The organism is Flavobacterium cheonanense (assembly GCF_039539185.1).
GTDB classification, from domain to species: domain Bacteria; phylum Bacteroidota; class Bacteroidia; order Flavobacteriales; family Flavobacteriaceae; genus Flavobacterium; species Flavobacterium cheonanense.
In genome coordinates, this window is the sequence record NZ_BAABCT010000002.1 from 634,385 (window position 1) to 692,055 (window position 57,671).

At 32.7% G+C, this 57,671-nt stretch carries 56 protein-coding genes (2 of these 56 running past the window's edge); 26 read left to right on the top strand and 30 right to left on the bottom strand.

Annotated elements, in window-relative coordinates:
* The 10 genes from hemC to ABD766_RS06405 form a co-directional block, all read left to right on the top strand.
* On the top strand, positions 1-340 hold the end of the coding sequence (hemC, locus tag ABD766_RS06360; protein WP_344815877.1) for a hydroxymethylbilane synthase. It extends 587 nt beyond the left edge of the window; the window shows 340 of its 927 coding nt (coding positions 588-927); its start codon lies beyond the left edge, outside the window; it ends in the stop codon at positions 338-340.
* A 37-nt stretch (positions 341-377) separates the two neighbouring features.
* Positions 378-1,043: a uroporphyrinogen-III synthase gene (locus ABD766_RS06365; RefSeq protein WP_344815878.1), complete on the top strand. Its 666-nt coding sequence runs from the start codon at positions 378-380 to the stop codon at positions 1,041-1,043.
* A gap of 61 nt (positions 1,044-1,104) precedes the next feature.
* Positions 1,105-2,130, top strand: coding sequence for a uroporphyrinogen decarboxylase (hemE, locus tag ABD766_RS06370; RefSeq protein WP_344815879.1), 1,026 nt, complete (start codon positions 1,105-1,107; stop codon positions 2,128-2,130).
* A gap of 112 nt (positions 2,131-2,242) precedes the next feature.
* On the top strand, positions 2,243-2,668 hold the full coding sequence (locus ABD766_RS06375; protein ID WP_344815880.1) for a GNAT family N-acetyltransferase: 426 nt from the start codon (positions 2,243-2,245) through the stop codon (positions 2,666-2,668).
* 60 nt (positions 2,669-2,728) lie between these two features.
* Entirely contained in the window at positions 2,729-3,631 is a 903-nt protein-coding gene (gene hemF / locus ABD766_RS06380; RefSeq protein ID WP_344815881.1) for an oxygen-dependent coproporphyrinogen oxidase, read from the top strand.
* 57 nt (positions 3,632-3,688) lie between these two features.
* On the top strand, positions 3,689-4,699 hold the full coding sequence (gene hemB, locus ABD766_RS06385; protein WP_344815882.1) for a porphobilinogen synthase: 1,011 nt from the start codon (positions 3,689-3,691) through the stop codon (positions 4,697-4,699).
* Between the two features lie 186 nt (positions 4,700-4,885).
* The gene (locus tag ABD766_RS06390; RefSeq protein WP_298308705.1) at positions 4,886-5,311 is read left to right on the top strand and encodes a c-type cytochrome; all 426 of its coding nucleotides are present in this window, start codon (positions 4,886-4,888) and stop codon (positions 5,309-5,311) included.
* A 53-nt stretch (positions 5,312-5,364) separates the two neighbouring features.
* Complete coding sequence (locus ABD766_RS06395; protein WP_298308708.1) at positions 5,365-5,736, top strand: hypothetical protein; 372 nt, start codon at positions 5,365-5,367, stop codon at positions 5,734-5,736.
* Between the two features lies 1 nt (position 5,737).
* On the top strand, positions 5,738-6,208 hold the full coding sequence (locus tag ABD766_RS06400) for a methylated-DNA--[protein]-cysteine S-methyltransferase (RefSeq protein ID WP_298308711.1): 471 nt from the start codon (positions 5,738-5,740) through the stop codon (positions 6,206-6,208).
* A 123-nt stretch (positions 6,209-6,331) separates the two neighbouring features.
* Positions 6,332-7,045: a 3'-5' exonuclease gene (locus ABD766_RS06405; protein WP_344815883.1), complete on the top strand. Its 714-nt coding sequence runs from the start codon at positions 6,332-6,334 to the stop codon at positions 7,043-7,045.
* 79 nt (positions 7,046-7,124) lie between these two features.
* Here the strand turns inward: ABD766_RS06405 and ABD766_RS06410 are convergent, their stop codons facing one another.
* Complete coding sequence (locus ABD766_RS06410) at positions 7,125-10,034, bottom strand: S8 family serine peptidase (protein WP_344815884.1); 2,910 nt, start codon at positions 10,032-10,034, stop codon at positions 7,125-7,127.
* Between the two features lie 175 nt (positions 10,035-10,209).
* On the opposite strand from ABD766_RS06410, the gene ABD766_RS06415 reads away from it, so the two are divergent.
* The 3 genes from ABD766_RS06415 (at position 10,210) to ABD766_RS06425 (ending at position 13,945) form a co-directional block, all read left to right on the top strand.
* Positions 10,210-11,655 carry a nucleoside recognition domain-containing protein gene (locus ABD766_RS06415; RefSeq protein WP_344815885.1) on the top strand — a complete coding sequence of 482 codons (1,446 nt, stop codon included), beginning with the start codon at positions 10,210-10,212 and terminating at the stop codon, positions 11,653-11,655.
* A 222-nt stretch (positions 11,656-11,877) separates the two neighbouring features.
* On the top strand, positions 11,878-13,479 hold the full coding sequence (locus ABD766_RS06420; RefSeq protein ID WP_344815886.1) for a fumarate hydratase: 1,602 nt from the start codon (positions 11,878-11,880) through the stop codon (positions 13,477-13,479).
* Between the two features lie 70 nt (positions 13,480-13,549).
* Positions 13,550-13,945, top strand: a complete 396-nt coding sequence (locus tag ABD766_RS06425) for a hypothetical protein (protein WP_344815887.1) — start codon at positions 13,550-13,552, stop codon at positions 13,943-13,945.
* Positions 13,946-14,028: 83 nt separating this feature from the next.
* On the opposite strand, the gene ABD766_RS06430 is transcribed toward ABD766_RS06425, so the two are convergent.
* From ABD766_RS06430 to ABD766_RS06480, 11 genes are all read right to left on the bottom strand, one after another.
* Complete coding sequence (locus ABD766_RS06430; protein WP_344815888.1) at positions 14,029-14,685, bottom strand: CoA transferase subunit B; 657 nt, start codon at positions 14,683-14,685, stop codon at positions 14,029-14,031.
* Positions 14,686-14,787: 102 nt separating this feature from the next.
* Complete coding sequence (locus ABD766_RS06435) at positions 14,788-15,132, bottom strand: four helix bundle protein (protein ID WP_298308731.1); 345 nt, start codon at positions 15,130-15,132, stop codon at positions 14,788-14,790.
* Positions 15,133-15,161: 29 nt separating this feature from the next.
* Entirely contained in the window at positions 15,162-15,863 is a 702-nt protein-coding gene (locus ABD766_RS06440; protein WP_344815889.1) for a CoA transferase subunit A, read from the bottom strand.
* A gap of 31 nt (positions 15,864-15,894) precedes the next feature.
* Positions 15,895-18,213: a penicillin-binding protein 1A gene (locus ABD766_RS06445; protein WP_344815890.1), complete on the bottom strand. Its 2,319-nt coding sequence runs from the start codon at positions 18,211-18,213 to the stop codon at positions 15,895-15,897.
* 5 nt (positions 18,214-18,218) lie between these two features.
* Positions 18,219-18,704: a gliding motility lipoprotein GldH gene (locus tag ABD766_RS06450; protein ID WP_298308739.1), complete on the bottom strand. Its 486-nt coding sequence runs from the start codon at positions 18,702-18,704 to the stop codon at positions 18,219-18,221.
* Positions 18,688-19,986, bottom strand: coding sequence for a PSP1 domain-containing protein (locus ABD766_RS06455; protein WP_298308742.1), 1,299 nt, complete (start codon positions 19,984-19,986; stop codon positions 18,688-18,690). The genes ABD766_RS06450 and ABD766_RS06455 overlap by 17 nt, the downstream gene beginning before the upstream one ends.
* A gap of 162 nt (positions 19,987-20,148) precedes the next feature.
* A complete protein-coding gene (gene trhO, locus ABD766_RS06460) occupies positions 20,149-21,507 on the bottom strand; it encodes an oxygen-dependent tRNA uridine(34) hydroxylase TrhO (RefSeq protein WP_344815891.1) in 1,359 nt (452 codons plus the stop codon).
* A 165-nt stretch (positions 21,508-21,672) separates the two neighbouring features.
* The gene (locus ABD766_RS06465) at positions 21,673-22,047 is read right to left on the bottom strand and encodes a hypothetical protein (RefSeq protein WP_344815892.1); all 375 of its coding nucleotides are present in this window, start codon (positions 22,045-22,047) and stop codon (positions 21,673-21,675) included.
* Positions 22,048-22,155: 108 nt separating this feature from the next.
* Complete coding sequence (locus ABD766_RS06470; protein ID WP_298117920.1) at positions 22,156-22,566, bottom strand: BrxA/BrxB family bacilliredoxin; 411 nt, start codon at positions 22,564-22,566, stop codon at positions 22,156-22,158.
* Between the two features lie 132 nt (positions 22,567-22,698).
* Complete coding sequence (locus ABD766_RS06475) at positions 22,699-23,835, bottom strand: lycopene cyclase family protein (RefSeq protein ID WP_344815893.1); 1,137 nt, start codon at positions 23,833-23,835, stop codon at positions 22,699-22,701.
* Positions 23,836-23,881: 46 nt separating this feature from the next.
* Positions 23,882-25,924, bottom strand: a complete 2,043-nt coding sequence (locus ABD766_RS06480) for a TonB-dependent receptor plug domain-containing protein (protein WP_344815894.1) — start codon at positions 25,922-25,924, stop codon at positions 23,882-23,884.
* Positions 25,925-26,013: 89 nt separating this feature from the next.
* Between ABD766_RS06480 and ABD766_RS06485 the strand changes: the two genes are divergently transcribed.
* From ABD766_RS06485 to ABD766_RS06495, 3 genes are read left to right on the top strand one after another with little or no spacing between them, the layout of a single operon-like run.
* A complete protein-coding gene (locus ABD766_RS06485) occupies positions 26,014-26,661 on the top strand; it encodes a metal-dependent transcriptional regulator (protein ID WP_344815895.1) in 648 nt (215 codons plus the stop codon).
* A 1-nt stretch (position 26,662) separates the two neighbouring features.
* Positions 26,663-27,481 carry a ZIP family metal transporter gene (locus tag ABD766_RS06490; protein ID WP_344815896.1) on the top strand — a complete coding sequence of 273 codons (819 nt, stop codon included), beginning with the start codon at positions 26,663-26,665 and terminating at the stop codon, positions 27,479-27,481.
* An 11-nt stretch (positions 27,482-27,492) separates the two neighbouring features.
* Entirely contained in the window at positions 27,493-27,882 is a 390-nt protein-coding gene (locus ABD766_RS06495) for a hypothetical protein (RefSeq protein WP_344815897.1), read from the top strand.
* Here the strand turns inward: ABD766_RS06495 and ABD766_RS06500 are convergent.
* From ABD766_RS06500 to ABD766_RS06520, 5 genes are all read right to left on the bottom strand, one after another.
* Positions 27,879-27,998, bottom strand: coding sequence for a FeoB-associated Cys-rich membrane protein (locus ABD766_RS06500; protein ID WP_298308765.1), 120 nt, complete (start codon positions 27,996-27,998; stop codon positions 27,879-27,881). The genes ABD766_RS06495 and ABD766_RS06500 overlap by 4 nt on opposite strands.
* 11 nt (positions 27,999-28,009) lie before the next feature.
* On the bottom strand, positions 28,010-30,241 hold the full coding sequence (locus ABD766_RS06505; protein ID WP_344815898.1) for a TonB-dependent receptor family protein: 2,232 nt from the start codon (positions 30,239-30,241) through the stop codon (positions 28,010-28,012).
* Positions 30,242-30,378: 137 nt separating this feature from the next.
* Positions 30,379-32,484, bottom strand: a complete 2,106-nt coding sequence (gene feoB / locus ABD766_RS06510; RefSeq protein ID WP_344815899.1) for a ferrous iron transport protein B — start codon at positions 32,482-32,484, stop codon at positions 30,379-30,381.
* Entirely contained in the window at positions 32,484-32,720 is a 237-nt protein-coding gene (locus ABD766_RS06515) for a FeoA family protein (protein WP_344815900.1), read from the bottom strand. Before ABD766_RS06515 ends, feoB begins: the two co-directional genes overlap by 1 nt.
* Before the next feature lie 128 nt (positions 32,721-32,848).
* Entirely contained in the window at positions 32,849-33,544 is a 696-nt protein-coding gene (locus ABD766_RS06520) for an SCO family protein (RefSeq protein ID WP_344815901.1), read from the bottom strand.
* Positions 33,545-33,681: 137 nt separating this feature from the next.
* Between ABD766_RS06520 and ABD766_RS06525 the strand changes: the two genes are divergently transcribed.
* Positions 33,682-35,724: a M13 family metallopeptidase gene (locus tag ABD766_RS06525; RefSeq protein WP_344815902.1), complete on the top strand. Its 2,043-nt coding sequence runs from the start codon at positions 33,682-33,684 to the stop codon at positions 35,722-35,724.
* A gap of 18 nt (positions 35,725-35,742) precedes the next feature.
* On the opposite strand, the gene ABD766_RS06530 is transcribed toward ABD766_RS06525, so the two are convergent.
* From ABD766_RS06530 to ABD766_RS06560, 7 genes are all read right to left on the bottom strand, one after another.
* Positions 35,743-35,988 (bottom strand): CBU_0592 family membrane protein, encoded by a 246-nt coding sequence (locus ABD766_RS06530; RefSeq protein WP_344815903.1) that lies wholly within the window; start codon positions 35,986-35,988, stop codon positions 35,743-35,745.
* A 4-nt stretch (positions 35,989-35,992) separates the two neighbouring features.
* Positions 35,993-36,136, bottom strand: a complete 144-nt coding sequence (locus ABD766_RS06535; RefSeq protein WP_344815905.1) for a hypothetical protein — start codon at positions 36,134-36,136, stop codon at positions 35,993-35,995.
* Entirely contained in the window at positions 36,126-37,925 is a 1,800-nt protein-coding gene (locus ABD766_RS06540; RefSeq protein ID WP_344815906.1) for a S9 family peptidase, read from the bottom strand. The genes ABD766_RS06535 and ABD766_RS06540 overlap by 11 nt, the downstream gene beginning before the upstream one ends.
* 67 nt (positions 37,926-37,992) lie before the next feature.
* On the bottom strand, positions 37,993-38,814 hold the full coding sequence (locus ABD766_RS06545) for an SDR family oxidoreductase (RefSeq protein WP_344815907.1): 822 nt from the start codon (positions 38,812-38,814) through the stop codon (positions 37,993-37,995).
* Positions 38,815-38,867: 53 nt separating this feature from the next.
* Positions 38,868-41,249 (bottom strand): M20/M25/M40 family metallo-hydrolase, encoded by a 2,382-nt coding sequence (locus ABD766_RS06550; RefSeq protein ID WP_344815908.1) that lies wholly within the window; start codon positions 41,247-41,249, stop codon positions 38,868-38,870.
* An 86-nt stretch (positions 41,250-41,335) separates the two neighbouring features.
* A complete protein-coding gene (locus tag ABD766_RS06555; RefSeq protein WP_298308789.1) occupies positions 41,336-41,686 on the bottom strand; it encodes a hypothetical protein in 351 nt (116 codons plus the stop codon).
* 118 nt (positions 41,687-41,804) lie between these two features.
* Positions 41,805-42,074 (bottom strand): hypothetical protein, encoded by a 270-nt coding sequence (locus tag ABD766_RS06560; protein WP_344815909.1) that lies wholly within the window; start codon positions 42,072-42,074, stop codon positions 41,805-41,807.
* 231 nt (positions 42,075-42,305) lie between these two features.
* Between ABD766_RS06560 and ABD766_RS06565 the strand changes: the two genes are divergently transcribed.
* From ABD766_RS06565 to ABD766_RS06580, 4 genes are all read left to right on the top strand, one after another.
* Positions 42,306-42,629, top strand: coding sequence for a single-stranded DNA-binding protein (locus ABD766_RS06565; protein WP_344815910.1), 324 nt, complete (start codon positions 42,306-42,308; stop codon positions 42,627-42,629).
* Between the two features lie 61 nt (positions 42,630-42,690).
* Complete coding sequence (locus ABD766_RS06570) at positions 42,691-43,023, top strand: single-stranded DNA-binding protein (protein WP_298308794.1); 333 nt, start codon at positions 42,691-42,693, stop codon at positions 43,021-43,023.
* 22 nt (positions 43,024-43,045) lie between these two features.
* Positions 43,046-43,474, top strand: coding sequence for an HRDC domain-containing protein (locus ABD766_RS06575; RefSeq protein WP_344815911.1), 429 nt, complete (start codon positions 43,046-43,048; stop codon positions 43,472-43,474).
* A 191-nt stretch (positions 43,475-43,665) separates the two neighbouring features.
* Positions 43,666-44,139 carry a hypothetical protein gene (locus tag ABD766_RS06580; protein WP_344815912.1) on the top strand — a complete coding sequence of 158 codons (474 nt, stop codon included), beginning with the start codon at positions 43,666-43,668 and terminating at the stop codon, positions 44,137-44,139.
* Here ABD766_RS06580 and ABD766_RS06585 read toward each other — a convergent pair.
* From ABD766_RS06585 to metG, 3 genes are all read right to left on the bottom strand, one after another.
* Positions 44,136-44,759: a CatA-like O-acetyltransferase gene (locus ABD766_RS06585; RefSeq protein ID WP_344815913.1), complete on the bottom strand. Its 624-nt coding sequence runs from the start codon at positions 44,757-44,759 to the stop codon at positions 44,136-44,138. The genes ABD766_RS06580 and ABD766_RS06585 overlap by 4 nt on opposite strands.
* Positions 44,760-44,823: 64 nt before the next feature.
* Positions 44,824-45,513 carry an HAD family hydrolase gene (locus ABD766_RS06590; RefSeq protein WP_344815914.1) on the bottom strand — a complete coding sequence of 230 codons (690 nt, stop codon included), beginning with the start codon at positions 45,511-45,513 and terminating at the stop codon, positions 44,824-44,826.
* A 10-nt stretch (positions 45,514-45,523) separates the two neighbouring features.
* Positions 45,524-47,608 (bottom strand): methionine--tRNA ligase, encoded by a 2,085-nt coding sequence (gene metG, locus ABD766_RS06595; RefSeq protein WP_344815915.1) that lies wholly within the window; start codon positions 47,606-47,608, stop codon positions 45,524-45,526.
* Between the two features lie 125 nt (positions 47,609-47,733).
* On the opposite strand from metG, the gene ABD766_RS06600 reads away from it, so the two are divergent.
* The 4 genes from ABD766_RS06600 to ABD766_RS06615 all read left to right on the top strand — a co-directional run bounded on the left by ABD766_RS06600 (position 47,734) and on the right by ABD766_RS06615 (position 51,998).
* The gene (locus ABD766_RS06600) at positions 47,734-48,336 is read left to right on the top strand and encodes a hypothetical protein (protein ID WP_344815916.1); all 603 of its coding nucleotides are present in this window, start codon (positions 47,734-47,736) and stop codon (positions 48,334-48,336) included.
* Positions 48,337-48,430: 94 nt separating this feature from the next.
* The gene (locus ABD766_RS06605) at positions 48,431-49,324 is read left to right on the top strand and encodes a S66 peptidase family protein (RefSeq protein WP_425556569.1); all 894 of its coding nucleotides are present in this window, start codon (positions 48,431-48,433) and stop codon (positions 49,322-49,324) included.
* A 33-nt stretch (positions 49,325-49,357) separates the two neighbouring features.
* Positions 49,358-49,717: a YraN family protein gene (locus tag ABD766_RS06610; protein WP_344815918.1), complete on the top strand. Its 360-nt coding sequence runs from the start codon at positions 49,358-49,360 to the stop codon at positions 49,715-49,717.
* A 97-nt stretch (positions 49,718-49,814) separates the two neighbouring features.
* The gene (locus tag ABD766_RS06615) at positions 49,815-51,998 is read left to right on the top strand and encodes a M12 family metallo-peptidase (RefSeq protein WP_344815919.1); all 2,184 of its coding nucleotides are present in this window, start codon (positions 49,815-49,817) and stop codon (positions 51,996-51,998) included.
* A 51-nt stretch (positions 51,999-52,049) separates the two neighbouring features.
* Here ABD766_RS06615 and mfd read toward each other — a convergent pair whose 3' ends face one another.
* Both mfd and ABD766_RS06625 read right to left on the bottom strand, forming a co-directional pair.
* Entirely contained in the window at positions 52,050-55,388 is a 3,339-nt protein-coding gene (mfd, locus tag ABD766_RS06620; protein WP_425556570.1) for a transcription-repair coupling factor, read from the bottom strand.
* A gap of 20 nt (positions 55,389-55,408) precedes the next feature.
* Positions 55,409-56,002, bottom strand: a complete 594-nt coding sequence (locus ABD766_RS06625) for a hypothetical protein (RefSeq protein ID WP_344815921.1) — start codon at positions 56,000-56,002, stop codon at positions 55,409-55,411.
* A 159-nt stretch (positions 56,003-56,161) separates the two neighbouring features.
* On the opposite strand from ABD766_RS06625, the gene ABD766_RS06630 reads away from it, so the two are divergent.
* Positions 56,162-57,112, top strand: coding sequence for an L-threonine 3-dehydrogenase (locus ABD766_RS06630; protein WP_298308833.1), 951 nt, complete (start codon positions 56,162-56,164; stop codon positions 57,110-57,112).
* Positions 57,113-57,170: 58 nt separating this feature from the next.
* Here ABD766_RS06630 and ABD766_RS06635 read toward each other — a convergent pair whose 3' ends face one another.
* Positions 57,171-57,671, bottom strand: the 3' portion of a protein-coding gene (locus ABD766_RS06635) for a globin family protein (RefSeq protein WP_344815922.1). Its footprint extends 90 nt past the window's final position; 501 of the gene's 591 nt are visible here — the last part of the coding sequence; its start codon lies beyond the right edge, outside the window — the gene reads right to left on this strand; it ends in the stop codon at positions 57,171-57,173.

A 57,671-nucleotide genomic window follows, 5' to 3' on the forward strand; every position in this document is an offset into this window, starting at 1 on the left:
TGTAGTTGCAATGGCTGAAGATGAATTTACTTTAGACGCACTTTCGCAATTAAATCACATCGAAACTGAGATTTGCACGTATATAGAAAGACAATTTCTAAAAACATTAGAAGGCGGATGCACAGCACCAATTGGAGCGATTGCAACTTATAATGAAAAGGAAGATATTATAAATTTCAAAGGAGTTTTACTATCAATCGACGGTAAGCAAAAACTAGAAATCGAAAAAAATGTTGATATTTCTGAATGGAAAAAACTAGGCTTCAATTCAGCTCAAGAAATCTTGAATAATGGTGGAACAGAATTAATGGTAGAAATTAAAAAGACGTTAAAAAAATAAATTTCTCTGACTTCTTAAATATGTGTTCCAAAAAACAATGACAAAACAAATCAACATATTATCTACTAAAAAGCTTTTGCCAAATCAAAAGCAAGTTTTACTCGACGCCAATATTCATCTGATAGAAGAAAGTTTTATCGAAACCAATATTAAGAATTTTGAACTTTCAAAAGTAAATGACAATCTAATTTTTACCAGCCAAAACGCAGTTCAAAGTGTTTTACAACATCCAAAATGTGATGAATTGAAAAGCAAAAATGTTTTTTCTGTTGGAATGAAAACCAAAGATTTATTAACAGAAAACGGATTTAATGTGGTTGCCTACACAGGTTATGCAGCAGATTTGGCAGAAATCATCTCGTTAATTTATGGAAAAGAAAGTTACACTTTTTTCAGTGGAAATTTACGTCGAGATGTTTTACCAAACACCTTGAAAGAAAACGGAATAGCACTTAACGAAATTGAAGTTTATGAAACCAACATCACATCAAAAAAAATTAAAGAAAAGTTAGATGGAATACTATTTTTCAGTCCATCAGCAGTTGAAAGTTATTTCAGATTGAATACTATAAAAGAAGAAATGTGCTTTTGCATAGGAGAAACCACCGCAGAAGCATTAGAAAACAAAAAAGTAAAGAACATCATAATTGTAGAAAAACCAACGGTAGAAAATGTGATTGATGAAGTTATAGAATATTATTAAAAAATAGTTTGAGTTTAAGGTGAAACACCTTTAAACTTTTAAACTTTAAACTTTTAAACTAATGATTAAAAACGACCTATTTTTAAGAGCTTTAAACAATGAAACTGTTGAACGTCCACCAGTTTGGATGATGCGTCAAGCCGGAAGATATTTACCAGAATTCAGAGCATTACGAGACAAATATGATTTTTTCACTCGTTGTGAAACTCCAGAATTAGCAGCAGAAATTACAGTTCAACCTATAAGAATTGTAAAACCAGATGCAGCCATTTTATTTTCAGATATCTTGGTAGTGCCAAGAGCAATGGGAATTCACGTTGAATTGAAAGACAATTTGGGACCAATTATTCCAAATCCAATTCGCACCATGGAACAAGTAAATCAAGTTATTGTTCCAGATGTAAATGAAACTTTAGGTTACGTTTTTGATGCAATCAAATTGACCAAAGAAATGTTGAACGATGAGGTGCCACTTATTGGTTTTGCAGGTTCACCTTGGACAATTTTTTGCTATTGCGTAGAAGGAAAAGGTTCTAAAAGTTTTGATACGGCGAAAGGATTTTGTTTTTCAAATCCAGTTGCGGCTCATACATTATTGCAAAAAATCACCGACACAACGATTCTATATTTAAAAGAAAAAGTAAAATCAGGAGTAAATGCGGTTCAAATTTTTGATTCTTGGGGCGGAATGTTATCGCCAGTAGATTATCAAGAATTCTCTTGGAAATACATTAACCAAATTGTTGAAGCTTTGGCAGAAGACACTAAAGTTATTGTTTTCGGAAAAGGATGTTGGTTTGCATTGAACGACATGGCGAAAAGCAAAGCGTCAGCACTTGGTGTAGATTGGACTTGTTCTGCAAGAAACGCTCGTTATTTAACAGGCGGAAAAATCACATTACAAGGAAATTTCGATCCATCAAGATTGTTGTCACCAATTCCAACCATCAAAAAAATGGTTCACGAAATGATAGACGAATTCGGAAAAGACAATTATATAGTAAACCTTGGTCACGGAATTTTACCAAATATTCCTGTAGATCACGCGAAAGCTTTTATTGAAGCGGTTAAGGAGTATAAAAAATAGTTGCCAGCAGATAGTTTTGAGTAATTCTATCGTGTTCCTAGAAAATTATAACTTTAATTTGAAATAAAATTATAACTCAATAAAATTGTATTTTTAAAAAAATTAAAAAGAAATGAATGCTGCTATTTTAAAAAGAAATGATTTAAACATAGACATTAAAGAGCAAGTTTCTGAATTATTTCGTCAATTAAGTCCAAACAAAATTCAGTTGGATCTTGAAGAAATATTGAATGAAAAAAACCAAATTACAGTTGCATATTGCGAGGATAATAATAAAATAATTGGAATTGCATTAATGTGTACTTACAAAGTTATATCTGGAAACAAGGGTTGGATTGAAGATGTAGTTGTAGACTCAGCTTCACGTGGAAAAGGAATAGGAAGAAAATTGATAAACTTATTAGTTGAAGTAAGTGAAGAAAAAGAACTTTCTGAAATACTTCTTTTTACTGAAGACCATAGATTGCCTGCAATAAATTTATATTCAAGCGTTGGGTTTAAACTTAAAGACAGTAAGATATATTGTAAGAAAAAGTAACAAGAACTACGCACAACTGTCGTGTAGCGGCAGAACGCTATTAGCTTTAAGCTCAAAAAAATGAAAAATAAATTCTACCAATACATACAAAATCTTCAAGACCAAATCGTTGCCGGATTGCAAGCTGTCGAAGGAAAAGCTAAATTCCGTGAAGACATTTGGGAACGACCTGAAGGTGGCGGCGGAAGAACGCGAGTTATTGAAAACGGAAACGTAATCGAAAAAGGTGGCGTAAACATTTCGGCAGTTCACGGAAAATTACCTGATTCTATGCAAAAATTATTCAACGTTGGCGAAGCCGATTTCTTTGCCTGCGGATTGAGTTTGGTAATTCATCCGAAAAGCCCAATGGTTCCTACAGTTCATGCGAATTGGCGTTATTTTGAAATGTATAACGAAAATGGTGAAATTATAAATTCGTGGTTTGGTGGCGGACAAGATTTAACACCTTATTATTTATTTGAAGAAGATGCCATTCATTTTCATCAAACTTGCAAAAATACTTGCGATAAACACAATCCAGAGTTTTATCCAAAATATAAAAAACAATGCGATGCTTATTTTTGGAATGCTCATAGAAATGAAGCTCGTGGACTTGGCGGATTATTCTTCGATTATTGCAAAGAAACTGAAGAAATGAAAATGGAAGATTGGTACAATTTTGTAACCGAAGTCGGAAACAGTTTTCTAGAAGCTTATGTTCCAATTGTAGAAAAAAGAAAGAATTTAGCATATACGCCAGAACAAAGAACTTGGCAGGAAATCCGACGTGGTCGTTATGTAGAATTCAATTTAGTACACGACAAAGGCACGTTATTTGGATTAAAAACCAACGGTAGAATTGAATCTATTTTAATGTCATTACCACCACATGTGCAATGGCATTATGATCATCATCCAGAAGCTGGAAGCGAAGAAGAAAAATTAATTAAAGTATTAGAAAAACCAATAGATTGGGTTTAAGCGCAAAGTGAAACAACTTTAAACCTTAAACTTTTAAACAATTTTAAACAACATATCATGTTCCCATTACAAAGAGGCAGAAGATTACGCATTAACGAAAGCATTCGTTCTTTAGTTCGCGAAACAACATTAAGTCCAAGCGATTTTATGTTTCCAATGTTCATTGCAGAAGGCGAAAATTATAAAGTTGAAATTCCATCAATGCCAGGAATTTTTCGTCGTTCAATCGATTTGACAGTTGAAGAAGTAAAAGAACTTTTCGCATTAGGAATTCGAGCTGTAAACATCTACGTAAAAGTGGACGAAAGTTTAAAAGACAACACCGGAAAAGAAGCTTGGAATCCAAACGGATTGATGCAAAGAGCTATCAAAGCCATCAAAACGGCTTGTCCAGAAATGATTGTGATGCCAGATGTTGCCTTAGATCCATATTCAACTTACGGTCACGACGGAATTATAGAAAATGGTGATGTTGCCAATGACGCGACCAACGATGCGCTAGTAAAAATGGCAGTTTCTCACGCACAAGCAGGAGCCGATTTCGTTGCGCCAAGCGACATGATGGACGGACGTGTTTTGCGTTTACGTCAAGGTTTAGATGCCGCAGGTTTTTCAAATGTGGGAATTATGAGTTATTCTGCAAAATACGCATCAGCATTTTACGGACCATTTCGTGACGCTTTAGATTCTGCGCCAAAAGACACTACTTTGGATGCTGAGCCTGTCGAAGTACCAAAAGACAAAAAAACCTACCAAATGGATTATGCCAACCGCATCGAAGCCATAAAAGAGGCACTTATGGATGTTGAAGAAGGCGCCGATATGGTAATGGTAAAACCAGGAATTGCCTATCTTGATATCGTTCGCGAAGTTAAAAATGCCGTGAATGTTCCAGTCACAGTATTTCACGTTTCTGGCGAATATGCCATGATTAAAGCCGCTTCAGAAAGAGGTTGGTTAGATCACGACAAAATCATGATGGAACAATTAATGTGTATCAAACGCGCCGGAGCAAGTTTAATTTCAACTTATTTTGCCAAAGAAGCAGCAATTATTTTGAATAGATAGGAGCGAATGGCTCGGGATTTATTAGCAAACCATATTCCTGCTGCCTTTCCAAAGCTCGCAAAAAGGCGAGGCTTTTCCCTTGCATCAGGGCTAAATAGCATTTGTATTGAATTTTTATTCTCTGATAAAAATCATATTTAACTTAAACAATCAGATGTACCTTTGATTATATTAAATATAAGGAAAATGAAAACAATTTTAAAATCACTAACTTTAGCAATAGCATTAATTTTGATAAGTTGTGGTGGAGACAAAAAAACAGATAAATTTGGCAACCCAGTTTCAGACGGAAAAGAAAATGTAGAAGCAACCAAACCTGAAGTGTCAGAATTTCCATTAGCCGAAAAAGGAAAAGAAATCTTTGAAGGAAAAGGAACTTGTGCAACTTGCCATAAACTCGATATTAAATTAGTTGGACCAAGCATAATCGATATTGCAAAAATCTACAAAGAGAAAAATGCAAATATGGTCACATTTCTAAAAGGCGAAGGTGAACCAATTGTCGATCCATCGCAATACGAAGTCATGAAAGCCAATTTTGCTTTAACAAAAACGTTTTCCGAAGAAGAATTAGAATCTTTAGAACAATACATGTACAGTCAAGTAAAATAAAAATTTGGATTTATTTTGAAAAATTGGTAGCTTTACTAAATATCAATTAGTCTATGAAATCCTATTTTGCTTTCATTTTATTCATGTTTTCTTTCTATGGTTTTAGCCAATATAAACCTACATCTTTTAGTGCTAGGTTTAATATTATACCTTCAACATTATTTGACAATCATAGTAATGACAAAATAAAAGTAATTAGTATTGAAATGTTAGGTAAGATGGCTCAAAAAGACATTTTAGACATCAATAATATTAATATTTCTCCAAAACAATACAGTTGGTATTCAGATATTCGTAGGATAGAGAGCCACAAAATTATGGCTTTAAACATCAGGCAACAAGATTTTTGTGGTCGTGATTTCCTTATAGATAGTCACTCAGAGGCAATTCAAAATCTTAATTTAAAAAGTATTTCATATCCTTAAAATGAAAACTGCCTTTATAAATTCTCCACTTGGAATTATTAAAATTCAAGGTGACGAAAATGGAATTTCTATAATTTCCGTTTTATCAGAAGGTGAACTTTCCACAAAAATTCCAAAAGAACTCCAAGAAGCAGTTTCACAACTTCAAGAATATTTTGAAGGAAAACGTAAAGATTTTGATTTCAAGTTAAATCCAAAAGGTACTGATTTCCAACAAAAAGTGTGGCAAGAGTTAATCAATATTCCATACGGAAAAACAATGTCCTACATGGATTTATCTAAAAAATTAGGCGATGTAAAAGCTATTCGAGCAGTAGCATCAGCTAATGGTAAAAACCCACTTTGGATTGTAATTCCGTGTCATCGTGTTATTGGAACTGATGGTTCACTCACAGGTTATGCTGGCGGATTATGGCGAAAAAAATGGCTTCTTGAACACGAAATACCTAGCCATCAACAAAGTTTGTTTTAACTTAGTTAAGGAGTTTTTTTTATTTTAATTTGGAAATTTAAAGTCATTTTAATTATATTCGCAACCTAATTACGTGTTAATCAGGGTAATTTAATAAATATAAACGCCATATAAATTCTTATTATGATTGAAAAAATCCGCTTAGACAACATTTTGTTTCTTGACATAGAAACGGTTCCATTAGAAGAAAATTTCAACTCGCTTGACGATGAAATGAAACAACTTTGGGAACAAAAAACTCAATACCAACGCAAAGACGAATTCACAGCCGAAGAATTTTATGACAGAGCAGGAATTTGGGCAGAATTCGGAAAAATAGTCTGTATTTCTGTTGGTTATTTAACAACCAAAGGTGACATTCGAAACTTTAGAGTAACCTCTTTTTTTGGTGAAGAAAAGAAAATTTTATTAGATTTCAATAATCTACTAAATAATCATTTCGATGGTTCTCAAAACATTCTTTGTGGACACAATGCCAAAGAGTTTGATTTTCCATTTATTGCACGTCGAATGATTATCAACAATGTTTCCATTCCAAATAAGCTTAATTTATTTGGGAAAAAACCGTGGGAAATCCAGCATTTAGACACTTTAGAGTTATGGAAATTTGGTGATTATAAACATTTTACATCTTTAAAATTACTAACCAAAATCCTCGGAATTCCTTCTCCAAAAGGAGACATCGACGGAAGCCAAGTAGGTCATGTTTTTTATGTAGAAAAAGACATAGATAGAATTGTGACATATTGCGAAAAAGACGTTATTGCTGTCGCACAAGTTTTCCTTCGTTTCAGAAAAGAAGATTTATTGGTGGAAGATGAGATAATTCATATATAATAAAGGATATCTAAAAAATGAAAATGCCCCAAAAAGTTAAACACTAATTGGGGCATTTTTTATAAAAAGTAAAGTATGATTACTTTTTAATTGTAATCTTTTTAGTAGTAACACCATTTTCGTTTTCAATTATAACTAGATACAATCCATCTTGTAACGATGAAGTAGTTATTGTTGTTGAAATTGAATTTGATTGTACTGATTGAATCTGTCTTCCTTGTAAATCTATAACTGAAATTTTTGTTTCAAGATTATTTTCGGGAATATAAACAATAAAATCATCTTTTGCTGGATTTGGATAAATAGCTACATTTTGTAGAGTGTTTTCATTAATACTTAATGCTGGAGTCAATCTACAAAATTCGATACTAAATAAATTTATACTTCCACCATCACCATTATATGGATCATCTACTTTAAGTGTCCATACTCCATCTGCTGGTAATGAATTTAAATCACTTAAACTATCAATAGGTGCAATTAATCCTGAAATAGATGGTGCTCCAGAGCATTGAGGTGCAAATCCATCATCATTAAACTGACAATCTATATTGTCATGATCGCCACACGCCTCTTGAGTAAGTCTAATTACTGGGCTTCCAATTGAACTTGGACCTTCAAGAGTAATAGTCATATCTTGTACATATGTGTGGGTAATATTTAAATTAACTTTTAAATTACCAATTGTGTGTCCTCCAGTAATTGTAACTGGTACACTTGCAGAAGAATTTGCAACAGAAGCTATCGCGGCATCAGAAAAATCTGTAGCTACAAACATTTGGTCACAAGTTAATGAACCTGTAGTAAATGAAAAAATTGTAGAGCTAGATTCCAAAGCAGTACCACATCTGTTAGAAGGTGTAACTCTCCAGTAGTATGTTGTTGCTTGAGCTAAATTACTAACAAAAAATTGAGTACTCGTTGTTAACAAACTTGCAGTAATAGTTGAAAAATTTGAGGAGGTTGAAACTTGAACCGAGTAATTTTCAGCGTTTGGCATAGCTGCCCATCTTAAATTTATTGAGGTTGAAGTTCCATTTGTAGAGTTTGCAGGAGTATTTAAAGTCACATTTTGAAATGAAGAACTGTAGATTTTCAAAATTTTTGTTCTTGTTTCAGTTTCAGTTCCACGAGTTCCTGTTATTCCTACTGAATATTCACCAGGAATAACATTTGACAAACCAGTTATTGTCATTGTTACAGTTCCATTTGCACTTAATGAACTTGGAGAAAAACTTGCTGTTGCTCCAGTTGGTAATCCTACTGCTGAGAAAGTAGTAGTTCCTGAACCACTTTGAGTATAATTAAATGTATAAGTTGCATTTTGATTAGCGCATAGTTCTAAATCTGAACTTGTTGAATTTAAAGCAAAAGTTGAATTTATTCCTGTAATTACTAACGAATATTTTTGTGAATTATTAACTAAAGTACCTTTGTGAGTTACTGTAATTGTGTAATTTCCTGCTGGAGGCGAATCGATTTTTACTTGCTCAACATTATCAACATTATTATCACCAGTTCGTTCTGCTGTAAATGATAATTGAGATAATCTCCATGGGAAATATGTTGTTCCGTCTCTCGTTATTCTAATATCTAAATCATTTATTAAAGCTTTTATATTTTCATTAGAAATCCCATTTATATTCATATTTCCTGGTAAATCAGTCCAAGTTATAGAAGCTATCAATGGTGTTGAACCATTTGAATTAACTTGCATTGTAAAAACTCCTTCATTTCCTAATGTTTGCTCTGAGACCCATGAGCTTAAACCATTGTTGGAAACTGTCTCTGCAGCTTTTTTCATGTTTAATAAACCCCAACCATAGATAGGGTCAGGACCTTCATCTCCTGCATCATCAGCAGTATGACAAGCAATTCCTTTTAGAGTTGCTGAACGCATGAAGCTGTTGTATAGATTATTATGATGTTGTTGTAATAACATAAGTGAACCTGCAACATTTGGAGAAGACATTGATGTACCTGAAAAAGTTGTAGTAGCAGAATTACCAGTGCTATTAGCAGAAGTTACATTGGTACCATTACCAGTTATATCTGGTTTTATTCTAAAATCATCTGTAGGGCCTTGACTGCTATCAGTGTTTATATTAACTGTTCCATTTACAGTTCCATCAGTATTTATTGTAACATCTTGACAGTTAGCAACAACTAAATTATTTTTACATGTTTTATTTCCAACAAGTTTATCATATCCGCCAGAAATTGGGTCTGAATTATTTGTGGTTCCATTATTTCCAGCAGATAATACTGCAAGATAATAAGGAGATAAATAAGCTATTTCATCCCAAGCATATGAATCTGAAATATATGCGCCAATAATCCAGGCAGGTAATGTAGATGAAACAGGAACACCATACGAATGATTAGAAATTAGCATTCCTTGTTGAACTTCAGACAATGCTTCACTTTCGTCATCTGTCCAATCAAAAGTTCTTCCTAATGCTTGAGGCGCCATACCTTTTATGGAAGCTAAACTTGAAATCATAGTTCCTGTTACGTGCGTGGCATGTGCACTTAGTGTACCAGTAGGGCTATCTACAACAGTAACTCTACCACCAAAAGCATTGTGTGTAGCCCTAACTGTTCCTCCATCCCATACTCTTAGAGTCATTCCTTGACCATTTAAGTTTAGACCCATTGCACCACCAGTATGTAAAAAATTAGTCCTTGTGGTTCTTGCGGCATTAATGTTGTCAGTTTGATAGTACATAGGATAACCATCTGGGGTAAGTTTCATTAATTCTGATTTACTTCCATCTGGATTTTCTATAATTATTGGCCAGTTATTGATACGAGCAACTGCTTCAGCTCTACTTTTATCACTACGCTGTTTATTTCTATAGTATTCTTCTTTTTCTTTAATTTTTTGCAAATCATAATTAGATACAATTTCTCTAACTTCAGCTGGTGTTTGTGCCAAAGTACATATTGAAGAAAAAAGGACAATAACAAGGAGTAATACTCTTTTCATTTTTAATTTTTTTTGGTGTAATTAATATATGTAAGCAAATATAATAATCTATTGTAATATTTACCAAATATTTACAAAAAATAGATGAAATTTAAGTTTTGTTTAATTATTTACTATTTTTAAATCAAAAAAAGAAATTTTTTGTATAGAATATATACATTTACAAAAAAAAAATATGGTATTAAGTAGATTTTGGCTCGTTATCTTTATTTCATCAATTGTCTTTGTGATTTTTAGTTTATTCTCTGGAAATAACTATACAATTGATTTCGTTTTAAACGGAAAAAAAGACGATCCAATATTAGTTTCTGAAAAATACCTTCAAGATTTACCTGCTTTTATAAAAGACAGTATTGAAAAGGCTCCAGATAAAACAATGGTCATTAATCGTGATACATTGAACATTGACTCAACTTATGTTTTTTCGAATAAAGTGGTAAAAATTTATAGTGGAAAACAAAAATCAGATGGATTATTGCCAACCTGCAAAAGCACTTTGTTAGATTTAATTTTACCTTTAATGGCATATCTAGCTTTCTTTTGCGGATTGATGGAACTTCTAATTATTTCTGGCGCATCACAAAAATTGGCTAAAATATTAAGTCCAGTTTTTGTAAAAGTATTTCCAAGTATTCCAAAAAACCATCCTTCGATATCGTATATGACTTTAAATTTTGCTGCTAATTTTCTTGGATTAGACTCGGCAGCAACACCATTTGGATTAAAAGCCATGGAAAGTTTGCAAGAAATAAATCCTGAAAAAGACAAAGCCAGCGATGCACAAATCATGTTCATGTGTTTACATGCTTCTGGACTTACACTAATTGCAACTTCAATTATTGGATATCGCGCTGCTGCTGGCGCTGCAAATCCAGCTGATGTGATGTTACCTTGTATAATAACCTCTTTTATTGGAACTATTGCTGCGTTTTTAATTGTCGGAATTAAACAAAAAATCAACTTCAAAAGCGCGTCTTTAGTTGCAGGATTAATGGGAATGATAGGTGCAATTATTGGTTTGTTGATGTATGTAAATCATTTGGATTTAATTGGTAAAAATTATTTTACTTCCAATCTTTCTGCTTTGATTTTGGTTGTAATTATTGTTTTCACATTGATATTATCGTTCGTAAAAGAAAAGAAATTTACAGAAGCAAACACCACCGTTTATGAAGCATTTGTGGTTGGAGCAAATAATGGCGTCAAAACTGGAGTTACTATTTTTCCTTATGTTTTAGGAATGTTAGTTGCTATTTCGTTGTTCAGAAATAGTGGTTTATTTGAAATTATCAGCAATTGGATTGCTTTTATTTTTTCTAATTTGGGTGTGGCAAAAGAAATTACTGACGCTTTACCTGTTGCATTGCTACGTCCTTTTAGCTCTGCAGGTTCACGTGGTTTTTTAATTGATTCTATGAATACATTTGGTGCTGATTCAATGACAGGAAGATTGAGTAGTATTTTTCAATGTAGTGCCGAAAGTACATTCTATGTTATTGCAGTTTATTTTGGTTCGGTTAATATAAAAAACACTCGATATGCTCTAGGAACAATGCTTTTAGTAGATGTAATTTGTGTGATTACTGCCATTTTTGTGGCTAGTTGGTTTTTTGTAAAATAGTAATATGCACGATTTCTTTCATCTAGTTTGTCATTTTATAGGAAACATATTTATGTGGATATTTAATTTGGGTGCAAAATCTATAGACGAAGTTTCAAAAAAGGATAACTCGTGGATAGGTTTTATGTTTCTTGTCTTTATTTTTTTAGTGCTTTATTCTAAAATTTAATTTTCTTCAATCCACCAACTTTCCTTAACTTTACACTTCAAAAATATTTCATAATGGACTTTATATATCAAGATCCGTATCCGATATTAAAAGACGATACGCAATACAAAAAACTTACTTCAGATTACGTAAAAGTAGAGCAATTTGGCGACAGAGAAATTCTTACCATTGACCCGAAAGCATTAGAATTAATGGCGCAAGAAGCCATGAACGACGTCTCATTTATGTTGAGGACGGCACATTTGCAAAAGCTAAATAATATTTTAAACGACCCTGAAGCAACAGATAATGATCGATTTGTCGCTTACAATTTATTACAAAATGCATCTGTAGCTGTTGAAGGTCAACTACCGTCTTGCCAAGATACTGGAACTGCAATTGTCATGGCAAAAAAAGGTGAAAATGTTTACACAGGAGTTGATGATGCCGAATGGTTATCAAAAGGAATTTTCAACACGTTTCAAAATAAGAACCTTCGTTACTCACAAATTGTTCCGATTTCGATGTTTGAAGAGAAAAATTCAGGTTCGAATTTGCCTGCACAAATTGATATTTATGCTAAAAAAGGAGCTTCGTATGAGTTTTTGTTTTTAACAAAAGGTGGTGGTTCTGCGAATAAAACATTCTTATATCAAAAAACAAAATCTTTGTTGAACGAAAAATCAATGGAAGAATTTGTTCGCGAAAAAATTAAAGATTTAGGAACTTCTGCTTGTCCGCCATATCATTTAGCTTTAGTAATTGGAGGAACTTCTGCAGAAGCAAATTTGGCTGCTGTTAAAAAAGCATCTGCAGGATATTTTGACCATCTTCCAACTACTGGAAACATGGCTGGTCAAGCTTTTCGCGATTTAGAATGGGAACAGAAAGTATTACAATATTGTCAAGAAAGTGCTATTGGAGCACAATTTGGAGGAAAATATTTTGCACATGATGTTCGTGTAATTCGTTTGCCACGTCATGCTGCTTCTTGTCCAGTTGGATTAGGAGTTTCATGTTCTGCAGATAGAAATATAAAAGGAAAGATTACGAAAGATGGCGTTTTCTTAGAACAATTGGAAGTAAATCCACAGCAATTTTTACCAACAGTTCCACCGCATTTAGAAGCTGCAGTTGAGGTTGATTTGAATCGTCCGATGGCAGAAATTTTAGCTGAATTATCTAAATATCCAATTAAAACGCGTTTGAAATTAAACGGAACTTTAATCGTTGCCAGAGATATTGCACATGCAAAAATCAAAGAACTTTTGGATGCAGGAAAACCAATGCCAGACTATTTCAAAAACCATCCAGTATATTATGCTGGACCAGCAAAAACTCCAGACGGAATGCCTTCAGGAAGTTTCGGACCAACAACTGCAGGAAGAATGGACGTTTATGTAGAAGAATTCCAAAAAGCTGGCGGAAGTATGATTATGCTTGCCAAAGGAAATCGTACCAAAGAAGTTATGGAAGCTTGTAAAACTTATGGAGGATTCTATTTAGGATCAATTGGTGGACCAGCAGCGATTTTAGCTCAAGACAATATCCTAAAAGTTGAGGTTGTAGATTTCGAAGAACTCGGAATGGAAGCCGTAAGAAAAATTACAGTAAAAGATTTCCCAGCTTTTATTATTACTGATGATAAAGGAAATGATTTCTTTGCTAACTTATAAAAATAATTAGCCACAGATTCACAGATTACTATAATTAATCTGTGAATCTGTGGCTATTAAAACCAATCAAATGCCTTTTAAAGAATCATTTTCGGAATTTTATACCAAAGTTAAATCAAGTTTGGATGATGGAACTTTTGCCAAATTAACCTTGGCAAAAACTATCGGAAATTCCGAATTGATGAATATTTACGTTCGTCCAATAATGGATGATGCGCTTCTGAAATTGGAATTAAAATTTAAGTTTCAGCAAGAAGAAATTATTGAAATCCATACAATAGAAAATGCTTTTCCAAGATTATTAGAGTTTATCAATAATCCTTTCTTAAGCGCAATTTTATTCACTACAGAATTTGATTTGACGTATAAATTGAATAAAAAGCGAGCAGTGAGTTTGGTAGAACAATTTCCAACCTTTGGGAATGCCAATGAAGTTTTATTGGAGTATTTGGCTACTAAGAAGTAGTATAGTTTGTCATTTTGACAAAGGAGAAATCACATAATCTGATTAACTTGATGAGATTCCTCCTTTGTCGGAATGACAAAAAACTAATCAATAACCATCTCAGGAATTTCGCCTTCTATGATTAATGTTGCTTCGGTTGAATCTATAATGTGTTCAACAGAAACTCCTGGCGCGCGTTCTAATAATTTGAACCCTTTTGGAGTGATTTCTAAAACGGCTAATTCAGTAACTACTTTTTTTACACAGCCAACACCTGTTAAAGGCAAAGTACAACGTTTTAAAATCTTACTTTCGCCAGCTTTATTAACGTGCATCATAGCAACAATAATATTATCCGCAGAGGCTACTAAATCCATTGCTCCGCCCATTCCTTTTACCATTTTTCCTGGGATTTTCCAGTTAGCAATGTCTCCGTTTTCTGAAACTTCCATCGCACCAAGAATGGTTAAATCGACGTGTTGACCACGAATCATTCCAAAACTAAAAGCAGAGTCGAAGAAACTTGCTCCAGGTAAAGTAGTGATGGTTTGTTTACCTGCATTGATTAAATCGGCATCTTCTTCGCCTTCAAATGGAAATGGTCCCATTCCGAGAACTCCATTTTCACTTTGAAATTCCACAGAAATATCAGTGCGAACATAATTGGCAACCAATGTTGGAATACCAATTCCTAAGTTTACATAATAGCCATCTTTTACTTCTTTAGCTATTCTTTTTGCTATATCGTTTTTATTTAACATAGTTAATGTGAAAATTAATTAATGTGAAAATGTAACAATTGATTAATTTACCAATGCATCAATCTGTAAATTATTTAATTGCTGCATTGATTAATTGTTATATTATTTATTTGATTTACTTGATGAAATAATCTTATAAACAATTAACGAAATTACTCTTAATTGTTCTTTTAAATCTTCATTAAAGGGATATGATTTAGCTCTTTCACATAATAAAAGCCAATACTTTGTTTCCTCAATTTCTTTTGCAGCAATTTTCATTTTATGAATGAAGTCAGCTCTACTTTCAGCATTTTGCGCTTCATGAATATTTGCTCCAATACTTGTGCCAGACTTTATTAATTGATTTGCAATTACATATTTTCTTTTTTCTTCTAACAATTCACAAAAAGTTATAATTTCTAGGCTAAAATCAATAGATTTATTAAGTATTACATTTTCTTCCATAATTGCTACATTATAAAATTGATTAATTGTTACATTTTGCTTCGAGTGGTACGTTGCTCAATTCTTTTTTCAAATTTTTCGCCTTGGAAGATTCTTTGAATTAATATTCCTGGAATGTGAATTTCGTTAGGATTTAAGCTTCCTGCAGGAAGTAATTCTTCTACTTCGGCAATAGTTATTTTTCCTGCGCCACACATTGATGGATTGAAATTTCTTGCGGTTCCTTTGAATATTAAGTTTCCTGCTTCGTCGCCTTTCCATGCTTTTACAATAGAAAAATCGGCTTTGAAAGCGTGTTCCATTACATGCATTTTTCCGTTAAATTCACGAACTTCTTTACCAATTGCAACTTCGGTTCCGTAACCTGCAGGTGTAAAGAAAGCTGGAATTCCGGATTGCGCTGCACGACAACGTTCCGCAAGAGTTCCTTGTGGAATTAATTCAACTTCTAACTCACCTGAAAGCATTTGGCGTTCAAACTCGGCATTTTCACCAACGTAAGACGAAATCATTTTTTTGATTTGCTTTTGTTGTAATAATAATCCCAAACCGAAATCGTCAACACCAGCATTATTTGAAATACAGGTTAGATTTTTTGTCCCTTTTTTAACCAATTCTGCAATTGAATTTTCAGGTATACCACATAATCCAAAACCACCTAACATAATAGTCATATTATCTTCAATGCCTTGAAGTGCGTCTTGAACTGAATTTACTTTTTTATTAATCATAATTTTAACTATGAATTTTATTTTCTAAATTTTAAAGACCAAATTCGTCAGTGTTTTGTTCTTCTGTATCTGTTGAATCTGTTGCTACAGAAGGCTTTGGAGCTGTCCAACAATCTACTTTTATGGCAAAATTATCCGGTCGCTCAAATTCATCTGTCGATATTTGAAGGTCTTTATCTTCATAACATTTTTCCATAAAATATCCCCAAACAGGCAGAGCTGCTGTAGCTCCTTGACCATAAGTGATGCTTTTGAAACGAGCCGAACGATCTTCACAACCAACCCAAACACCAGTTACTAGGTTTGGAACCATTCCAATAAACCAACCATCAGATTGATTTTGCGTTGTTCCAGTTTTTCCTGCAATCGGATTTTTAAACATATATGGATATCCAGTCCAACGATTATCACCACTTCCGCCACCTTCAGTTCTAAGTCTTTCGCCAGAGCCGCCTTCAGTAACACCTTCAAGAAGTTTAATTACTGCAAAAGCTACATCTTTATTTAAAACATCATGAGACTCCGGAACTGGTTCGTAAATGATAGCTCCATTTTTATCTTCAATTCTTGATATAAATTGGGGTTTTATATAAACTCCTTGATTTGCGAATGTACTATAAGCAGCAACCATATCTTGAACCGTAATATCTACAGCACCCAATGCAATGGCTGGTTGAACAGGAATTTCTGTTGTAACACCAAGTTTTTTGGTTAATTCTACAACAGCTTCTGGTCCGGTTTTATCAATTAATTTAGCCGAAATAGTGTTGATAGAATTTGCCAATGCTTTCTTTAAAGTAACCATTCCTCGGTATTTTTGATCAGAATTTCTTGGTTCCCAATCTTCGGTTACATGGTGGCGTCCTTTTCTTATCATAAAAGGTCCATCAATTATAGTATCGCAAGGAGACATTCCTAGTTGCTCAATAGCTGTAGCATAAACAAAAGGTTTAAATGTTGAACCTACTTGACGCGCTCCTTGTCCAACGTGATCGTACTGAAAATATTTATAATTTATTCCTCCAACCCAAGCTTTTACCTGGCCAGTTTGAGGCTCCATTGACATTAATCCAGCTTGCAAGAAGTGTTTGTAATATCTAATAGAATCCAGTGGAGTCATAATAGTATCTCTTTCACCTTTCCAGGTAAATACAGTCATTTTGGTTTTTTTACTGAATGAGGCAATGATTTCTTCATCTGTTTTTTCATCAGCTTTTAAAATTCTCCATCTTTCAGAATTTTTCATTGCTTGTTTGATGATTTTATCTGTTTCAGCATCAGTAATATTTATAAATGGAGCATTTTTATTTCCTTTTTGTTGAATCCAAAATTCTTCTTGTAGATTCTTCATATGAGCCAATACAGCTTCTTCAGCATGTTCTTGAATTTTTGAATCAATAGTAGTGTAAATTTTCAATCCGTCACCATAGATATCGTATTCTTCTCCATCTGGTTTCTTATTTTCTTTAACCCAATTCTTCATATAATCACGAAGATATTCTCTAAAATAAGTAGCTGTTCCGTCGAGATGACTTTCAGGATGAAAATTTAATTTTATTGGTTTTTTCTCTAAAATTTTCTTTGCAGATTCTTCTAAATGTTTATTTCGAACCAATTGACCAAGTACAATATTTCTTCTTTTAAGAGCTCTTTCTGGAAAACGATTTGGGTTGAATCTTGACGGATTTGTTAACATACCAACCAATAGAGCACTTTCTTCGACAGTTAAATCACGAGGTTCTTTACTAAAATAAACCTTTGCAGCTGAACGTATTCCAACAGCTCCGTTAACAAAATCAACTTGATTTAAGTATAAAGCAATAATTTCTTGTTTGGTATATTGTCTTTCCAAACGAATTGCAATAATCCATTCTTTAGCTTTTTGTACGATTCTAAAAGGAAGAAATTTAGAACCTTCACCATGGAATAAATTTTTTGCTAATTGTTGAGTAATAGTACTCGCACCACCATCTTTTCCTAGTTTTAATGCAGCACCAAAAGTCCTTCTTGCATCAATTCCAGAGTGTTCATAGAAACGTTCGTCTTCAGTTGAAACCAGTGCGTCTACTAGTGATTTTGGCAAATCCTTGTACTTGATAGCAGTTCTATTTTCGTTATAAAATTTACCTAAAGTAACTCCGTCAGAAGAAATGATTTCGGTAGCTAAATTAGAATCTGGATTTTCTAAATCTTCAAATGAAGGCATCTTTCCAAAAAGACCCCATGAAGCAAATAGAAAGAAAAGAAAAAGTCCGCCAAGAGTATAAAAAAATAATTTCCAAAACTTTTTTGAATAATATTTTATGTCTTTTACTTGACTTTTATTTTGAGTATTAGTTTTTTGTGCCATAATTTCTAGTCTAAAGATTCTACTCTAAAACCTATTTCGGTAATTCCTTTTAAGTTTTCAACTCCAGCTACTTTTCCGGTTTGTCTTACCGCTTGCTTGATGTGAACTTTATATTCTCCTTTTAACTTGAATTCTTCTTTTTCTTTATAAAAAAGTTTACTCTCTTTAACATCGGAAAATCCTTCTCCCATAAGTGTTCCATCCGGATTCGCCATCTGATATTCTAATGTATCAACCAATGTTTTCTTATTAGGCTGTTCTAATGCGACAATTAAAAACAAATTGTTGAACGGATAATCATTATTATCTCTAACATTTACAAACAAGTTGTATTTTTTTGAACTATCAAATTGAGGTAACTTGAAAGTCACAACGCTGTCTTTATGCCAAGAATTTCCAACTGATTTATACTCGTCGAAAACACGTTTTTTATCGCACGAAATAACTAAAAGCGCTACTAAAATAAACAGTATGCTATTTTTTATCTTCATTCTTTTTAATGATTATAGGTCTTTTATTTTGTGGTTTTTGATTTCTTTCGTCATTTCTTTTTCGCTCGTTCGGATTTTGACCTTGATTTGGTTTTGAATTAGGGTTTGAAGCGGTTTTTTCTCCTTGATTTGCGTTTGGATTTTGAGCTTTATTTTTATTTCTGTTTTTATTTTTATTCTTGCTCTTTTTTGGTTGGTCAAATCGAGTTAAACTTTCTTGTCCCATTGCATTGTTGAAGTTAGCTTCTTGTTCAACAACAATTTCAATTGCAAAATCTTCTAATGAAGAAACACGTTTTTTCTCTTTATTTTGAGCTACTATTTCTTTAACCTGATCTATTTTCAAAACATGCCAATTGGCAAAATTATCAGTGTAAGCAAACCACATCAATCCCTTAAAAATATCCTGTTTTTGGCAAATAGCATCACCTTTTTCAGTGTATAATTTGGTTTCAAAATCTGGAAAATCTTTTAATGCATCAAGATAAGTATCCAATTCATAATTCAAACAACATTTTAATTTACCACATTGTCCTGCTAATTTTTGAGGATTTAATGATAATTGTTGGTATCGAGCTGCCGATGTATTTACACTTCTAAAATCGGTTAACCAAGTTGAACAACACAACTCTCTTCCACAAGAACCAATTCCACCAAGACGCGATGCTTCTTGACGAAAACCAACTTGTTTCATTTCAATACGCGTTTTGAATACTTGTGCAAACTCCTTAATCAATTGACGAAAATCTACTCGATCATTTGCCGTGTAATAGAAAATAGCTTTTGAACCATCACCTTGAAATTCGATATCAGAAATCTTCATTTCAAGTTTTAAAGCAATAGCAATTTCACGTGCTTTTACTTTCATAGGTTCTTCTTTATCACGAGCTTCACTCCAAATGTCAATATCTTTTTGAGAAGCTTTTCTGTATACTTTTGCGATGTCAGCACTTTTATGGTCAACACCTTTTTTCTTCATTTGTACTTTTACCAATTCACCAGTAAGAGTAACAATTCCTATATCATGACCGGGCGAAGCTTCAGTTGCAACGATATCACCGATACTTAAGGTAAGTTTTTCGGTATTTCTATAAAATTCTTTACGTCCATTTTTAAAGCGCACTTCAACACAATCAAATGGCGCTTCTCCTGTTGGCAAATTCATATTTCCCAACCAATCAAAAACGGTTAATTTATTGCAGCTATCGGTGCCGCAAGTCCCATTATTTTTACAACCCTTAGGCGCACCGCCATCAGAAGTTGAACAACTTGTACATGCCATAATTATATATGTAGTATTGCTAGAAAGCAATTTAAGTTCATAAAACGATTAATTGGTAAAGATAGTATTTTTAAAAAATAAATTCCAATAAAAAAATCCCAAATTCCAAGTTTGAAAAAACTGTTGAAATTTAGGATTTTAAATAGTTGATTTTTAAAATAGTTACTCTAAAATCTTAAATAATTTATCGGATAATCTTACTCTAAAAGGTACTTCGAAGGTTACTTTATCACCAATTTTTGCAGTAGAATTTTCACTTCCGTTAACTAACATTTTATCTAAAACTAATTCTTGATTTCCTGTTGTAGGTCCCGAAATTAAAATTTTATCTCCAAGGTTTAATTCGTTATTTTCAATAATGAAAAGACCTACTTGTGCTTTTACATAATAATGTTCAGCTTTACCAAGTATAACTTTTTTTACTTTTATTTTCTGACGAATATCTTTTGTTTCTTGAGTTTTTGCTAAAGGTATATCTGATAGTTCACCTGAATGTTTGAACTTCAAATTCTCCGATTTTCCTTTTCGGAAGACTTTATTGCCCACTTGTTTCCCTCTACGAAGTTTAACTTGTTCGGCCAATGGTAAATGCGTAATTTCTAGACATTCGGTAGAGCAACAATTTTCCATTGCAGCTTTACAATCATCACATTGAATGAATAATAAATGGCAACCATCGTTTAGACAGTTAGTGTGATTATCGCAAGGTTTTCCACATTGGTGGCATTGCGAAACTATATCATCGGTAATTCTTTCACCAAGTCTGTGGTCGAAAACGAAGTTTTTTCCAATGAATTTACTTTCTAGATTTTCTTCTTTGATTTGTTTGGCATAATTGATAATTCCGCCTTCTAATTGGAACACATTTTTAAAGCCTTGGTGTTTAAAATAGGCTGATGCTTTTTCGCAACGAATTCCTCCGGTGCAATACATCACCAAATTTTTATCTTCTTTAAAGTCTTTTAATTGTTCATTAATAATCGGTAAACTTTCTCTAAAAGTTTCCACATCTGGAGTAATTGCGCCTTTAAAATGACCAATTTCACTTTCGTAGTGATTTCTAAAATCAACCACAATGGTGTTTGGATCTTCTAATATTTGGTTAAATTCTTTGGCTTTCAAATGCACACCAATATTGGTTACATCAAAAGTGTCGTCGTTCAATCCGTCGGCTACAATTTTGTCTCGAACTTTTACAGTCAATTTCAAAAACGAATGATCATCGTGCTCTACGGCAACATTCAAACGAATGCCTCGCATGAATTCATAAACTTCTAAAGTTTCTCTAAAAGCTTCAAAGTTTTCTGCTGGAACACTCATTTGAGCATTGATTCCTTCTTTGGCTACATAAGTTCGACCAAGAGCATCGAGTTGGTTCCATTGGATAAATAAATCGTCGCGAAATTTTTTGGGATCTTCAATTTTGGCATACGCATAGAAAGATAATGTAAGACGTTGTTTTCCGGCTTCATCAATTAATTGAGCTCTTTCTTCTGCGCTTAAGGTGTTATACAGTTGCATGCTATAAACGTTTTAAGATTAGAGACGCGATTAATCGCGCCTGTACAGAAATATTTTTTGAATTCTAAATGGAAGAATTCGGACGCAAATTTACATCTTTTTTCGAATAAAAAAACCCTAACAATTTTTCAATTGAAAGGGTTTCTTTTAGAGCAATTCATAATTTTAATATATCACCACACAATCTCCGTTTACGCATTCTACAGTGGTTGGAGGTAATACAACGGCACAATCTGAAATGGCATTAGTTTGGATGTTGTATTGATGATCCATTTCATTATATTCTGCAACCATTTGTTGTAATTGTGTAAGATTTACCGAACTTGGAAAAGGCAAATATTCTTTTGGTCCACCACAAGGTTTGCTGCCAAAAGCAATATAGTTACAACTTCCTGAACAATCAAAACTGTTAATATAATTAATTATTTCAGCTTTTTTTGCATCCAACATTGGTTGCGTAATTACTTCATCATTCGAACTAGAACATTGAAAAGACAAAAATGCTACTAAAAGCACGAATATTTTAAAAAGAGTTTTCATTGGTCTATATGGGTTAGGTTAAACAATTTCAATTAATAGATATTAAAACTTCAAAAAGGTTGCGTCAGAAATAAAAAAAAATCCTCTCGTTGGAAAGGATTTTATTTTTTAGCAGAATTCTGCGTAAGCGTCTTTTAAGTTTTCTGCAATCATTTCTGCAGGACGACCTTCGATGTGGTGACGTTCTAACATGTGCACTAATTCACCATTTTTGAACAAAGCCATACTTGGTGACGATGGAGGAAACGGAAACATTTCTTCTCTTGCAGCATCAACAGCTTCTTTGTCAACTCCAGCAAATACTGTTACTAAATGATCTGGTTTTTTTGCTCCGTCCAAACTCATTTTTGCTCCTGGACGAGCATTTCTAGCAGCGCAACCACAAACCGAATTTACAACTACAAGTGTTGTTCCTTCCGTTTTAATTGCATTTTTTACTTCTTCTGCGCTGTATAAATCTTGAAAACCTGCTTCAGAAAGTTCTGCTCGCATTGGTTTTACCATTTCTTCTGGATACATAATTATTTATGATTTAAGATTAACGAATTTTGAATTATGATTTTTAAAATCTTCTGCAAAGATAAATAGAATTCTAATTTTTAGAATGATTCTAATCATAAAGATTTGTTATCGTTTGATAGAGAATTTAAACTATAAAATCCTTTTAAATAATGCACTAATGAAAAGTCCTTTTGGGCATTTCCAAATCACCTGCAAATCTTCCCAAAACGTAGTTTCTTCGTCTAAGAATTTGAAAATTAGTGTGGGATTTCCTTTTTTGAAAAGCGATGAAAACACTTTTGAACCTAGCTCATTATTTTTAAACAAAACATCAATAAATAGCAAATCATAAATCCAAAATTTATCCATTTTGTGGAATTTTGTAAAATCAGTTTCCGAAGTAAGGAAGTTAATTAGTGCTTTAGATTTTTTTGTTGTGTTTTTAAAAGTATAGCCTGTACTTGCTTTTGTCCATCCGCCAACAGAACCAATATGTAGTATGTTTTTGGTGTTGTGTTTCCAAAATTTATAACTCGTCATAGGAATATTTCCTTGCTCTTTTTCGATGATTTCGTATTCAGAAATTCCTAACTTTTGAATGTACTTTTGAATTTCGTTTTCGTATTCTTCTTTAGAAAGTAAGTCTTTAGAAAACAAAGTATATTCTAATAAAGCTTCGGTTGAAGACGTTGGAAGAACATACATAAATCTTGTATTTCCTCTTTGCTCAACAGAAAAATCCATGAAAGTTGCCACATCTGGATTGAAAACTGCTTCTTTAGATTTTATAAACCAGCCAATAAAATGCTGTTGTAATAAGGGATATTTCGTTTGACTTTTTACAAGATTTGGATTATAAATAGAATTGAAAATTTTATTACAAGTATAGTTTTTACCATCCGTTTTTACGATACAATGATTTCCTAATTCTTCAAAATCGATTACTTTTTGATTTACAAAATGAATATTTTCTTGTTTAGAAATTAAATCGAAAACCAAATTGTAAAAATCCAATCCACGAACCATTTTATATTGATACGGATTCAAATCTAAATTTCGTCGGAAGTTTTCATCTGCAAAAAGTGCCACATTCCATTTTTTGGATACAATTTCATCAAATTGAGAAGAATTATCCCAAAAACACCAAGTTCTATCATTAGACTTTTTTGGATTTTCATCCAATAATAAAATGGTTTTATCTTTAAATTTACCTGACAAAATCATTTCATAAACCGTCATTAAAGCCGATAATCCTGACCCAGTGAAAATGTAGTGATAGTGTTGCATGCCTCAAAAGTAAAAAATATTAAATTACTTTTATCCAAAACAAATGTTAATCAATATGATATCGCAAGCCCAGAAAAAAGCGAATTCCTTGATTTGGTCCATAAGCATAAGTTGGATCAAATGTTAAACCATAAGGATTATCTGGTGTTGGAATTGCATTTCCATTACTATTAAATTGTACATTTTGGTCAAATGGATCATTGGCTCTCGCAATTAAAAAAGGATTTCCGCGATTGGGTGTCCAATTAAAAAGGTTTTTAATACCCGAATAGATTTCTAAATTATGAAATTTTTTATAGGTAAATTGTATGTTTTGAATACTAAATGCTTGCGAATATTCACGTCTTGGATCAAGCTCGCTTAGCAATGGTAATCGCATCGCACCAGTAAGATTTCCTGTGTAATCAAAGGAAAGATGCCATTTTGGAATCTCATAATTAATTGCCCAATTAAAGGAATATTTTTCGGTAAACAACGGAACAAAACTAACACCATCTTGTTGCGTCAATGGATCAAAATAGCTGGCTCCAACAGTTGCTTTTAGACCAAATGGCATAATCCAATCGGCATTAATACTTAGTCCGAAAATCTTGGAATATCCATTCAAATTATCGTAAACAATTTGATTAGGGTTGAGGTCATAATTAGCAAATATCCGATTTGTAAAATAGGTGTACCACGATGACATTTCTAAATTTAGAATTCCTAAATTCTCCAATTTATATTTTTTTAAATAATTTAAGTTGACGTTACAGGATGTTTCTGGTTCTAAATTATCAACTAAAACTACTTCTCTTGCACCTGAAAGTGCTTGATGGTCTTCCGTAAATAAATTAACAACCCTGAAACCTGTTCCAAAATTTAATCGTAAAATATCATCATTGGTTGGTTTCCATTTAAAAGCAACTCTTGGTGTAAAAATGGAACCATGAGCCGAGTTATAATCGTAACGCGAACCTAAAAGAAGCCCAGTTTTTTCAGAAAATTTTATATCATCTTGCACAAAAAGACTGTAAATTTTTGAATGGTCAGAAGTTGCTGTTGCTGGCGTATTGTCATTATAAAATTGATATCGAAAAGCACTTCCAAAAAGTAGCGAATGATTTTTTAGGTTCTTGTCCCAAAGGAATTGTCCGAACCCAATTTTCTGATTTGCTATGAAAGAAGAATTACCGTAAACCGAATTTTGATCATGACTAATTAATGAAAACTGTAGATACATCTTTTCTGCTATTGGCAGTTGATACTTGCCTAAAAGTTCATAACGAGAAGTGTAAATACTTTCACCATACACTTGGTTGCCACCGCGAAAACTCTTATTCCATTGCATTTCGCCACCCCAACGATCTTCATACAAATAACGAGAAACTATGTTAAATTCTTTTCCAGATTTTCGATTGATAGTCCATTTGCTAAAAAAGGAAACACGGTCTTGTAGGGCAATGTCTGTGAAATTATCATTGTTGTTGTCTATAGGGTTCTTATAAGAGAAATAATTGACCCCAAAAAGCGCATCTACTTTTTTCCCAAAACTTGTTTTATACCCTAAGTCGACGTTGTTTTCGAGCCATGAAGTTGAGAATATATCAGCAGTAAAAAGAGGAACAGTTCTCGTTTTTTTTGTTATAATGTTGATTAAGCCACCAACGGCTTCGCTTCCATAAAGTGAAGAAGCAGCGCCTTTAACAACTTCAATTCTTTTAATCATGGAATTAGGAATTCCAGATAATCCATACACCGTTCCAAGCGCACTTACTATTGGCATTCCGTCTATAGTTACCATTGTGTATGGACCATCTAGGCCATTGATTCGGATGTCGCCAGTGCCACATACATTGCAATTGTTTTGTGGTCGTAGACCGTTTACGTTTTGTAAAGCGTCTAAAACATTACTCGTTGGATTTTGTTTTAAAAATGTAGTCGTGATGACTTCAACAGGAACTGGATTTTCTAATCGTTTTACCGCTTTTAAAGTACCAGAAATAACAACTTCATCAAGTTGATTTGGAACCTCTTTAGTTATTGTGTCATTTTTCTGTGAAAGGACTAGAAATGGTAAAAGCAATAAAGCTGTTATATATTTTTTCATTTGCAAAACTAAAAATTTAGGCAAAACTAAAAATAATATTTAGTAAATCAAAAATATAATTCTATATTTGTCTTAATTAAATTTTCACAATGACAATTTCTGAAGAAAACTATATTAAAGTAATTTATCATTTATCATTAGTTTCTCCAAAAGGAGTGAATACTAATGCCATTGCAGGAATGCTAGATACCAAAGCATCATCGGTAACAGATATGTTGAAGAAATTATCTGAAAAAGAGTTGGTTTCCTATCAAAAATACCAAGGTGTTACTTTGACTGATAAAGGCTTTTATTCTGCCAAAATGATTGTTAGAAAGCATCGTTTGTGGGAAGTTTTTTTAGTAGATAAATTAAATTTTTCATGGGATGAGGTACACGAAATCGCAGAAGAATTAGAACATATAAAATCGGAAAATTTGATAAATAAATTAGATGCATTTTTAGATTTTCCATCGTTTGACCCACATGGAGATCCAATTCCGAATGCTGATGGAGAGATTAAAAAAATAAACAAGTTATTATTATCAGAAACTGAATTAAACAAAGAATACCAGTGTGTTGGAGTTAAAGATTCTTCATCAGAATTTTTACAGTATTTAGATAAGCAAAAAATTGCATTAGGTTCAAAAATCACTGTTAAAGAGAAAGAAAGTTTTGATGATACTTTACTAGTTCAGATTGATTCAAGACAATTAACGATATCAAATAAAATTGCTAATAATTTATATGTAAAATAATATGTTTCAAACAATTTTAGATTATTTCGAGAGTATTGACCCGATTTTAGCAGCTTTGTATGCCACATTATTTACTTGGTTTTTAACAGCATTTGGAGCCTCATTCGTATTCTTTTTTAAGAATATGAATCGAGTAGTTCTTGATGGAATGCTTGGTTTTACAGGTGGCGTTATGATAGCAGCAAGTTTTTGGAGTTTACTTGCGCCAGCCATTGAAATGAGTAAAGGCGAAGGTTTTGTCAAAGTAATTCCTGCTGCAGTTGGATTTGGACTAGGTGCACTTTTTATTTTTGGATTAGATAAACTACTTCCACATTTACACATTAATTTTCAAGAAACTGAAGGTGTAAAATCACCTTGGCAACGAACTACTTTGTTAGTTTTAGCAATTACTTTGCACAACATTCCTGAAGGTTTAGCCGTTGGAGTTTTATTTGGTGGAGTTGCAGCTGGAATTCCAGAAGCTTCAATTGCTGGAGCTGTAACACTTGCCATTGGAATTGGTATTCAAAATTTCCCAGAAGGAATTGCGGTTTCAATGCCATTGCGTAGAATGGGTATGAGCCGTTGGAAAAGTTTCATGTATGGTCAATCCTCTGCAATTGTAGAGCCTATAGCAGGAGTTTTTGGTGCTGTTGCTGTGACTTTTTTTACTCCACTTTTACCTTATGCTTTAGCTTTTGCTGCTGGTGCAATGATATTTGTAGTGGTTGAAGAAGTAATTCCAGAAACGCAACAGGATAAGAATACAGATATTGCTACTTTAGGATTAATTGGCGGATTTATTGTGATGATGACTTTGGATGTTGCACTTGGATAAAATGAATCTACATGATGAAAAAAATTGTTTTCTTTCTCTTATTGTCTTTTAGTATTGCTGGTTTTTCGCAGCAATCTAATAAAATAACAACTAAAAAATGTATTCCGAAAAAAGGTTATCATTTAAAGTTGATTAAAGTTTTGAATGATTCTCGCTGTCCAGAAGGTGTGACTTGTGTTTGGGCAGGAGAAGTTTCGGTTGTTGTAGCGCTTTATAATGACAAACAATTATTAGAAGAAAAAACCATTGTTTTGAATTCAAAAAACCGTGAAGAAAATATTAAATGGTTTGAAAATTATTATTCCAAGAAAATAAAACACGTTCGACTTGTACCTTATCCAAAAGAAGGAGTTGTTGTTAAGGAAAAAAATAAATTTATTGAGGTTGTTTTCCAGGATTAGTTGCAACCACAATTATCATCACCACAGTTGTTTTTTTTCTTTTTAGAAAATAACGGTTTTAGTATAAAAAATACCGCTATTGCAAGTGCTATATATACTAAAACCGTTTGTATCATTTTATTTATTTTTAAAGTTTAGCGCCAATTGATAGGTAAAAGGTTCTGCCTTCGCCAGGTAAAATACCAGGACCAGGATAACCACCAGCTCTTCTTGTAGCATAATTTTCATTAAATAGATTATTAATTCCGCCACGAATATTATAATTTTCTAAAAATTTATATTCTGCAGATAAATCAAAAACATTATATTTATCTAACAATCCAGTCAATCCATTAGCTGATGCTGTTGTTGTATTGTTTGCATCAGTAAAAATTCTTCCAGACATTTTATATTGTGCTGTTGCAGATATATTATTGTTACTCCAAGAAACCCCAAAGTTATGAATATATCTTGGTGCATTTTCTACTCTGTTTCCATTTAAATTGGTTTCTTTGATGGTAACATTTGGAGCGGTCCCTGATGCAGTAGATACAACAAAATCAGTATAGCGACTGTCGATAAAACTCACTGTTGCAAAAATATCAAGATTACCGTAGGGCTTATCTATTTCAAATAGTTTTGTAACATTTATATTAGCAAATCCTTCAATTCCTTTATTAACTGTTTCTCCTAAATTTGTTCTAAATATAAAAGTTCCTTGAGTTGGATCATTATTGATGAATTGTCTAACGCCACCAATTCTGTTGTTGTAACTTAAATAAAACAAACTCACATCAAAGTTTAAGAATTTTCTATAAGTACCTCTAAAACCTAAATCAGCATTGAATCCGCTGGCATCTTTTAAATTTGTATCGATTACATCTGTTACTGCAGGCGGAGTTAAATCTGAGAACAAAACAGGTCTGTAGGCTTGTGTAATATTTGCATACAAATTGGTTGATACAAACTTATGCTCAATTCCCAATCCGAATAATGGCTTGCTTCTCGAGATGGTTTTATTTGGAAAAGCAATATCATTTCCGCCGCTAACACCAAATCTACCTTCACCAGTATTTTTAATGTATTCATATCGAACTCCTGGTGTAATACTAAGCTTTTCGGTTACTTTGAATTGATTTTCTGCAAATACAGCTACATTTTCTGTAGTAAAATCTATATCTCGTGCATATCGTCCTTCAACAGACAAATCAAAATCTGAACCTGTAGTTCCTTTTCCTTCTTGTAATCGTTGTGTATTTGCTTTGTAAATTCGCGCTCCGAATGCAAGATTATTATTGATTTTACCTAGTTTGTATTTAAAAATATTTCTGTTTTCAACACCAAAATTTTTGTAATAATCTCTATCAACTCTTCTATTCGAATAATTATTTGTAGTTGTACTTATTGCGTCAATAGTATTTGGCGTTGCATTAAATCCAACACTATTTCTCTCTCCAATTAATCCGAATAATTTTGTATTAGATGAAAATTTATCATTGACTTTAGTGTCAAAATTGATTGAAAACAAATTCCATGGAGTTCCAAACCAGTTGCGTTCTCTTAATGATTGTTGAGAATTTGAATTAAACTGTTCGTCAGTTAAACCTCCGGCTTGTTGCATTTTATAATCCATATTGGTATATTCAGCTGACAGTTTTGTTTTTTCATTGAATCGGTATTCAATAAAAGCGTGTGTATTTCTAACAGTATATTCCGAGTTTTCTCTCCATCCGTCACCACTTCTTGAATGATTGTAAATGTAGTATGAAAATTTCTTGTATTTTCCACCAATTGCATTGTAACTACTCATTAATCCATAGCTTCCAACAGTGTTTTGGGTTTCAAAAGAAAATTTCTTTTTGTTTTCTCTTTTAAGAACATAGTTTAACATTCCACCAAATTGAGGCCCGAATTGTAAAGAAGAACCACCACGAATTAATTCAAGTGTTTCAACAGCTTCTAATGGCGGATTGTAATAAGCTTCTGGATATCCAAAGACATCAGATGAAATATCATATCCATTTTGTCTTGTGTTTAATTCCCAACTTCTGTTTGGACTTAATCCTCTAACGCCAACATTTATTTGTATTCCAGAACCTTCGTTTTCCCAAACGGTTACTCCAGGAACTCTTGAAAAAATTTCTCTTGCATTGTTAGTTGCAAAGTTACCATTGATATTAGAAAGTTTTAGGACTTCATTTTTTTTACCAGAAAAAAGAACATTTTCCTTAGTTTCTGGCATTCTTTCTGGGCTTTGTTGTTTAATAGTAATAATGACTGGTTGCAGTTTTTTTATGGTGTCATTTAGCGCTAAATCATTTTCTTGAGCTTGAATAGTAATAGCGAATAATGAGATAATTACAGAAAAATAGGTTTTCATTTTTATTTAGATTAATTCTACACAGCAAAACTATCAATTAATTCTTATTTAGACAAATTAAAAATAATAAAATTAAAATGAGAATTTCTTTATGTTTTGTTTTTAGTTATTTACGTAAAAACTTTAACATTTGTTTTTTACTTCAAAAATTGATAAGCAATTAAAGCAGTTACATAAGCAAATCCACTCATGAAAACCAATTGAATTATTGGCCATTTCCAAGAGTTAGTTTCTTTTTTTACAATAGCTAAAGTACTAACACATTGCATTGCAAAAGCATAAAAAAGAAGTAATGAAATTCCTGTAGCAAAGTTGAAAATTTTTGTTCCATCAGGATTAATTTCGGCTTCCATTCTGTTTTTTATGGTTGCTTCTTCATCGCTATGACTTCCTACGCTGTAGATTGTAGCAAGCGTTCCAACAAATACTTCACGTGCAGCAAAAGAACTTACTACAGCAATCCCAATTTTCCAATCGTATCCTAATGGTTTAATTACAGGCTCAATAGATTTACCAATGTATCCAATATAAGAATGTTCCAATTTATATTCGGAAACTCTATCAGGAATTACTGATGGATTTATTGGTGTCGGACTCGAATAAACTTCTTGCTCTACAATTTTTTGAGCATTTTTAAAATCTTTATCTGGTCCATGCGAACCCAAAAACCACAAAATAATTGATAAGGCTAAAATGATTTTTCCAGCTCCAAATACAAATGCTTTCGTTTTTTCTAAAACGTTTATTGCGACATTTTTTAACAACGGAATTTTGTAGCTAGGCATTTCAACAACAAAATAAGATTTAGAACTAATTTTTAAAATTTTGTTCAAAATATAAGCTGAAAATATAGCAACAATAAATCCCAAAAGGTACAAAACCATTAAAGTTAAACCTTGTAAACTTATGAATCCTAAAACGCGTTCTTCAGGAATTATTAATGCAATAAGAATAGCATAAACAGGCAATCTTGCTGAACAAGTTATGAAAGGTGTAACTAAAATTGTGATTAATCGCTCTTTCCAATTTTCAATATTTCTTGCACCCATGATTGCTGGAATTGCACAAGCGGTTCCCGAAATTAAGGGTACAACACTTTTTCCGGAAAGTCCATATCGGCGCATTAATTTATCCATTAAAAAAACTACACGACTCATGTAACCACTTTCTTCTAAAACAGAAATAAACAGAAATAGAAAGGCAATTTGTGGAATAAATATTAAGATTCCTCCAATTCCGGGAATAATTCCTTCGCTTATTAAATCTGTAAATTCACCTGCTGGAAGATGGGTTTTTGAATAAGAAGCCAAATTGGCAAAAGTACTATCAATAAAATCCATTGGAATGCTTGACCAATCAAAAATGGATTGAAATATTCCGAAAAGAATAACAAAGAAAATGATGTAGCCAAATATTTTGTGAGTTAAAACTCTATCTAATTTTGTTCTAATATCTGATGCTTTTGAATTATCAATCGTTTGACCAATTTTTAAAGTATCATTGATGAATTGATAGCGTTTTATGGTTTCTTTTTGTTGCAGTCGTTTCAAATCGGCATGCGATTTTGTAAACGAACTTTTCATTTCGTTTCGCTCTAAATTCAAGAAATTTACATCTTGCGTGATGACCAACCAAAGTTTGTAAACTAACTGATTTGGGAATGCTTTTCTTAATTTGTCAAAATATTCAACATCAATACTTGAAGCGTTTAAACAAGGCTCAGTTGAAAGTGATTTATAATTAAGAATTAAATCTTTGATTTTATCAATACCCAAATTTTTTCTTGAACTTACAAGAGCAATTTTAGTTTTTAATTCTTGTTCTAAATGAGGAATATCTAATTCAATTCCTTTTAATTTCATTCGGTCACACATGTTGATGACCAAAATCGTTGGAATTTCTAAATCTTTTATTTGAGTAAAAAGAAGTAAGTTTCTTTTTAGATTTTCAACCTCTGTAACTACTACAACTACATCTGGAAAATTTTCGTCTTTCTTGTTCATTAATAACTCAATGACAACATTCTCGTCAATTGAACTAGCATTTAAACTATAAGTCCCAGGTAAATCTAAAATAGTAGCTTTTACATTGTCGGAAAGTTTACAAGTTCCGATTTTCTTTTCAACAGTAATTCCAGGATAATTTCCAACTTGTTGGTGCAAGCCAGTAAGCTGATTAAAAACCGAAGTTTTACCAGTGTTTGGATTACCAATTAGCGCTACTTTGATAGTTTCTTGTGCCATTAATTTTTAGATTCAATGACAACATTAATTTCTTTTGCAGTTTCCAATCTAATAGCCACATGCGAGTCATTGACATTAAAATATAGAGGACAACCAAAAGGTGCAATTTGAATCAATTCAACGGTATTGCCAGGAAGACAGCCCATTTCTAGGAGTTTCAATGGAATTTCATCGATATTAAAATCGGATATAATTCCTTTTTGACCAATTTTGAGTTGAGCAATTGTGGTTTCCAAAGCTTTATTTAGATTGAATTAAAATACAAAAGTAAGAATTTGAAATGTAAAAAACATGATTATTGTCAAGTTTAAGATTTTATTTAACCTTGTTTACGATAAAGGCAGAAGTAAAGTTAGAGACTAAACTACTTTTCTTCTTCACAAAGGATTGTGATGTCTTCCAAAAGTTGTTTTACATTTTTAATTCCTGGCTCAGTTGGTCCATCAAGATTGGTTCCGTCATAAAATCCGCGCACTCTTCTTTTTGAATCTACTAAAACAAAATTTTCTGTGTGAACCATATCATAAATTTCCTCTGGTTTTCCAGTTTTTACAGCCAAATACGATTTTCTTGCAATGTAATAGATGTCTTTTTTATCTCCAGTAACTAAGTTCCATTTGCTATCAATCACACCTTTTTCTAAAGCATATTTTTTTAAAACTGGAACACTATCAATATCTGGGGTAACCGAATGTGACAAGAGCATCACTTTAGGATTATTTTTAATTTGATTTTGTAGCCAAACCATATTACTAGTCATTTTAGGACAAATAGTTGGGCAAGTGGTAAAGAAAAAATCAGCAACATAAATTTTTCCTTCATAATCTTTTTGGGTAACAACTTTACCGTTTTGATTGGTAAATTTAAAATCAGCAATTTCGTGATCTATGGCTACATATTGTATCGTAGAATCAACTAATTCTGGATTTACATCACTTGGATTGAATATAGGAAGTTTAGGTTTCGGTTTTAAAACAGTGTAAAAAGCACTAATTGTAATGATTGAAAATATCACAAAAAAGCCAATAAAAATTCTATATTGTTTTAATTTAGAAAGCATACTTATTTTTTTTGCGAAATTACGAAACAACTTTTGTTTACATCAAATATAGTTAGCTTATATAATTGCGATTAAGTGATTTTTAACATTTGATTAATGAAAAAATGAATAGATTTGTGGAAACAATCAAATTAAATATGAAAAATAAAATTAAATATGGTTTTGTTGTAGCAAGTTTGTTTGCTCTAAATCAAATTAATGCACAACAAAAAAATCCAGGAATCAATCTAGATTTAATGGATAAGTCAGTAAAACCTGGAGACGATTTTTTCAGATATGTAAATGGTTCATGGTTTGACAAAACTGAAATTCCTGCTGATAGAACACGTTGGGGAAGCTTTGATGAATTGCGTCAGAATACTGATAAAGATGCTTTAGCAATTTTAAAAGATGCAGCTTCTAAAAAATTAGATCCAAAATCAGATCAAGCAAAAGCAGTTAATGTTTACAGAACATATATGGATACTATTTCAAGAAATAAACTTGGAATAAAACCAATAAAACCAATTTTAGCTAAAATTGATGCTGTAAAATCAATAGCAGATTTGAATAAGTTAATTATTGAAATGCAACCTCAAGGCGGTTTAGGTTTTTATGGAATTGGAGTTGGTCCAGACGCAAAAAACAGTAACAGAAATGTTGTAAATATCGGACTAGGAAGTTTGGGTTTACCAGACAGAGATTACTATGTTTCTGAAGATGCTGATTCTAAAGAAAAACGTGAAAAATATGTTGCTCACGTTGCAAGAATGCTTCAATTTATTGGTGAAAAACCAGAAGTTGCTTTAGCAAATGCTAAAAAAGTCCTAGCTATAGAAATTGCAATGGCAACTCCACGTTTAGACAGAGTAGAAAGAAGAGATAGAAGAAAGACTTACAATCCAATGTCGGTTGCAGATTTGCAAAAATTAACGCCATCAGTAAATTGGGATAGTTACATTAAAGGTGTTGGAATTTCAAAATTGGATTCAGTTATTGTATCGCAACCAAAATACATGACAGCTCTTGAAACTATTTTTAAAGAAAATAAAATTGACGAGTGGAAAGCCTATTTACGTTGGTCATTACTTAATAAATCTTCAGATGTTTTAACTACCGATTTAGAAAAAGCAAATTGGGATTTTTATAGCAAAACATTACAAGGAGCAAAAGCACAACGTCCAAGAGAAGAAAGAGCTTTGCAAGTTGTAAACGGAACTGTTGGTGAGGCATTAGGAAAATTGTATGTAGAACAAAAATTTCCAGCGGAAGCTAAAGAAAAAGCAAGAAAAATGATAGGTAATATCTTTTTAGCTTTTGAAAACAGAATCAATAATTTACCATGGATGACACCTGCAACAAGAAAAGGAGCCATTGAAAAATTAAGAAAATCAGTTGTAAAAATTGGTTATCCAGACAAATGGAAAGATTATTCTAAATTAGAAATTAAGAGTATTGAAGAAGGCGGAAACTACTATGATAACATGAAAAGTTTATCTAAATGGGGTTTTCAAAATAATATCGATGATTTGCAAAAACCAGTAGACAAAACTCGTTGGGGAATGTCACCACAAACAGTAAACGCTTATTACAATCCATCATATAATGAAATTGTGTTTCCAGCAGCAATTTTGCAACCACCATTTTATGATTATAAAGCAGATGAAGCTGTAAATTATGGTGGAATTGGAGCTGTAATTGGACACGAAATTTCACATGGATTTGATGATTCAGGTTCAAGATATAACGCCGATGGTAATCTTATTAATTGGTGGACAGAAGACGATTTAAAACAATTTACTGGACTTGGTGGTGCATTAGCTGCTCAATACAGCGCATTAGAACCATTGCCAGGAACTTTTGTTGATGGTAAATTCACACTTGGAGAAAATATCGGAGACTTGGGTGGAATTAATGCCGCTTATGACGGATTACAAATACATTTAAAACAAAATGGAAATCCGGGATTAATCGATGGTTATACACCAGAACAACGTTTGTTTATTTCTTGGGCAACCATTTGGAGAAGTAAAATGCGTGATGAAGCCATTAAAAATCAAGTAAAAACAGATCCGCATTCGCCAGGACAATATCGTGCTTACGTACCATTGTTGAACGTTGATGAATTTTATAAAGCATTCGACATAAAAGAAACAGACAAATTATTTGTTAAGCCAGAAGATAGAGTTAAAATTTGGTAGAAAAAATAAAACCTCAAGTTAATCTTGAGGTTTTTTTATGCTTTTCAATAACCCAACCACACTAACCAAAGCCCAAGTTCCTTCTAAAATTATAAACGGAATATAATTTATTAAGTATGATGTATAACAAGCTATACTTGCACCTATTATATTTAGAAAAAAATATAAATTCCCATTTTGTTTTATAATTGAGAAATTATTTAAGAAATAAGCAATCAAGATAATTAAAACTCCAATTGAACCAATTATATCATTGTATGACATACAATTAGTTAATTAAATAGGTTTCCATAAATTTTATCACCGCCAATCGCTGAAAATCAACGTTCGGTTTTTTTCTAAAACCATGACCCTCGTCTTTTGCTTCAAGATACCAAACTATGTTTCCTTGTGCTTTTAGTTTATCGCGCATTTGTGTTGCTTCTGTAACAGGAACTCTTGGCTTGTATTATAAACATTGGTTTCTTTATTTTTTCGGTATTATTTAAAGGTGATATTTTTTCTAAAAAAGCAGCCATTTCCGGAATTCTTTCATCGCCATATTCAACTCTTCTTAAATCTCTTCGGTATTCTTCGGTATTTTTTAGAAATGTATTAAAATTTGATATTCCTACAACATCTACCGAACATTTTATTCTGTCTGCATAATGAAATGCAGTAGCTAAAGTCATATAACCTCCATAACTTCCGCCCATTATCATTATTCTGTCTTTATCTAAATCGGATTGTAATGCAATCCAATCGAGTAAAGCGCCAATGTCTTTTACAGAATCTTCTCTTAAAAAACCATTGTCTTTGGCAATATATGTTTTGCCAAAACCTGATGACCCACGTACATTTGGGTAAATGATTGCAATTCCCATTTCGTTGGTGTAATAATTATTTGACCCCAAAAATGAAGCAGTTGATTGTCCTTCTGGTCCGCCATGAATACTAATTAAAACTGGACGTTTACCAGTAAATTTTGCAGCAGCAGGATAATAAAAACCTGAAATTGTCATTTTATCAAAACTTTTCCATTCAATGAATTTTGGTTTCGACATGTCTTCTTTTTGCATTTCTCCCAATTCACTTTCTGTCCAACGAATAATTTTTTTATCATTAAAATTTAATTGATACACATCAGATGACGAATCGGCTGTAGATTGAGTAAAAAATAAAGACTTCCCATTTTTTGTGAAACTAATTCCACTAATTAATCCAATTGGAACATTTACTTCGTTATATTTTTTGGTTGCCCCATCCATTATATACATTTTATTTAAACCACCTTCGTTTGTGATAAATGCTAATTTTGTTTTGTCTTCCGATAAGGTATAATCATCAACATCCCATGGAATTGAAGAAGTATGATATGTAATTTTTTTGGTTTCTAAATTCATTGTTGCCAATCGTTGAAATTCATTTTCTCTATCGGTAACAAACCAAATTTCATTTTTATTTACCGAGAAACTAGCACCACTTTGAACAATATTTTTGTCTTTTCGATTGGTTACTTCCGACAATTTGCCAGTTTGTGTATCTAACATCCAAATAAAAGACTCGTTTGCCGAAATATATTCGCTAATTAGCAACGCTTTTCCATCCTCTGAAATATCATTAATTCCCCAACCACCACCTTTTACTTCTAAAATTAGCTTAGTGTTTTTAGCATCATTGGGATTCATAAAATAAATATCTCTATCTCCACCATTTCGTTTGGTTGAAGAAAAATAAAAACCAGAACCATCTTTTTTCCAGATTGCACCACCATTTTGTGATCTTCCGCCATCTGTAAGCATCGTAGATTGAAGTGTTTTTAAATCCAATTTAAAAAGTTGACCAAATTCGTTTCCTCCAACATCTTTAGAGTAAATTAAATACTCACCTTTTGTTGGTTCATATTGCCCATTTCCCATAGGTTCATCAAAAAAGGTAAACTGTTTTCTGCTTCCCATTGGTTGCGAAACTTTGTGTAATTGGTTGGTTGCACCAAAACGTGTAGTGATAATAATTTCTTCTAGTGTAGGATGAATTGCAACCAAAGAAGCACCGCGAGACTCTGAATATTTTTTAACTTGTGTTGCTAAATCTTTTGAAATTTCCGGAATATTTTCTGTAATTAAATTATCGTTTGGAACTACAAGATTTTTCTTTTCTTGAGCAAATGAAAATAGCGTAAAAACAACCGTAATGAGTAAAAATAATTGTTTGGTTTTCATGATGTTTAGTTTATTGATGATATTATTTAGTCTGTCCTTTTTATAAAAATGTTATACAAATATAAACTTAAAGTTCTGGAAATGAGTAATTATAGTTTAAAGTTTCGATAACTTTTTTACTCAAAATCGTTTTCCCAATAGAAATTTTACTTTCATCAAATTCTGGCAAAGGCAAATTAAGTTCGATTGCTCTATGAGTGTAATATTCTTTTCGAATTGGATGATAAGGTGTTACAGCATTATAAGTTTCTTGCCAAGAATTGGTTTCATAAATCGCTTCAATAATTCCAATACAATCCGCTTGATGAATTAGGTTTATTGGACCTTCCGGATTTTCGATGTTTTTTCTTCCAGCTAAAAATTTAATTGGATGTCTTTCTTCACCAATCAATCCACCAAAACGTACAATTGTGGTTTGAAAATTGCTATTGCTTTGCAAAAGTTGTTCGGCTTCTAGCAATTGTTTTCCGCTTTCGGTATCAGGATTTGGAATTGTTTCTTCTGAAACATTACGCAAATCTGAAGTATCTTCATAAACCGAAGTTGAACTCACAAAAATCACTTTTTCAACCGATGATTTTTCAATAAACGGAATTACATTTTGGATTTTAGCGACAAAATTTTCAGAAGAATCACCTCGTAATTTTGGAGGAATATCTATAATAAGGACATCTGAATTTTGGAGAAAATTTTCTATAGAAATTTTAGTTTCATTAGACACTTCGACTGCGCTCAGTGAGACAAGAAACGGATGAATACCAGCATTTTCCAAAACAGCAATTTTTTCCACAGAAGTTGTAGAACCATTTACAGAAAATCCTTTTTCAATCAACGATTTTGCTAATGGTAATCCTAGCCAACCACAACCTAAAATACTAATTTGTTTCATGTATGCTGAACTTGTTTCAGCATCTCAATTTGCTGAATTATTTTATAAAATCGTTAATCTGTGGCAGATTGTTTTAAAGTATCAATTACAATATTTCGATAAACTCTTTCAGGCAAAGGTTTCGGATTGTCTTCTAAAATCGGACTCGCTTTTACTTTTCCTTTTACTACAACTGCATCCGTTAAAACAAATGGCGTCGGAATCATCCAATCGCGTCTTTTTGCCATACTGAATGATGGATTCGTCATCAAATCGAAAGAACTTTCTACAAAATTCATATCCAGTTTACCATCATTTGAAATTGAAAATTCTAATTCCAAAGGTAAATTATCTACCACATAATAACTCAAAATCTTGTTGCTTATTTTGCCCGAAATTTTACTCTCTAAGTCAATCGATTTTACTCCATTGGCTTTCAGATTATTCATTTTTGTATTGGAGAAAATATCATATCGGTTTACTTTTCTATTTGGCGAAAGCTTAATTTTCAAATAGCGTTTTGTTCCAATTACAGAATCTTTAAGGAATTCAATCGTTGGTTTTTCAATATTTTTCGATGGCGCATCACTCATAAAGGTAAATTCTGAACCATATTTACTATACAATTTATTAGTATTTAATGATTTGGCATTTTTCGGATTTTCGCCCAAATAGCCTTTTGTCCATTCGTCCAAATTGGTGTCGTAAGTTGCCCAATTCGCTTTGTTGGAATCAGCATTTAAAACATAAACCAAACTATTAGGTTTTGCTTTTCCATAAACATATCCACTCGATTGATGTGCTTTTATAAACAACCCAATGGCTAGTAAAAAGAACAAAGTTGCCCAGAGTTTCTTTTGTGTAAACGAACCAAAAATTGGAAGCAATAAAACAAAACTCAAAACCGTTAAAACCGAACTTCCAACCAGTATTTTCAGTCCCAAACCAATAGGAAACATTTGAATAAATGGCGCCAAGATTATCAAAGTTGGAAGTGCCAAAATCAGATTTAAAACCGAATTTGTTTTTTGAGTAACCACATAATAACCTAACATAAATGTGCTGGAAATTACCGGAATTATTAAAAATCCTGCGCCTTGAAGTTTTAAGAAAATTCCAATATTTAATAATAACCAAATAAATAACGGAGCAATCATCTGATTCATTTCCAAATATTTTTTAGCCGTTTTTCCGTAAAACAAAAAGCAAATTGCTAACGTCAAACACACAAATCCGTAAATGTAATCGTGACCATTGTAAGTAAATCCGTGGAGAATATCATTGTATTGTGGATAAATGGCTAATAAAGTTCTCCATCCCAAAAAAGTAATTCCACCACCAACAATTAAAGAACCTAATAGCGGAACAAATCCTTTAATTATCTCGTCTAAACGTAAAAGTTGTTTTCCTAATCCTATGAAAATGAATATTAGAAATAGTCCGAAAGCAATAATCAACATCGGCAAAATCCACTCAAAAGGATAACTCACAAATGAAAATGGAATAGAAAAATAAACTTTATCGTTTTTAGAATTTAAGTTGGTCAAATCTGCATTAGAGAAATGTTTCAACAACGGAAACAAATACGTTCCTTGATGTGCCAAGGTTTTTGGATCTAAATGTTCGTATTTATCTTGCGAAGTATGGTAATCAAAATGATCGTCAATAAAAGCAAAATTGAAGCCTTGAATTTTACCACTTTCTCTAAAAACGGTCAAATCGGTGTCATTAGGTAACATTTTATAAATGCTATACATCAACGAATTTGAAACCGGATAGCGCAATTTCCCATCAGAGAAACCATCAACCATTTTGGCATTTCCTTCGTTGGTTTCCATCAACATATAACTTGGTCCACCACTTCCACGAGCTTCAAAATTTAACACTAAACCAACTTCTTTTGCCCATTGGTGTTGCGTTACAAAAAGCGCTGCGCCATTTAATCCTAATTCCTCAGCATCCGAAAATAAAATGATGATGTCGTTTTTATGTTTTGTTTTTGTGTGTAAAAAAGCACGAACATTTTCAAGAATTGTTGCCACACCAGAAGCATCGTCACTTGCACCGTGAGAATAAGAATGTGGCGCTGAATCATAATGAGAAAGCAGCAACAATGCTTTTGTATTAGAATTGCCTTTTATCCTTGCCAATACATTTTTAGATTTTACCAAAGTGCCCTTTTCAGTCATCGTAAAACCTTCTTGAAGTGACGTTTGTAAACCTAAATTTTGCAATTCTTTGACCAAATATTGCGCAACCACTTCATGATTTTGCGAACCTACATAATGTGGTTTAGTAGTCATTTCTTTCACTTTTACCAACGCACGTTTGGTCGAAAATTCCGAAAGTGGCGCTTCGGTTGTGTCATAATTTTGAGGCATCATAAAATAAAAAATGCCAAACAATAGCGCCACAAGCACCAACATTATATATAGAGAAGAGTAGTTTTTTTTCATTTATACTGAACTTGTTTCTGTATCTTTTTTAGATACTTTATTATTTTTATAACTTCAATAATTTCGTACTTCGTATTTCGTACTTTCTAATATTCCTTCTTCACCAACATATAAAAATCATTTTCTAGAAAACGATAACCTTGATCGTACACAAAGTAATACGTATTTCCTGTATTGGTGTTTAAAATATTGGTGAAATAATCAAAGTCAAATCCTTTACTCAGTAATTTGGTCTTTGTAATTTTTGATTTTCCTTCCGTATTAGCTTCACTTAAGATGCGGTAATTTTTACGCAATTTGTTGTTTACATTGCGCATATAATTGTTGCTGTCTTTGTTAATTTTGTTGTTGTACGCATTTCGACAACCATCGCTACAGAACTTCTTGTCCTCACGACCAACAATTTTTTCGTTACATTCTAAACAGTTTTTACTCATAGTTTTAAATTTTTTTAGGAGCGAATGGCTTGGGCATTCTTGGTTTCCATTTTCCTGCTTTACGTTCTACTTCGTGCCACTTCAATCAGGGCTAGATTGGTTTTGTCTTTTGTAAATATCATTTTCCAACATAACGTCCTTCATCACCACTTTCAATATCTTTAATTATCAATTCGGTAGGATATCCAAAATATCCAATAGAGGTTTTTATAATATATTTTGGTTTATTTTCTTGATAAATTGTGTCATTTTTTAATGTTTTGAAATCTAATCTTAGCACATCTCCAAGATAAAATCCACCAGAATATTTCCACATATAATCCTTTAAATTCTCATCACTTACTGAACAAGAAGAAAAAAAACATAAAATTATATAAAAATATTTCATCACAATTCATTTAAAATCAGTCAAATATAATAAAAAATTTCCGTTTACAAACGTTTACAAATATTTACAACCGATTTTAAATGGTAATCAACCGAATAAAGTTTGCAAGCCGCCACAACTTTGCATCGTCGAAATGAAACAACAATTGCAAAAATCAATTTCAATAGCATTTTCAAATTTCAAATATGACAAAATATAATATTAATAATAACAATTTAAATTTTATACGCCATGAGAAACAAAGTACAATTAATCGGACATGTAGGTCAAGAACCAGAAATCAAAACATTTGAAGGAGGAAAAAAAGTAGCCAACCTTACTATCGCTACTAATGAAGTTTATTACAAAGAAAACGGTGATAAAGTAGAAAACACCGAATGGCACCGAGTAAGCGCTTGGGGAAAAACAGCCGACATTATCGAAAAGTATGTTACTAAAGGAAAAGAAATCGCCATTGAAGGAAAACTTACTCACAGAAGTTATGATGACAAAGACGGAAACAAGCGTTACATCACAGAAGTAATGGTAAACGAACTTGTTTTAATGAGCAAATAATTTACAATTTCAAATCCAGAATAATTTTCAAATAACAAAAACAATTAAAAATTTACACGCCATGAATGCAATTAAAAACAAAGTACAATTAATCGGACACGTAGGACAAGAACCAGAAATCAAAACGTTTGATGGAGGAAAGAAAGTAGCTAATATTACTATTGCTACCAATGAGAGTTACACTAATAATAAAGGTGAAAAAGTTGAGAATACCGAATGGCATAGAATTACCGCTTGGGGAAAAGTAGCTGACATTATTGAGAAATATGTTATCAAAGGTAAAGAAATCGCTATCGAAGGAAAACTAACGCACAGAAGTTATGACGACAAAGAAGGAAACAAGCGTTATATCACCGAAATTGTTGCCAACGAGTTATTGCTTTTAGGTAAATAGTCTAACGTAAAAAAGTGTCACGATGAACATCAAAGTATTTAATATTCGTTTAGATAAAGAAAATTGCCAGAATGATCAAACACGCATGAATACGTTTCTAGATTCGGTAGAGGTAAAGCTTACTTCCACCAATTTTGTAACCACAGGAACAACAGATTTTTGGTCAGCAGTAGTTTTCTATGAATTGAAAAAAAGTGATTCAAAACCTACAGAAGTTATAGAACTTAATGAACAAGAGAACGAAATCTTCACTGCCTTGAAACAATGGCGAAATGATTTAGCTCAAAAATTAGGTTGGTCGTCTTTTAGAATTTGTCATAATTCACATTTGATTTCTATTGTAAAATCGAAACCACAAAATTTAGACGAGCTTAAAACAGTAAAAGGTTTTGGAGAATCGAGAACCTTAAATTATGGAGATGATATCTTATCGGTATTGAATGCTTTTTAAGAAAAATTAATTGAACTTTAAACAAAGCGATGGAAGTAAAATTCTGTCGCTTTTTTTTATTTATGTAGAAGCAATGCTACGAAAACAAAGAAGTTTTTAACACGAAAACGTTTTCGGGAAAGATTAAATTAACAACTATTGATTTTTTTAATATCTTTATTTAGAATACAATAAACAATTAACTTTAAAAGATGTTCCACTTTAAACAAATCCTTTTTTTAATGGTGTTTGGCTGCTTTTTTCAAAGCGGATTTTCTCAAGTTGGAATTAATACATCAACTCCAATGAGTACATTGGATATTAATGGAAATTTGACCATTAAAGAAATAGGAATTATCAATTCTAATGTTGCTGGTTCTGCTGTGTTTAATGGAGGGCCATCAGGAAGTGCTACACCAATTAATGATGGAGTTTATATTTCATTGACACCTACATCGGGTAATCAAGAATTTATTTTACCAAATGCTGTTAATGTTCCCGGAAGAATATACATACTTAGAAACATTTCAAACTCTGTTACCGCTCAGATATATACTTTTGGAGGTAATTTTTTCTCGAAAGATTCAAGTACACTGACAGCTTCTCCGCTTAATATGCCTCCAAATGCATTACTTAAAACTGTTATTGTTGTAAGCGATGGTGCCAATTGGACCTATTTTTTCTAATTGTCCATTAACTTTTGAAATAGTTCTACAAATTCTCCAACATGGTAACCATCCATCAATCCGTGATGCACGTGAATGGACATTGACATTGTTTTCTTACCATTTTCGTCCATCATTTTTCCAAAAGATATTTTCGGACAACTATCTGGCCAAGTAAAACTTCTTGCATGCGAAAAAGAAGTAAAATTTATCCAAGGCAAAGCCGAAAAATGAATTAGATTTTCGGAATATTCTCTAGTAAAAAGTCCGGTTGTAGTTTGTATTCTCGCTATTTCTTTTTTTGTATTTTCTGCAAATTGGTTTAAATCTTTTGAATATTCTATTTGTGAAAATCCAAACGTTTTGTCTTCTCTTAAGATGGTTGAAGAGACATCAATTCTATCAAAAATATAAACTTCATTGTCAATTATTCTATAACGAAAAGGTTCAAATTGATTAACCGCGGACAGTGTTTTATGCAAATAATAAGTAAAAAATGAAACTCCCATTTCTTTTGCTTTTTTATAAGCTTTGGTGCAATCAATTGTAATTGTAACACCAAAAAAAGGTTCTTCCATTTGTTTGAAAAACAGAAAATGTTCTTTACGATTCCAAGCTTCTAAGTTAAGTTTTTGTTTCATTTTTCAGACACGAATTACACGAATTAGCACGAATTGTATGTTTATTAATTACACGAATTTTGAATTATTTCAACAAAATTGGTAAAACATCTGAGATTTTTTCTAGTGATTTGAAGTTATCGTGTTCTATTTCGAAATCAATTTTTTCGTATTCCCAAGTGGTGTGATAAGCAATATGATAACCATGTCCTCCAATGTTTAAAACAGGCAAAACATCTGATTTTAAGGAGTTTCCAATCATGATGAAATCTTCGGGTTTTGTGTCTAAACGTCCTAACATTTTTTCGTAATCCAATTCTTTTTTGTCGCTCATTACTTCAATATGATGAAAATAATGTCCAATTCCCGAATCGTGCAATTTTCTGTGTTGGTCTTTCAAATCGCCTTTGGTGGCTACAACAAGTTTGTATTTTCCTTTTAATTGTTGCAAAACATCTTCCACTTCAGGCAAAAGTTCTACAGGTTTTTGAAGTAAATCTCTACCAATAGCAATAATTTTTTTGATGCCTTGTCCCGATATTTGATTATTGGTCAATTCTAAAGCAGAATCAATCATAGAAAGTGTAAACGCCTTAATTCCAAATCCATACAAAGGAAGATTTTTTACTTGATGACTTAAAATCAGTTGTAAAATTTCTTGTTTGGAAGCATAATCTGCAAATAGTTCACAGAATTTTGCTTGAGCTTCATCAAAGTAAGGTTCGTTATGCCAAAGAGTGTCATCAGCATCGAATGCGATTATTTTTGGGTTCATAAATAGTTATTTACGAAATTATAGCTCCATTTTCAACTCCATCAGCGCTTGCACTGAGCGATGTCGAAGTGTCTGGATTTACGAAAACCAGTTTTCCGTCTGCGTTGTTGGTCATCAAAATCATTCCTTGACTTTCAACGCCACGTAATGCTCTTGGAGCTAAGTTTACTAAAACGGTAACGCGTTTTCCAACAACTTCTTCTGGCGAAAAATGTTCTGCAATTCCCGAGACAATCGTTCTTACATCAATTCCTGTATCAACTTTTAAAACTAAAAGTTTGTTTGCTTTTGGCATTTTTTCGGCTTCTAGAATAGTTCCAACACGCAAATCTAATTTTGAAAAATCTTCAAATGTTGCTGTTTGTTTTTGTGGTTCTACAACTTGATTTTCCATAACATTTGCTTTTTTTGTAGCTTCTAGTTTGTCTATTTGTTTTTGAATTTCGGTATCTTCTATTTGAGCAAATAAGATTTCAGCTTGTCCAATCTGATGACCAGCTGGAAGTAAATCGGTTCTTTCAGAAACATCTTTCCAACTCAAATTCAAATCGGTTTTTAGAATTCCTGATAATTTGCATGCTGTAAATGGCAAGAAAGGTTCTGATAAAACTCTCAAGGCAGCTGCAATTTGTAATGCCACATACATTTGAGTTTTTACTCTTTCTGGATTTTCTTTTACCATTTTCCACGGTTCTTCGTCGGCTAAATATTTGTTTCCTAAACGAGCTACATTCATCAATTCACCTTGTGCTTCTCTAAATCGGAATCTTTCAATTGACGAAGAAATTACCGCAGGATACGCCTTTAATTCAGCTAAAGTTTGTTCGTCAACTTCTGTGAAATCATTTGGCGTTGGAACAATTCCATCATAATATTTGTTAGTTAAAACAACTACACGATTAATGAAATTTCCTAAAATAGAAGCCAATTCGTTATTATTTCTCGCTTGAAAATCTTTCCAAGTAAAGTCGTTGTCTTTAGTTTCTGGTGCGTTTGATGTTAAGGCATAACGCAAAGAATCTTGTTTATCTGGAAAATCTAATAAATATTCGTGCAACCAAACGGCCCAATTTTTTGAAGTAGAAAGTTTGTTTCCTTCCAAATTCAAAAACTCATTGGCAGGAACGTTATCTGGTAAAATAAAACTTCCTTCGGCTTTCAGCATCGCAGGAAAAATAATGCAATGGAAAACAATATTGTCTTTCCCAATAAAGTGAACTAATTTAGTATCAGCATCCTTCCAATACGGTTCCCAATCTTTTCCTTCACGAGCTGCCCATTCTTTGGTTGAAGAAATATAACCAATTGGAGCATCAAACCAAACATATAATTTTTTCCCTTCCGCACCTTCCACAGGAACGTCAATTCCCCAATCTAAATCACGCGTAACCGCACGAGGTTTTAATCCGTCGTCTAACCATGATTTTACCTGACCAAGAACATTGGTTTTCCAATCTTTTGCATGACCAACTAAAATCCATTCTTTTAAGAAATCGTCATATCTATCTAGAGGTAAAAACCAATGCTTAGTCGATTTTAAAATAGGAGTTTCACCAGTAATTGTCGATTTTGGATTGATTAAATCAGTTGCATTTAGTGTCGAACCACATTTTTCGCATTGATCACCATAAGCTTCTTCGTTACCACATTTTGGACAAGTTCCAATTACAAATCTATCGGCTAGGAATTGGTCGGCTTTAGCATCATATAATTGCTCAGTTACTTCTTCAATAAAGTCGCCATTATCGTATAATTTTCTAAAAAACTCAGATGCTGTATCATGATGAATTTTAGACGAAGTTCTAGAATAATTGTCAAATGAAATTCCAAAATCAATAAACGATTTACGAATAATTCCGTCGTATTTATCGATAACTTGTTGCGGAGTAATTCCTTCTTTTTTGGCTTTCATCGAAATTGCAACGCCGTGTTCGTCACTTCCGCAAATAAAAGCTACATCTTTACCTTGCAAACGTAAATAACGAGCATAAATATCGGATGGAACATAAACTCCGGCTAAATGCCCGATGTGAATTGGTCCGTTGGTATAAGGCAATGCTGCCGTTATGGTATATCTTTTTGGATTTTCTAACATAATAAAATTCGGTATATATCTTGCAAAAATAAGTATTTTTTAGCAGAGACAAGTAGAGACTTTTACCTACTTGTTAATTAGTATACTATAATGTGTGTAATTTTTCTATTTTTGGTAAAAAACTTATGAAAAAGAAAGCTTTAATTTTAGGATTTGTGCTTTTTATTGGGATGAATTGTTTTGCTCAAGAAGAAAAAACGAATCCAATAGTTTATGCAGAAATAATAATTGGATATTCTAATGGAAGTTCTAAAGGAGTTACAGGCGGAGCAACGTTTAACTATCAAAAAAATAAAAATTTATTTTCCTATAGATTTTTAGAAATAACAGAGAATAGAAAAGATGGCAGTTTTTTTGGTATTCCTAATTATATAAAAGTTGAAGAAATAAATGAACATGCTTTGATGTATGGAAGACGTTTCGTTGAAGATAATTTATCATATAGTTTTTCAGCAGGAATTGCTTATGTAGACAGAGAATTTTTGATTGATGATACTAATGGCGTTTTGAAATATAACAACACTCAGAGCATTGGATTTCCATTTGAATTGAATATAAAATGGTTCAATGCAAAGAAAGAGCCTTTTAGAATTTATGAGATGATTCCTGTTGGAAAACCTACAAGTTTTGCAAATAGTATTGGTTTTAAGTTTTATGGTAATGTTTCAAAAACCTCTTTTGTAGGATTAGGAATAACATTTGGTTTAGGTTGGCACAAAAATTATTAGATTTGCCTAAAGATTTTAAACTTTAATGAAGAAAGTAATTAGTATTTTAATCGTTACAATTTTATTTGTTTCAAATATTCAAGCTCAAAAAAAGATGATATTTCCACCTAATTTAAAAAAAGGCGATACTGTTGCAATTGTAGCAACAGCTCGTAAAAACATTGAAGACAATCTAAAACCAGCCATTTCGTGGTTGAAAAATTGGGGTTTAGAAGTGGTTGTTGGTTCTACAATTGGTTTAGACAATAACCAATTAGCAGGAACTGATGAGCAACGAGCTGCCGATTTTCAAGAGCAATTAGATAATCCAAACATCAAAGCCATTTGGTGTGTTCGTGGCGGTTATGGAACTGTGAGAATGATCGATTTATTAGATTTCACAAAATTTAAGCAATCTCCAAAATGGATAGTTGGCTTTAGTGATGTTACCGTTTTACATAGTCATTTGAATACGATGGGTTATGCATCAATTCACGGAATTATGCCTGTGAGTTCCAAAGCGAGTGAAGAAGCAAAAGAGACTTTAAGAAAAGCTTTGTTTGGTGAACCTATAGAATATAAAGTTCCATGTGAGTTTATGAATAAATACGGAACAGCCAAAGGTGAATTAGTTGGAGGAAATCTATCTATTTTATACAGTTTATTTGGTTCGCCATCGGCTATAGATTGTTCTGATAAGATTCTTTTTATTGAAGATTTAGATGAATATTTATATCATATCGATAGAATGATGATGAATTTAAAACGCAATGGTTGTCTTGAAAGTTTGAAAGGAATCATTGTTGGAGGAATGACTAAAATGAAAGACAACGAAATTCCTTGGGGTAAAAATGCCTTAGAAATTATTCAAGATGTTACTAAAAATTACAATATTCCGGTAATTTATAATTTTCCTGCTGGCCATATGGCAGATAATCGTGCTCTGATTTTTGGAAAGCAAGTTACAATGGAAGTGAACGATATAGAGAGTAAAGTGGTTTTTGAATAACTGAAAACTGCGACTGAACACTGAATACTAAGCATGGCAGAACACAACGATTTAGGAAAACTAGGAGAAGAATTAGCTGTAGACTTTCTGCAACAGAATGGCTACGATATTCTTGAAACTAATTGGACGTTCCAAAAAGCCGAAATCGACATTATCGCCCAAAAAGAAAACACACTTGCTATTGTTGAGGTAAAAACTCGTTCCTCACTTGAGTTTGGTTTACCTCAAGATTTTGTAAAGCCTAAAAAAATCCAACTTTTGGTCAAAGCCGTAAATGAGTATTTGATTTCCAATGATTTAGACTTGGAAGTTCGATTTGATATTATTTCGGTTTATAAAGAAGACAACGAGTTGAAGATAGAACATTTGGAAGACGCTTTTTTTTACTTCTAAGATTAAACAATTTATAAAAAACACATATTTATTTTGTCGTAATTATATACTAATTACATTTTTATTAACTTTACCATATGACTTTACCATAAATACTATGAAAAAAATCTTTACAATTGCCTCATTGTTTAGTTTTGTTTTCTTGTTTGCACAGAATGAAGTTGCAAAAAAGATTCAAGAATTAGAAGCATCTAGAGTTGTTTTTAGACCTTTTACGGTTTTAACAGCCTCACAAAATAAACCAGATGAAAACATAAATAAAGTTGTCACGGATGCCACATTAGCAACAATTAAAACTACTGTTGTTAACGATATCGTCGCTAATAAATATGAGTTTATAGAATTGTCTTTTCCTCACAATGGGTCAATTGTAAAATTAGATTTATACAAAGTAAATTTATTTGCAGAAGGTTTTCATGTTGATACCGATAAAGCAAAAAATATAGCTTATGAAAAAGGAGTTCACTACCGTGGAATCGTCAAAGGTGATTACAATTCTGTTGCATCTTTCAATTTCTTTCCCAATGAACTTAATGGAGTTGCATCCAATATTGAATTAAATAATTTAGTAATTGGAAAACTAGACAAAATTAATAATGTTAATGACTATATCGTTTATTCCGATTCCAAAATGCAGTTTGGAAGTGGTTTTGAATGTTCCTATAAAGATGATGAATCACTTCATAACGATGAACCAACAATTGCAAATAGAGAAGTAAATAGTTTAAAATGTGTTACCATGTATTTTGAAATTGATTACAATTTATTTCAGTTAAATGGTAGTGATACTGCAACAACTACTAATTGGATGACTTCGGTTTTTAATAATGTTCAATCGTTGTATAATGCAGATGACATTACAATATCATTGAAATCAATGTTTATTTGGACAACTCAAGATCCTTATGAAGGAATAGGTACATCTTCAGTGGATTATTTGTATAAGTTTAATGAAGTTCGGCCAGTTTTTGATGGAGATTTAGGACAATTATTAGGAAATGACCCAGGTGGTTTGGGAGGAGTTGCAGTTGGCATAAATGGGTTATGTTCTCAAAATAATTTTAGTTATTCAGATATAGATACTATTACTGTTGAGAATATTCCAACTTACTCTTGGACCATTCAAGTAATTAGTCATGAGTTTGGTCACTTATTAGGTTCAAGACATACTCATGCTTGCGCATGGAATGGAAATAATACAGCTATCGACGGTTGCGGTCAGCAAGCAGGTTTTAGTGAAGGCAATTGTCCGCAAGCACCAATTCCATCAACAACAGTAAAAGGTACTGTAATGAGCTATTGCCATTTGATAAGTGGTGTTGGAGTAAATTTTAGTAACGGATTTGGGTCACAACCACGAAATGCTATTTTAAACGCTATAAATAATGGTCCTTGTTTAAGTACAGATTGTATAAACACTTGTATCAACACTATTTCATCTGTTTCTATTAATAATATTGGAATGGATACAGCAACAATAAGTTGGATTGATTCTGGAACTTTTACAGCCTGGAAAGTTAGAGTGTATCCTTTTGGAGCAACTCCAGGTAGTTGGATTACTGTAACCACAAATAATTATGTAGTAAATGGTTTAAACTCTAATTCATACTATGTAACAGAAATAAGCCCAAGTTGCACAGCTGGTCTTGAAATTGGAGGAAGACGATTAATTTTTGTAACTGCAGCAAACTTCTGTAGTGGAATACAATTTACAGATTCTGGCGGTCCAACAGGTAATTATACCAATATGGAAACCGTAATAAGAACTATTATTCCAGATGTTGCTAATAACAATATAGTACTAACATTCTCAGCATTTTCACTTGAGGTAGATTATGATTATTTATATGTTTATAATGGAAATTCAACTGCGGCACCATTAATGAATCCAGGTGGTTCTACAGGAACAACTATTCCTGGTCCGTTTGTTTCTTCTGCAACAGATGGTTCATTAACCGTTAGGTTTTATTCTGATCAAGGTGTAATTGATACAGGATTTATTGCAACAATATCTTGTTCACCAAATTTAAATATAAATAGCAACAATTATATTGATTTTAATTATTATCCAAATCCATCTAATGGAAAGGTAACAATCAATTCAAAAACAGCTATCAATCAAATCCAAGTTTATAATGTTACAGGACAATTATTGCTAGATAAAAACTTGAATGAAACTACAACTAATGTTGATATTTCTGCTTTTGCTCAAGGAACTTATTTCTTCAAAATGAAGTTTGATGGTGATAAAGAAGCTAATTTCAAAGTACTAAGAAGATAACAATATCTTTAGAATAAATAAAAAGCCATCTAGTCTAGATGGCTTTTTATTTTATATTCTGTTCATCAATTCTAAAGCTTTATTAATGCTTTTTACATTTTCAAAAGTCAACAATAAACGTAGTCCGTTTTTGGTTTCTTTTTCTTTCATTTTGCATAGGCTGCTGTTCATTTGAACAAACTGAACCATTTTCATAAAACGATTCGATTGGTAGAAATCACTTTGTTGGTCGCCTACAAAATAACCTACCATTTTTCCTTGTTTCATTACTAATTTTTCGATTCCGATAGCAGTTGCTTTCCATTTAATTCGGATGCTGTTTAGTAAGGCATTGGCTTCTTTTGGTAAAGCTCCAAATCGGTCGATTAATTTCTGTTCGAATACTTGTAAGGCTTCTTCGTTTTTAATCAAACTCAATTCGTTGTATAAGTTCAAACGCTCGGTAATATTATTGATGTATTCGTCAGGAAATAGCAATTCAAAATCGGTGTCGATTTGTAAATCTTTTACGTATTCTTTGGTTTCGATGTCGTTTTCTGTTGGATACAAATCCTTGAATTCGTTTTCTTTCAACTCTTCAATAGCTTCGTTCATGATTTTTTGATAGGTATCAAATCCGATGTCGTTGATGAATCCACTTTGTTCTCCGCCCAATAAATCTCCAGCACCACGAATTTCTAAATCTTTCATGGCAATGTTAAATCCACTTCCTAATTCTGAAAATTGTTCTAAAGCGTGAATACGTTTTCTAGCATCATCGGTCATAGCAGAATAGGGTGGCGTGATGAAATAACAAAACGCTTTTTTATTACTTCTTCCCACACGACCTCGCATTTGATGCAAATCGGATAAACCAAAATTATTGGCATTATTAATGAAAATTGTATTCGCATTAGGTACATCCAAACCACTTTCAATAATTGTTGTGGCTACTAAAACATCAAATTCACCATTCATGAAAGCCAACATTAATTCTTCTAGTTTTTTACCATCTAATTGTCCGTGACCAATTCCAACTCTTGCATCTGGAACCAATCGCTGAATCATTCCGGCAACTTCTTTGATGTTTTCAATTCTGTTATTGATAAAGAATACTTGTCCGTTTCTTTGAATTTCATACGAGATTGCATCACGAATTAACTCTTCGTGAAAACGAACCACATGCGTTTCAATAGGATATCTGTTTGGTGGAGGCGTTGTAATGACCGATAAATCACGAGCAGCCATCAATGAAAACTGCAACGTTCTCGGAATTGGAGTTGCCGTTAAAGTCAACGTATCCACATTGGCAGAAATTGTTTTAAGTTTGTCTTTTACGTTTACACCAAATTTTTGTTCTTCGTCAATAATCAGCAATCCTAAATCTTTGAATTTTACATCTTTGTTTACCAATTGATGGGTTCCAATGATGATGTCAACTCTTCCTTCACCTAGATTTTTAATGGTTTCGGTTCTTTCTTTGGCGGTTCTAAAACGATTTAAATAATTTACAGAAACTGGCATGTCTTTCAATCGTTCTGAAAAAGTACGATAATGTTGATACGCCAAAATTGTTGTTGGAACCAAAACAGCTACTTGCTTACCATTATCAACGGCTTTAAAAGCGGCACGAATGGCAACTTCGGTTTTACCAAAACCAACGTCACCACAGACTAATCTGTCCATTGGTCTGTCGGTTTCCATATCGGCTTTTACGTCTTGAGTTGCTGTAATTTGGTCTGGTGTATCTTCATAAATGAATGAACTTTCCAACTCTTTTTGTAAATAACTATCTGGTGCGCAAGCAAATCCTTTTTCCAATCTTCGCTTTGCGTAAAGCTGAATTAAATTAAAGGCAATATGTTTTACTCGTGCTTTTGTTTTTTGTTTTAAAGCTTTCCAAGCGCCACTTCCTAATTTGTATATCTTTGGTGGTGCGCCGTCTTTTCCGTTGTATTTAGAAATTTTATGTAGCGAATGGATGCTTACATAAACGATGTCATTATCGGCGTAAACCAATTTTATAGCTTCTTGCGTTTTACCTTCCACTTGAATTTTTTGCAATCCTCCAAATTTTCCAATTCCGTGATCGATGTGCGTTACATAATCGCCTACTGTCAAGGAAGTCAGTTCTTTTAGAGTGATGGTTTGCTTTTTAGAATAACCATTTTTAATATTGAATTTGTGGTAACGTTCGAATATTTGATGGTCGGTGTAACAAGCTATTTGGTTTTCTTCATCAATAAATCCTTGAAATAATGGAAAAACAACGGTTTTGTATTGTTTGCGAACGCTTTCATGATTTTCTTCATCAATGTCTTCAAAAATATCATGAAAACGATTGGCTTGATTTTCATTGGAACAAAACAAATAATTCTTAATTCCATTGAAGTGATTTTCTGCCAAGTTGTTCATCAATAAATCAAATTGCTTATTGAAGGAAGGTTGTGGTTGAATATGAAATTCAATCGTTTTATCAATTTTATAAGTTGGTGCATTGCTCAATTCTACTACAGAAAAGTTCAAGACTTTCTTTAAAAATTGCTCTTGATTAAGGAATAAATCTTTAGGTTCAAGATGTTTTATGGTGGCGTTTAATTTGGCAAATACTTCTGTTGCTTTCGCAAAAAGTTTGTCAAGTTGTTGGCAAAGCAAATCAGTATTCTGAATGAAAAGCACTGTTTTTTGGTCGATATAATCTAAGAAACTTTCTCTATTTTCCTCGAAGAATTTGTTTTCTACATTGGGAATGATGGAGATTTTCTTCAGTTTTTCAATTGACAATTGTGTTTCAACATCAAAACTTCTGATGGAATCTACTTCGTTTCCAAAAAATTCTATTCTATACGGATTATCATTTGAAAAAGAAAAAACATCTACAATTCCACCACGAACAGAGAATTCTCCTGGTTCTGTTACAAAATCTACTCTTTTGAAATTGTATTCAAATAATACTTCGTTAATGAAATCAATAGCAATTTTATCGTTAACCGAAATTTTTAAGGTGTTTTTATCAAGGTCTTTTTTGGTAACTACTTTTTCAAAAATAGCTTCGGCGTAGGAAACAATTATAGCTGGTTTTTTACGCGAATTAATTCGATTTAAAACTTCGGCTCTAAGTAGAATATTTGCGTTATCGGTTTCGTCTATTTGATAAGGACGACGGTACGAACCAGGATAAAACAAAACATCTTGATCGTTGATGAGTTGTTCTAAATCGTTGAGGTAATAAGCCGCTTCTTCTTTATCGCTGAACAACAAAAGAAAAGGTAATTCTGCTTTTTCAAAAGTAGATTGAATTACAAAAGACAACGCCGAACCCAATAAACCTTTCGCGTTTATTTTGGAATCGCGCTGCTCTAAAGCATTGGATAAAAGTTGGACTTTTGCCGACTTTTGATAGACAGAAATGACGTTATTTTTACTCAAAATTATTCTAAATCGGGATCAATGTTTGTCGATGGAACAGCTCTTGTTGAGTCTTTCATACTCAAAATATCTGGTTCGCCATCTTCTCTTGGTATAAGACTTCTTTTTACAATTTCTTCCATCTGTAATTGAAGGTATTCTACTTCCATATTAATTTCGCCAACAAGTTTTACAACTTTTGCGTCTGGAATTTGGTTTAGGTGAATGAATAAATCCAACGATTTTATTTTGGTTGTTACAACTGCGATTCTGGCTTTGACTTGTGGCTTATTGAATTCTAATGGAATATTGTTGTTTAAGTCCATTACTTTTACAGAAAGCGCTTTCGATTTTTTCTGAAAAGCGCCAATGGTACTCTTTGGTTTTTGATTGATTTCTGTTAGAAAGTTACGCCATTCCATCCAACTATTGATGCGGCTTTGCGTTATAGGTTCTACAGGTGCAATATTAAAAACCCATCCGCGGTTGATGTTGTTGAAAATAACTTCTTTTTTCTTAGCTTCTTTCTGTTGTTCAATAATTAGTGTAGTGTTATCGTTTTGACATGATGCCAATACTAACATAAAGAAAACTAGATATATCGATGATAACTTCATTAGAAGAATAATGGGTTTGATTACAAAAGTACAAAAGTAGGAGTTTTGTTTTAGAGATTTTGTGAAAGGTTTTATAAATGTTCACTAATTGTTTTTCAAATAAAATGTTATTCATGATTCTCACGAAAACGTTATCTTTGTAGTACAAACAAACAAACTATGACTACTAAAATATTAATAATCGGTGCTTGTGGACAAATAGGTACCGAGTTAACCACCAAATTAAGAAGTATTTACGGAAACGACAACGTGATTGCTTCTGATATTCGAAAATTGAATAATGATATTGTCAACAATGGCATTTTTGAAGTGGTTAATGCTTTGGATTACAATCAGATTGAGCATTTAATTGAACAATATCAGATTACCGATGTTTATTTAATGGCAGCTTTACTTTCTGCTACTGCTGAAAAAAACCCTGCTTTTGCTTGGGATTTGAATATGAACTCACTATTTCACGTATTGAATTTGGCGAAAGCTGGAAAAATAAAAAAGATATTTTGGCCTTCCAGTATTGCGGTTTTCGGACCAACAACTCCAAGAGACAATACGCCACAATATACCATCATGGAACCAACAACAGTTTACGGAATTTCTAAACAAACTGGCGAGCGTTGGTGTGAATATTACCACCATCAATATGGCGTTGATGTAAGAAGTATTCGTTACCCTGGATTGATTAGTTGGACTACTGAACCAGGTGGTGGAACTACAGATTATGCTGTAGATATTTATCACAAAGCCATTGAAAAAGGTTCGTTCACTTCTTTTCTGTCAGAAGATACTGCTTTGCCTATGATGTATATGGATGATGCGATTAAGGCAACCGTTAGCATTATGCAAGCCGATGCAGAAAAGATTAAAATACGTTCTTCTTATAATTTATCGGCGATGAGTTTTACTCCAAAAGAAATTGCTGAAGAGATTAAGAAACACTATCCAAATTTCACCATAGATTACAATCCAGATTTTCGTCAGAAGATTGCTGATAGTTGGCCTGCTTCTATTGATGATACTTCTGCGAGAGAAGATTGGGGTTGGAGTAACGATTTCAACATAGAAAACATGACCGTTGAAATGTTGGAAAACTTGAAAAAGCAAAAACAATAGATATAAAAAAAAGCGCTACCCCAAGAACAAGGTAGCGCCCACTCTAAACAAAAAAATCCTATTGTTGAACAATTGGAGCTCTTAGAGATTCTAATACAACAACAACATCAGCGAATAATTCTGAGTTAGCCGGCACACCGTTGGCAACGGCAGCAGCTCCTACATATCCAACAAATTTGTCGTAGTTTGCATTAGTAGATTTTACACCCATTCTTGGATTAGTTGCTGGATTATGAGCATTAACCATGTCAAGACCTGAGTAAGTATTTACTGCATTTGTTCCTCCTGTATTGAACGAGAAGAAATCGGTTAAGTTGTCTACTAGAATGGCTAAATTGGTTGTGTTTCCTGCGCCAACTTCTGTTAATACTGGTGCGAAATGCGCTCCTAAGTTACCTGAAGCACCACTTTGAACATCTGCAACGATTAGTCCAACGGTTGAATTTACTACTTTTCTATAGCTCAAACGACCTTGCTCAATCATTTGTCCAGGATTATCTGGATCGGCTACCATTGTTGTTCCACCTAATCTAGCATAGATTGATGGTTTTTCTGGAGC

Excerpts from the sequence above, each read along its gene's own strand:
- trhO (WP_344815891.1), bottom strand. The coding sequence starts at position 21,507 with ATGCAACTGTATAACACCTTAAGCGCAGAAGAAAGAGCTCAATTAATT.
- feoB (WP_344815899.1), bottom strand. The coding sequence starts at position 32,484 with ATGGCACAAGAAACTATCAAAGTAGCGCTAATTGGTAATCCAAACACT.
- ABD766_RS06365 (WP_344815878.1), top strand. The coding sequence starts at position 378 with ATGACAAAACAAATCAACATATTATCTACTAAAAAGCTTTTGCCAAAT.
- ABD766_RS06630 (WP_298308833.1), top strand. The coding sequence starts at position 56,162 with ATGACTACTAAAATATTAATAATCGGTGCTTGTGGACAAATAGGTACC.
- ABD766_RS06405 (WP_344815883.1), top strand. The coding sequence starts at position 6,332 with ATGATTGAAAAAATCCGCTTAGACAACATTTTGTTTCTTGACATAGAA.
- ABD766_RS06420 (WP_344815886.1), top strand. The coding sequence starts at position 11,878 with ATGGACTTTATATATCAAGATCCGTATCCGATATTAAAAGACGATACG.
- ABD766_RS06435 (WP_298308731.1), bottom strand. The coding sequence starts at position 15,132 with ATGGAAGAAAATGTAATACTTAATAAATCTATTGATTTTAGCCTAGAA.
- ABD766_RS06625 (WP_344815921.1), bottom strand. The coding sequence starts at position 56,002 with ATGAAGTTATCATCGATATATCTAGTTTTCTTTATGTTAGTATTGGCA.
- ABD766_RS06505 (WP_344815898.1), bottom strand. The coding sequence starts at position 30,241 with ATGAAAACCTATTTTTCTGTAATTATCTCATTATTCGCTATTACTATT.
- ABD766_RS06390 (WP_298308705.1), top strand. The coding sequence starts at position 4,886 with ATGAAAACAATTTTAAAATCACTAACTTTAGCAATAGCATTAATTTTG.
- hemE (WP_344815879.1), top strand. The coding sequence starts at position 1,105 with ATGATTAAAAACGACCTATTTTTAAGAGCTTTAAACAATGAAACTGTT.
- ABD766_RS06495 (WP_344815897.1), top strand. The coding sequence starts at position 27,493 with ATGATGAAAAAAATTGTTTTCTTTCTCTTATTGTCTTTTAGTATTGCT.
- ABD766_RS06485 (WP_344815895.1), top strand. The coding sequence starts at position 26,014 with ATGACAATTTCTGAAGAAAACTATATTAAAGTAATTTATCATTTATCA.
- hemF (WP_344815881.1), top strand. The coding sequence starts at position 2,729 with ATGAAAAATAAATTCTACCAATACATACAAAATCTTCAAGACCAAATC.
- ABD766_RS06550 (WP_344815908.1), bottom strand. The coding sequence starts at position 41,249 with ATGAAAAAAAACTACTCTTCTCTATATATAATGTTGGTGCTTGTGGCG.
- ABD766_RS06575 (WP_344815911.1), top strand. The coding sequence starts at position 43,046 with ATGAACATCAAAGTATTTAATATTCGTTTAGATAAAGAAAATTGCCAG.
- ABD766_RS06560 (WP_344815909.1), bottom strand. The coding sequence starts at position 42,074 with ATGAAATATTTTTATATAATTTTATGTTTTTTTTCTTCTTGTTCAGTA.
- ABD766_RS06545 (WP_344815907.1), bottom strand. The coding sequence starts at position 38,814 with ATGAAACAAATTAGTATTTTAGGTTGTGGTTGGCTAGGATTACCATTA.
- ABD766_RS06475 (WP_344815893.1), bottom strand. The coding sequence starts at position 23,835 with ATGCAACACTATCACTACATTTTCACTGGGTCAGGATTATCGGCTTTA.
- ABD766_RS06490 (WP_344815896.1), top strand. The coding sequence starts at position 26,663 with ATGTTTCAAACAATTTTAGATTATTTCGAGAGTATTGACCCGATTTTA.
- ABD766_RS06600 (WP_344815916.1), top strand. The coding sequence starts at position 47,734 with ATGAAAAAGAAAGCTTTAATTTTAGGATTTGTGCTTTTTATTGGGATG.
- ABD766_RS06375 (WP_344815880.1), top strand. The coding sequence starts at position 2,243 with ATGAATGCTGCTATTTTAAAAAGAAATGATTTAAACATAGACATTAAA.
- ABD766_RS06610 (WP_344815918.1), top strand. The coding sequence starts at position 49,358 with ATGGCAGAACACAACGATTTAGGAAAACTAGGAGAAGAATTAGCTGTA.
- ABD766_RS06425 (WP_344815887.1), top strand. The coding sequence starts at position 13,550 with ATGCCTTTTAAAGAATCATTTTCGGAATTTTATACCAAAGTTAAATCA.
- ABD766_RS06480 (WP_344815894.1), bottom strand. The coding sequence starts at position 25,924 with ATGAAAAAATATATAACAGCTTTATTGCTTTTACCATTTCTAGTCCTT.
- ABD766_RS06455 (WP_298308742.1), bottom strand. The coding sequence starts at position 19,986 with ATGGCATGTACAAGTTGTTCAACTTCTGATGGCGGTGCGCCTAAGGGT.
- ABD766_RS06395 (WP_298308708.1), top strand. The coding sequence starts at position 5,365 with ATGAAATCCTATTTTGCTTTCATTTTATTCATGTTTTCTTTCTATGGT.
- ABD766_RS06540 (WP_344815906.1), bottom strand. The coding sequence starts at position 37,925 with ATGAAAACCAAACAATTATTTTTACTCATTACGGTTGTTTTTACGCTA.
- ABD766_RS06525 (WP_344815902.1), top strand. The coding sequence starts at position 33,682 with ATGAAAAATAAAATTAAATATGGTTTTGTTGTAGCAAGTTTGTTTGCT.
- hemB (WP_344815882.1), top strand. The coding sequence starts at position 3,689 with ATGTTCCCATTACAAAGAGGCAGAAGATTACGCATTAACGAAAGCATT.
- ABD766_RS06450 (WP_298308739.1), bottom strand. The coding sequence starts at position 18,704 with ATGAAGATAAAAAATAGCATACTGTTTATTTTAGTAGCGCTTTTAGTT.
- ABD766_RS06500 (WP_298308765.1), bottom strand. The coding sequence starts at position 27,998 with ATGATACAAACGGTTTTAGTATATATAGCACTTGCAATAGCGGTATTT.
- ABD766_RS06570 (WP_298308794.1), top strand. The coding sequence starts at position 42,691 with ATGAATGCAATTAAAAACAAAGTACAATTAATCGGACACGTAGGACAA.
- ABD766_RS06565 (WP_344815910.1), top strand. The coding sequence starts at position 42,306 with ATGAGAAACAAAGTACAATTAATCGGACATGTAGGTCAAGAACCAGAA.
- ABD766_RS06470 (WP_298117920.1), bottom strand. The coding sequence starts at position 22,566 with ATGTATCCAGAAGAAATGGTAAAACCAATGCGAGCAGAACTTTCTGAA.
- ABD766_RS06530 (WP_344815903.1), bottom strand. The coding sequence starts at position 35,988 with ATGTCATACAATGATATAATTGGTTCAATTGGAGTTTTAATTATCTTG.
- ABD766_RS06520 (WP_344815901.1), bottom strand. The coding sequence starts at position 33,544 with ATGCTTTCTAAATTAAAACAATATAGAATTTTTATTGGCTTTTTTGTG.
- ABD766_RS06410 (WP_344815884.1), bottom strand. The coding sequence starts at position 10,034 with ATGAAAAGAGTATTACTCCTTGTTATTGTCCTTTTTTCTTCAATATGT.
- ABD766_RS06580 (WP_344815912.1), top strand. The coding sequence starts at position 43,666 with ATGTTCCACTTTAAACAAATCCTTTTTTTAATGGTGTTTGGCTGCTTT.
- ABD766_RS06415 (WP_344815885.1), top strand. The coding sequence starts at position 10,210 with ATGGTATTAAGTAGATTTTGGCTCGTTATCTTTATTTCATCAATTGTC.
- ABD766_RS06585 (WP_344815913.1), bottom strand. The coding sequence starts at position 44,759 with ATGAAACAAAAACTTAACTTAGAAGCTTGGAATCGTAAAGAACATTTT.
- ABD766_RS06605 (WP_425556569.1), top strand. The coding sequence starts at position 48,431 with ATGATATTTCCACCTAATTTAAAAAAAGGCGATACTGTTGCAATTGTA.
- ABD766_RS06465 (WP_344815892.1), bottom strand. The coding sequence starts at position 22,047 with ATGAAAACTCTTTTTAAAATATTCGTGCTTTTAGTAGCATTTTTGTCT.
- ABD766_RS06400 (WP_298308711.1), top strand. The coding sequence starts at position 5,738 with ATGAAAACTGCCTTTATAAATTCTCCACTTGGAATTATTAAAATTCAA.
- ABD766_RS06430 (WP_344815888.1), bottom strand. The coding sequence starts at position 14,685 with ATGTTAAATAAAAACGATATAGCAAAAAGAATAGCTAAAGAAGTAAAA.
- metG (WP_344815915.1), bottom strand. The coding sequence starts at position 47,608 with ATGTTAGAAAATCCAAAAAGATATACCATAACGGCAGCATTGCCTTAT.
- ABD766_RS06535 (WP_344815905.1), bottom strand. The coding sequence starts at position 36,136 with ATGCGCGATAAACTAAAAGCACAAGGAAACATAGTTTGGTATCTTGAA.
- ABD766_RS06555 (WP_298308789.1), bottom strand. The coding sequence starts at position 41,686 with ATGAGTAAAAACTGTTTAGAATGTAACGAAAAAATTGTTGGTCGTGAG.
- ABD766_RS06445 (WP_344815890.1), bottom strand. The coding sequence starts at position 18,213 with ATGGCACAAAAAACTAATACTCAAAATAAAAGTCAAGTAAAAGACATA.
- ABD766_RS06440 (WP_344815889.1), bottom strand. The coding sequence starts at position 15,863 with ATGATTAATAAAAAAGTAAATTCAGTTCAAGACGCACTTCAAGGCATT.
- ABD766_RS06615 (WP_344815919.1), top strand. The coding sequence starts at position 49,815 with ATGAAAAAAATCTTTACAATTGCCTCATTGTTTAGTTTTGTTTTCTTG.
- ABD766_RS06590 (WP_344815914.1), bottom strand. The coding sequence starts at position 45,513 with ATGAACCCAAAAATAATCGCATTCGATGCTGATGACACTCTTTGGCAT.